This is a genomic window from Oceanospirillum sediminis, from assembly GCF_014164585.1.
Lineage (GTDB): Bacteria > Pseudomonadota > Gammaproteobacteria > Pseudomonadales > Halomonadaceae > Oceanospirillum > Oceanospirillum sediminis.
The window spans coordinates 5,354-56,737 of the sequence record NZ_JACJFM010000032.1; the positions used below are offsets into that span (position 1 = coordinate 5,354).

Here is a 51,384-nt window from a genome sequence, read left to right on the forward strand (position 1 = left end):
GCGTGATGTATTACCAAGGAGAGGGGGGCGAGCAATCTGATCAACAGGCCCTACACTGGTATCAGAAAGCGGCTGAGCAGGGACATGCAAACGCTCAATACAATCTTGGCGTGATGTATTACCAAGGAGAGGGGGGCGAGCAATCTGATCAACAGGCCCTACACTGGTATCAGAAAGCGGCTGAGCAGGGACATGCAAAGGCTCAATACAATCTTGGCGTGATGTATTGCCAAGGAGAGGGGGGCGAGCAATCTGATCAACAGGCCCTACACTGGTATCAGAAAGCGGCTGGGCAGGGAGATGCTAAGGCTCAAACTAATCTTGGCCGGATGTATGAGAATGGCCGTGGTGTCGAGCAATCTGATGAACAAGCTGTCTTCTGGTATCAGAAAGCGGCTGATCAGGGAGATTCTAAAGCTCAAGCCTTTCTTGGCTTGATGTATCAGTTTGGCCTGGGTGTTGAGCAGTCTGATGAACAAGCTGTCTTCTGGTATCAGAAAGCGGCTGATCAGGGAGATGCAGAAGCTCAAACCTATCTTGGCTGGATGTATCAGAATGAGCAATTATATACTCAGGCCTCACACTGGTATCAGAAAGCGGCTGAGCAGGGACTGGCAGAAGCTCAAACCTATCTTCGCTGGATGTATCAAGAGGCCGCTGATCAGGAGAATGCAATAGCTCAATATTATCTGGGTCTAACGCTTCTGCAAGGCTTAAGTATTGAACAATCAGGTGTCCAATAAGAAGGCCTCGGTGGTCAAGCCCACTGGCTTCAGAAGGCCACTGAGCAGGGACATGCAAACGCCCAAAACAATCTTGGCGGAATGTATTACCAAGGAGAGGGTGTTGAGCAGGATTTCCAACAAGCTGCCCATTGGTATCAGAAATCCGCTGAGCAGGGGTATGCAAAAGCTCAATACAATCTTGGCCTAATGTATTACCAAGGAGAGGGTATTAAGCTGGATCTCCAACAAGCTGCCCGCTGGATTAAGAAGGCCGCTGAGCAGGGATACGCTAATGCTGAACAAGCTCTAATTAAAATACAACAAGAAATTGAAGGTTATAAATTTGGGGTAAACTGAAGTCTGCAAGCTTTGAATGAGCCGTTTGATCTGGCTATGCTCTGTACTTTCTGGCCAGATCAATGGCTTCCTCTTTCCCGATCCCTAGATACAGGGCTGTGTTTTCTATGTTGATGTGTCCCAGAATTTCCTGAACACCTTTCAAATTTCCTGTGTTGGCATACATTATGCTTGGGTTAACACGCCTCAACGAGTGACTTGCATATACCTGAGTATTGATCTCAGCTCTGGTAAACCAGCGCTTCACAATCGCTCTGTATGCGTGTGCCGTGATGTGGGGGCTTCTTTTCCCTCGAAGAGGCGTGAACAAATAATCATCACCACTTTTGCCTGTCTGTTCCAGATATTTTTTAAATATTTCAATCGTTTCCTCTTTCAGAACTCCGACAGCCACACCTTCGTTTGTCCCTTTCTTTTTTGTCTTCCTTTTTGTCTTTTTCGGTCTCAGTTTGATGGTGTCGATGATCTCACCACCTTTGATGATATGAGAGACCTGCAGGGCTACCAGATCAGATCCTCTGAATGAGGTATCTATAGCCAGCTCAAACATGAGAAGTTCCCTCAGGTTATCACTGGCCTTCAGTAAATTACGGATCGTTTGCACCTGATCCAGAGACAGTGGTGGTTTTGTTCCAACGTCTTTGTCCCGGTTCCAGGGGATATAGCCTTTCTGATTTGCCATGAGATTTAAATTTAAGTGGTAAGAGTCCGGAGAATGGTTCAAATTTCACACAGAAGCGTGATACTGAGATGCTGAAGCCCAGAGATTCACCCAGATACGGGCGTTTTCTTTCTCTTCCGGGGTACTGGCCAGAATCTGGCGGTCACAGGCTGCGCTGATGCGTTTCTGGATATACAGCTTTCTTTTTGTCTTCTGTGATCTGATCAGGTGTTCTGCAGAAGATTTTTCCCACCATTTTCCAGCCATAAAATGCCCCTCAGAAATTTACGCTTCTAATGCTATTCTAATAATAGCGTAAGTTATTGCAAGGCGTATTTTATAAAATCCTCTTAAATCAGATAGTTAAGCCATTTTAAAACTTACGCTTTTAACCAATAGCATAAATTTTTATGACAAATAGACTTCTTATAGCTGTAAGTAGGGAGGAGTGCCTTTCAGGAAAACCGTCAAATCCATAGCAAAGGTATAATCATTACAACGATAATTTACCTGAGGTGGAAACACTGGCAAGCGTCCTGGCTTTCGAAAGAAAAGTTTTCTCTGGGAAAATAAGCTACCCCGTCGCAAGCGACAGGAAATAGAATTCTGCACTTAAAGAATCTAGCTATATATTAGCCAAATATAATAAATAGCTAGTAATTGATGGCTACAGTTTAAGCAGCTTGTAGACCGTCGATCGGCCTATCCCCATCTGCTTCGCGATATCTGTTGCCCCGACACCGGCCTCATGTAGCTCTTTCACTCGATCTCTATCAATGCTGCGCTTGCGACCGAACTTAACTCCCTTCGCCTTCGCTTCCAGCCTCCCCTCATTGGTTCGTTCTAATATCCGCTGTCGCTCTGCCTGGGCAACTGCCGATAAGATCGTTACCACCATCTTACCCATGGTGCCCTCGGTGCTGATGCCATCATCCAGGAACCGGATGGCTACGCCCATCTCATCAAACTCTTTAATCAGCTGAATCATGTCTGCGGTATCCCGGCCCAGTCGGTCGAGCTTTTTCACCAGAATGAGATCACCCTCTTCTACTTTTACCCGAAGGAGCTGCAGGCCTTCACGATCCATGTGACTACCGGATACTTTGTCGGTAAAAATGCGGTCACTTCTGACACCAGCCTCTTCGAGTGCCTTCACCTGTACATCCAATGACTGCTGACTGGTCGATACCCGTGCATATCCAAAGTGTCGCATGGAAAACTGTCTCCTAAGTGGATTAATAGACTTTCCGTCTATTAATGCTCTTTAATTGATTTTATAGACAGTGTATGAGGTGTGTTTCCTGGTGTCTACAAACTTATGAATTAAGAGATAGAAAAAATGAGGTATGTATAGTCAAACTTATCCTGGCGTCAGTTCTTTATTAACAGGCTCAGTTTGTCGAAGGTTGACAGAGAGTAAAAACAGAAGTCATCAGAGCTACATTGAGGACAATAATCTGGAGGTAGCTCACCTTTCGTCAGGGCATCAGATTTAGGTGCAAATATTTTACTCCACCCACATTTATTGCAGATTATTTTTTTAGATTTTGGCTGTATAGGCATTTTTGTAAGCCTGAAATATGATGATAATAACCCAGGTGCTCAGAGGGCTGAGCAAATAGTGTATTATTTGCTGATTGGCTTATTTGAATTTGCAGATACACCACTTTTCTTCTTTCTGTTTTCAGAGGTGAGAAAACAGAAAGAAGACTGCAAATAGGGTGTCTTGTCAGAATCAACTTAACTCAAGGGTATGAAAATTATCTTGTACGATTTGATCAAGCTTATCAGCTGATTCTGCAGTACAGATTTCTATCTTGTCTGGAGCAATAGCACGAGCAAACAGGCGTTGTTTATCCACAAACTGAGCTAGCTCTAGCGGAATAAAGTTCAACTCGTCAGAACTGGATTCCAGTGTACCGTCATGAGCAAGAGGCGATGTGGTATAAACAAGATCAAACCGACCATTCAGTACGACACCAATCTCCTGCCAGGTCTGATAGCTCGCATTACGTTTCAATTGGGGGTGAAAATGGCCACGACGAATACGGCCTATGTAATACTTAAAGGGCGCTTCCCCAGCACTTTTCTCACGGGCATGATTCACTATTTTCACCGGATTTCCGGGTACTAAGTCCAAAAGTCCAAGAGCAACACCTGTTTTAGCCGTCACCTTATCCGGCTGTTCTGACGACATATTCAAAGGGTGGTGTAATATATAGCGTACGCTATCATCAGCGTTAGTCAAAGCGAGGTTGGAATCTACTCCTAAGATATTCTGTAAAACCTTCTCAAGGATTACAGAGCGACTCGCATTACCCGCCAATAAAATATGTACTTCTTGTGGCTGATGATTGTGTTCATTGAAGGCTTCGCACATAGAGGTAAAGAACTTATCCACGCCACTTTGTATACGCTCTTCAAGATACTCCCCCAACAGTTCATAGGGGACTTCCAGCTCTAAATTGACCTCTTTATCCGAACGATTGAGCAGTTTAATCTTTTCAATGCCCTGATTATTCTCCTGACCCTGCTCCATAAAACTACGTAACCGGGACATCACTATTTGAGTATTGGTCAGAGCCGCCAGAGTAGTGTCAATCAGCATCTCAGAACCTGGGAAAACATCAGCATTCACCGGCATGCTAATGGCAATACGGTGTTCTCGCAGCAAACTTTGATTAGCTTTAAATACCAGATAGGCCAGATTTTCCAGTAAGTTCTCACCGCCTAGATAAGCGTCACCGGAAGCCCCAAAGTGCTCAAAGACAATATCATAACCCTCATCATCTTCGTCATCTGTAGGCTCTCGATAGATACCGAAATCAAAGTCTGTGGTACCACCACCAAAATCAAAGACGGCATAGGTAACCCCCTCTTCTGTAGGCTCAATATTATGCTGCTGTAAAGCAGCAGCCGCAAAAGCAACGGGCTCTGAAGCGATCTCTTCTACTTCAAAGCGATTAAAAATATCCTGAGTAATGAGCGTTTCCGGTAGGCTACGCTGCAATCCACGGCGGAAAGAGGCCAGAATTTTATCTTTTATCCGCTGCGGATAAGTCACCGGAAAGGTCATACAGTAGCGCAGAAAAATGCCACGCTTACGCCAGTTAATTGTTAATCCCAGGTAATAGGCATAAAGCTCGATAGGATCAAAGTTATCGTCTGAGCTGACTGTCAGTGGCAAACCTTTTATAGGGTTCCTCAATTCAAGTGGTGGCAACACCATTTCACGTTGATTAACCCTATCCTTAATTCTGGCAGGGCTGATCTTATCCTCTTTTAAAGCCCAGTGCTTCAGGTTGGTGAGAATACTGGATGTAACCTCAGGATCACCTTCATTGTCTTTAAGCTCAGATAACGCTTCGTGGGAACAGCGTATATCTCCCCAACGTATCGATGGTTTATAGGTTGTTTCCTGCCATTGAGGTAAAGCCTTATCCAAGTCGATAAATGCTAATGCTGTAGGGTTTTCAAAATGCTCTGGCTTTGTCGAATCAAAATAGTCTTTCACACCCACTCTGATCAGGTGCTTTTTTCCCCCTTCTTTATAAGCCACCACTGTACTGCTGGTACCAAAATCAATGGCTACTGGCCATGGTTCAACATCTTGCGCCGGATCACGACCACGAAGGGTTGGATAATCTTCTGGTGGTTCACGTTGCCAGAACTCCCACAGACCTTTATTAGGATCGGTCAGATCCGTAGCGTCTAAAACAGGCAGTGGGCTTACATTGCTATCCAGCAACAAGTAGATATCTGAACAATCTTCTTTCTGTACAGAGTGCCCTGATTTTTCATCTATATTCTGGGCCTTAGGATCACTTTTTCGTTGGTCGCTTTGTTGTTCGGATTTTAGCTCATTCAAGCGCGTTAAAATATGAAGATGATGTGTATTAGCAAACATTCTGAATCCCTGTTAACTGGCCAAACTTAATAACTGAACAGTCACTGAGCTTTCATGCTGCAGAGCTTCTACACGATCGGCTGTGGTCAGTTCAATCTGATCTGGAGCGATTGCACGAGCAAAGACCCGTTCACCCGGTTGAGCATGATCAAAAGTCAGACGTTTATGAGTGAGAACAGGATCGTCCTGCTTCACTGTGCCTGTATTGGCAACAGGGGATTGGCTGGAGACAAGGATAAAGGTTCCTTCTCGCACAGGCCCCAGCTCATGCCACTGATTGTACTGTGCGTGGCGTTTCAATCCGGGCTTAAACGCACGCCGTTTAATACAGCCGACGAAATAATCAAATGGGGCCTCGCCATCAGAAGCGATTGCTGAACGATTAACCACTTTCACCGCTGAACCAGGACATAGATCCAATAAGCCCAGAGCGACCCCCGTTTTTGTAGTCGGTTTATAAGGGTTATCATCACTTTGAATGATCGGTGCATGAACATTAAAGCCCACCTCAAGAGCGCCAAATAGCTCGTCAGTCAGCTCTGCCACCTGACTCGCATATGGATTAATCAACTCATCATCCGGGGTTTCTGTACCAGAGTTATTCAGACCAAACATCGCTTGCAGTGCCGGTGATAAGCTGGCGTTGCCAGCGAGGAAAATTTCTACTGATTCAGGTTTTACACCGGATCCTGTAAAGGCCTTATGCATCGCAGAGAAAAAGTTAATAACACCTTTTGCTAAACGCTGATTGAGAAAATCCTCAAGTTGCTCATAAGGCAGTGTCAGTTCATAGGTGTCGCTTTTGCCATCACGGTTAATAAGATTGAGTTTTTCAATACCCTGACTATTTTGCTCACGAGCTTCCCAATAAGGGCGTAAACGACTCATAAGCATCTGGGTATTGGTGTAAGCTGCACGCGTTTTTTCCAGTAGCATTTCTGAACCAGGAAAATCATCCGCATCCAATGGCTTGGTAAACGCTATTTTCTTTTCACGGCACAGTGCTTGATTAGTCTTAAACACTTCATAGGCCAAGTTCTCAAGTAAGTTTTCACCGCCTAAGAACTTATCCCCTGAAGCACCAAAGTGCTCAAAGACTTCTTCATAGCCCTGATCCTCTTCTTCTGGCGTTGGCTCCCGATACAAGCCAAAATCAAAGTCTGTGGTACCACCACCAAAATCAAATACGCCGTAAGCCACACCTTCTTCTGTCGGTTCAATATTAAAATAAGGCAATGCCGTTGCAGCGAAAGCCGCTGGCTCAGAAGCTCGTTCTTCTACAGAAAATTCATTAAAAATCTGCTGACCAATTAAGGTATCCGGTAAAGAGCGTTGTAGACCACGGCGAAATGAAGCCAGGATCTTATCCTTGACCTGCTGCGGATAAGCTACTGGGAAGGTCATATAATACTTAAGAAAGATACCGCGCTGTCGCCAGTTAATCGTCAACCCCAGAAACCAGGCATAAAGCTCAATAGGATCAAAAGGGTCTTCATCACTTACCGTCAGTCGCTGACCTTTAATAGGGTTACGCAGGGTCAAAGAGGGCAGTTCCATCTCATGATGGTTGACCTGATCACTGATACGCACTGCCATCTCTTTAGCTTCCCGCAATGCCCAGTGCTTAATTTTAGCCAGGACACTGGTGGTAATACTGAGGTCGCCTTCATTATCGCGTAGACGGGTTAACGCTTCATGGGAACAGCGTACATCATTCCACTTGACCTTAGGGCGATAAGCACTTGCTTGCCAAGCTGATAACGTTTTAGGAAGATCGACAAACTCCAGTACGGTAGGATTTTCAAAATGCCCTGCTTCCGGTTTACTAAAGTGATCTTTAACACCAATACGCAGTAACTTTTTCTGCCCATTTTCCTGATAGGCTACCACTGTACTACTGGTGCCAAAATCGATGGCAATGGGCCAATCTTTAACATCCAGCACTGGATCTCGCGGGCGGATATGAAACTTGTGTAATAAGCTAGCATCTACGCCATATAACTCCCATAAGCCCTTATCCTGATCAGATAACTGGTTTTGCTCCAGCTTAGGCAGAGGACTGGAAGTACTGTCAATATTAGTGAAATATTCACCAATATGTAGATTAGGCATTTGCCAAGCATTTTTAACACATAGTTTTATAACATTGTCCCAATAGGGAGCTTTACTATTTAAATGGTAAGCCTGCTTAACCATTTTTCCCACAGACTCAATATCATGTTGAAACACCAGGCCCTGATTCAGGGCTAGCGTAATCAGCTGCTCTATTGGTACACTTCTGCAACTTAATAAACGTCCATTACCGTTTGGATTAGAGGACCAGCTAGAAGGATTATCACATAAATTTACACTGCCACTTAAAGTAATCCAAACTGTACTGTTATTTATAATTCTGCGATTCATCATAAGCAGAGGATTATTTGGCAGCTGAACAAACTCTCCTAGTTCTTTCTTAGATGGGGTCTTCCAAGTGTCTAGCTGTAGTTTAATCTGATCATTACTTTTGTTACAATTCATTGAAATGGTACTATGTACCTCTGGCTGTGCATCCCATAGTAGATTTGTATGAGTATCAAATAACGCCAATTCATTTTTTTCAGGGTCTGCAATAAAATAAAGGCGCTGCTTTTCTTTTAATAATTGAATTACATTCTGGAACTGATCACAGATCGATGCAGCAATACTCTGTTGCAAAGCAGGGTTGAGTTTTTGCCACTGACTTTGATCTGCCTTCAACCATTTCAGATAAATAGATAAAAAATCCGGTAATGTTTCTTTGTTATATGATTTATTAGCATTATTTTTATGTTGTTCGCCCATCGTCGATCCCTGTATATAATCTTTAAAATCAAACTCTGGCAATCAGGTACGTACCAAAGGTTTTTTCTGTAATTTACCCGCAGCATTAAAGATACCGGGTAGCCAGACTTCGGAGATTTGCTCACCTTTAGGTGTCGCCCGGCTATGTAGCTGATGGTCAAAGGCAATATCGGGTTCCGGGCAAGATAATTCAGCACGACGGGAACGCAATGTCAGGTTATAAAAAGTAAGGGATGAATCCAGAATGTTGTTCTCGACCTGAGTTACCGGCCGCTGATCAGCCTTACACCGACTGGCCAGGCGATCCCACAACTCCAATACCTGATCCCATTGACTTAGGGTAGCAACAAGCCTTAATAGCGCTTGTCCCTCTGATTCATTGTGATGTAACCATAGGTCTGCCAGCTCAGCATCCTGCTGAACCTGAGCTAATAGCTCTAATGCAGGCTGCAGCTCATTAAGCAAGATTTTTTGTGGTGCAGCAACAACGGCAGATTCAGGGGTATCAAGGTTGTGTTCTGCTTCTAATGCGATTTCTGATACCGCTTCATATGCATCATTCTCAACCTCATTTGGCTGTAGTACTGGTTCAACCTGATCTATTTCGGCCACCTGGTTGATTGAATCGCATGCGACCTTTTCTGCTTCTTCAGGATTATCAATTGTTGAGCCCTGATTATCGCCGCCTAACACAACCTGACGTAACAGTGCTTGTAGTTTAGGATCACGTTCCACCAGGATAAGAAAATCCAAATAAGTTAGCTTTTCATGAAAATAGGGAGCTGTGATTTGGTGATAACGCTTAACGGCTGCCATTTCGTTCTCATACACAGGCTTCATCCTCAAAGAAAAACTGCATTTCCGGTCTTGGTGTAAACTGACGAGGCAGTTGATAGCAAAAGTTTTGTAATTGCCTTTTTTGTTGACTATCCAGGGCTAACAACTTCTTTTTCTGGCTTTGAATAACAAAATCAGATGGCTCCAGATAGGATGAGCCTACCTGAGGTACTTCTGTTGTGTCCGCCAACAATGCCAGCTCATCAGGGCGAATATTACTCCAGAAGTTTTTGTACAATGCAGGCAACAGAGTGGTTAGTTGCTGCAGGTTAAGATCACCTGAGTACAGGTTTTCACTGCGTTTTCTAAGCCCTTGCAAATCTGTCTGGACTGTTTGTAGTTCTTGAGACTTACTTTTCAGCTGCTGGGTTAAATCCTTTTCCTGTTGCACTAACTGCTCTATATGCTGCTGCTGTCGTTGAATCTGAGCATGAGCAGCCTGTAGCTCAGGAGATTGAGTATCTTCATTCGATTCCTCAGTGCCCTGCGATTTCACTATAACCAGCTCAGGCAGAACGTACTGCAGCAACCAATCTATATTCTGTTGATCAGGAACACGAGTGCCGGAACGTTCAGATAACCAGGAGAGCTTAATTACCTGAACATCCGTAATATGATGATGGTTTACTACCTTGAAAAGTCGATCCCCCATAAGCAATCCTTCCTGATCACTGACCAGGACAACACTGTAATGAGAGAACCCCTGATCATTGGTCAGCATGTCATTAAGTTCATCCAATGCTTTTTGCCAGCAACCATCACTGCTTGCTGGCATAGATTGCTCACCCCGAATAGGTTGGAGTTTCCAACCCTGCTCTGTACGAAGAAAAGCAAAAAGAGCCCCCTGGTGTTTAATAAGCACCAGCATGTTTTTCTCGAGTGTCATATCGTGTTAATCCTTTCAGAAAAAGGGCATATCTATACTGCATTCAGGCCAGTGGTTCTTTATCTTTCAGCTCTGAAATCGTTCCATAAACCGCCTCATCACTCATTGAGGGAGTGCCTTCTTTCACCAGATTGAAGACTTCACCACGTACTTCGCGATTTTCACTGGCGGTCAGCTTCCCATCAAAATAATCTGCGATTTTTTCAAAGTCGGTATCCTTCTTCAGCATGCCGTTAATCTTCTCAGCATTAAAAAAGTCTGGTGAAAGGATAACCAGACGCAGCAGATGATCTGATTCCCCTGCTCTCATATCCATTTTTTCTTCAATTCCCTTTAGCCCCACCAGAATACCTGTTGCCGCAGTTACTGTTTTTTCAAACTCTGTTGTCGGGCTTTTTTCTGGATCAAGCTCAAAGTTACGAATCTCATCCAGGTATTCTTCATAGGTTGCATAGTTGTCTGGTTCAATTCCTTTCTCCTTCGCTTGCAGTGCCCGATCTCCCATCTCCATCTCATTCTCTGTAGGCTTAAAAGCCCCCGCCAGCTGCGCAACTATACTAATTACACTTCCAATAACTCCGAGATATGACAGCCCCTTTTCCATTACTGGAGCTAACGTCGACACCGCAGAACCTAAACCACGGGCAATACTGCTACAGACACTGCCTACTGCACTTACCGCACTACTAAAAGCGTCACCAACTGAAGACCAAAATCCCATTGCTATTCTCCAAAATCTTTTTATTGGTTAATTAAAAAGCGCTAAAAAATCTTCTCTAATACAAACTCTTTGCTCATTGCTTAATGATGGGTTTTCAGCATCTAACGACATCAACAGCGTTAAAACCTCGGCAACGACTCCATCAGGAACCTCTTGTAATACTGTGTCACTCAGTAAGCCTTCCAGGCACTGATAAACCATTGAGTCATCGCCTTTGGGGTTAAATCGAACCATCGCTGTTGAGAAGCGGTCCTGTGTTTTCTGAAAACTGATCAGCAATTTATCCTGATCTTTTTTAGTCTTTGTCAAAGCGAAGGCACAACGATAGGCCAAACGCAATAAACGGTTACCTATAGACTGCAAACTTGCCAACTGCTCTGCTGACGTTACCAACCCTGTAGCGGTCAGATTGGGGAATAACTGCTCCCGTTGCTGCCAGGTTTGCTCCTGCCCCAGCACTTTCAGCGCTTCTTCAGCAAGAGGTTTGCCATCTGTCTCTGTCAGTTCTTCAATTTGTGCCCGAACAGGAGCATGCCAGCCACCACAATAAACCACCGTTTCACCCGCATTTAGCAGGGGTAAGAAGTCTTTCTGCTCATCATTCAGGCTCATGGCATCGCCAATAGCGGTGCGATCATCAGCAGCAAACAAACGATGCACAATCTTCGTATGGGTATTTTTTAAGACATCAGGAATCAGCTTATTGGGAATCTGATCAGCAATAATAAGGCCCTCACCGTATTTACGGACTTCCGCCAGCATGTTGGCTAACATTTCGACACCCATCTTTTTAGCATCCGATTCCCCGGGCTCAGGTCTGGATAACAACCGGTGGGCTTCTTCAATCAAAGTCAGATGCTGAAAGGACGGGTCTTTGGTGTGCCGGTGCTTCATACACTCTGCCAGACGAGTCACAATTAACCCCATAAACAGCGCTTTGTCCTGTTCGCTTTTCAGCTCTTCCAGTTCAATAACTACACGTTTATCCAACAGCGCATCAAAGTTTATCGAGCGTCGGGTATTAAGCATCGTACCTTTAACGCCCCGGGTCAGGTTAGTTAGCCTGGCAACCAGAGAACCATGATACTTCTCTTCAAACTCACGCCCCATACCTTTGGATTTAATCAGGCTATCCAGCTGGGCAATCATGTCTGAGAAAGTGGGCCAGCAGCAGCCCTGTAGAGAATCATCCCAGGGATTATCATAATAAAGATTATCTCCAGTACTCAGATCCCAGCCCTTTTCGCTATAAGCCTCAATAATGGCCTCTTCAACCAGTTGCGGCATCGCCGCCTCCATCGGATAGACCGTGGTTAACGTTGAAGTCAGTACACTAATATGACCGGCAAGATTTTGTCTCGGATGAACTAACTCAAAGGGGTTCAAACGGAAGGGGGTGATATCCTCACGACCAGGAAGGTAATATTCAACATTAAGATCACGCTCATGCAGTGCCCGATATTCCGTTTTTGCCGGTTCAATCACCATAAAAGGCAGACCGGCGCTTTCCAGTAATTGCATGTTGGTTGTCGTTTTACCTGCACCTGTGACTCCGGTGACAAAGGCATGCTTACTCAGATCAAGGCGATTTATCTGCAAAGGACTGTCTTTTAACAGGCGGCCATGGTGCACAATATGGCCGATATTTAGCTCTTGTTCCTTATCTTTTATCAACTGAGTATTTACTGCAAAATCGACACTTTTCCTTAACACAATGCCTGGAAGCTCTTTAGTAGGTATACCGGTATACAGCGCCAGTTCTTTAGTATTCAACCAGGTAGCCATATCCAGATGACCTGCTTTACACACTGGAATACTATTAACCAATAGAGGTTCTCTACGCATGACCTGATCGAGGGTAACACTGTGCAACTGTAATAGATCCCCGAGTTTTCGAGACTTCCTGGGTAACTCAACCACTTTTAAAGGTGTCGCAGTCGGTAGGCTGCCCTGAAAGATAGAACGCACACTTTCACGTAACATCTGAAAGCTCCGGTTATCCGGTGCACTCAGATACACTGCAGTGCGGAACATACCTTTACTACGTCCCAGACGAAAACGCTCAATCACCTGGTCGCTTAAGTGTTTTTGCAGCTCTTCAATACTTTTATCAATATGTTCCTGGGTAAGGGATGATCCCAGGCTAATATTCTTACCTTCGGTATCTGAAATGTTACTAGACCAGTTTTTACTATCAGATACACTTTTCGTAGTACTTTCAGAGTGGCCGGTACTGCTACCACCAGAGCTACTGGTACTGCTGCCACCAGAGCTACTGGTACTGCTGCCACCAGAAGTACCAGTACTGCTACCGCCAGTTTTAGCTTCACTTTTTCCTTCACTGGTAGAAGTACTATTCGCATTATTAGTGCCCGCATTTTTATTTTTTGTGTTACTCCACCCCTCATTTTCTGTTTTATTCCACCCCTCATTTTTTGTTTTATTCCACCCTTCATTTTTTGTTTTATTCCACCCTTCATTCTTAGATTTTGTAGTACTAGCGCTATCTGAATTGCTCCAGCTACGACTATCCCCCTTAGTTTCAGCTTCGGTATGACTTGTGGAAGTAGTTTCATTTTCAGACTTCTGGATAGACTGCTTTGCGAAAGCTGATAATCTGGTAGAAAGATCATAGGTTTGATTAAGGATATCCTTAATCTCACTGTCCGAACCAGATTCAGCTACGACCAGCATTTGCCAGTACTCTCCCGTCAGAGAATTCACCAGGCGCTCAATTCCCTGAGTATCTTCTTGATTCGATAGCTGGTTATGATCATTGAAAGAAGGGACTCCCTGAACCATCCCCAGATGAACACTTCGTTGCATCATCTGATGAAAATCAGAGTCATTGACTGCTTTTTGTAATTGAATTCCAGGGAAGTTACCTTCTAATGCACCTTTCAATAGCTTTGATGCTTCATGAGATATTGCTACTTCACGACTGGCAACGCCAATATAAAGCTCCACACATTGGGGAGTGCCGTTTAACAAGTATGCTAAGGAAACTGATGAATCATTCAAAATAGACAGCACATTAGACATTGCCAGTCTATAGCCCTCTGCTTTGTCCTCTCCAATTTCGCAAATACGAAAGAAACGGTATTCCAGCTGGTCTGCTGGAATCATAGGCCTGGCCTGATCCGTATTTATTTCAGGGATATCCCAGAATAGAGCAATATCTTCTTCTGATTTGACCAGCTCCAGGCTGCTTTCTATCGAGCTAAACCCCATTCTTAATCCTTACAAAACAGTTATTATTGATAGTAGTGAAGCGAAAAAACTGAAAAAAATGCCTGAACACCGGTATTTCAGCTAAACGATATCTGCTCACATCAGCAGCGCTACAATCTCTCCCTCAATGTTAATCTGAGGCGATAAAGTAAAACTGGATAAGATGCTAATTATTTTCAGCATTAACAGATACCAGGGATATCCCTAAGATAAGTGCTAATAAATTGTTTTAATTAAAAAAATATCCCGGGTAAATCTACCTTAAGCCCGATATTTACGTCATTTAATGACGTCAGAATACCTCTGCATCAGGAGCAAATGACCTAGGCCTTAACGCATCTTTTTTAGCCTCACGTTCCTTTACCAGATCCTCCAGATACCATTCTTCGTTCATGTGATTAAAGTCGTTCATCTGAGCTCTCATCAGATACAACATGCCACCCTGATGAATATTAAAAGCCTGCTGACCATCTGGCTTTTTCAGTTTTTCAGGAAATGTACGAAGCGTGTAGGCAGGGTTCTGTATGCCCAGTTCCTCACCCAGTGTCGAAAAGTGCTGGCCGGACAGGACAAAACGGGGCTCTTTTTTGAAACACAGGTTCACCTGATCAAACGATCGGTCCTTAAGCTGTGCAGCGGTATGCAGAAACACCCGGAAAACATCCATGGCGCTACCCTGCTCTGTCAGATTGTGAACACAGAAATTCAGCTGCTTTTTCGTTGTTGTCAGAGAGAATGCAACAGCGGTATTACGGCTATCCTGCTCAAGCACGGCCTTCTTTTCTTTATGCAGGATTTGAGCAGATGCAGATGCAGACAACAGCGCAAATAGTAAACCGAGCAAAAGTTTGATCTTAAATTGCATGATGAAATCCTTTTAAAATGCTTCCGTGTCGGACTGGTTGTTGCTCTGCTCAATGGTATTTTTGGCTGCATAGAAAGCCGGACTTTCGTAAGCGACAGAAAGATAACCTTTACCTCTTCCTGTACCTTCCAACTGAACAGAAATGTAGCCATTCTGATATTCAAACAGTGATATGTAATTGCCACATCCGGAGTATTTCAGGCACTGATAGAACTCATCGGCATCATCGTATAATGCCAGCCCCGTTCGTTCATGGCTGCGCTTCGGCTCACCATACTTCTGAATCAGAAGTGACTTCACCTGGTTGTAAAGTGCCTTACCATCACGGCCATAAATATCAGAAGTGAAAGCCCGGGAATGAGCGATGACCTTTACCAGTTTTTTCCGATACGTCACTGCCATATAGGTATCAGCCCTGGACCAGGCTTTAGGTGTGGATACAGAGGTCAGAACATTGAACTTCCCGGCAGGCGAGGCCGACTTAAAACCAGACTTCTTCAGCTGGCTTTCTGTCATCCCCCAGTTCAATCCAAAAGGTTCCGGAAAAGGCTCTGCGGCTGAAACCATCACAGAGAAAGAAGATGCCAGTAGTATAAGAGGCAGTATTTTCATGTTTTCCCATCCTGTAAACATCGATCTGAAAAGCGCGTCAATTCACTTGTAGGAGTGATTTAACGCTTTATCTTTGTAATAGCAGGAGGTATACCAATTAAAAAATATTTTTGTTTTTCAGATAGTTAAAAAATAATAGGCAGAAAAAATAGTCATAGAAATAACTTTTATTATGGGTGAATAAAATTTATTACTCCGCTGAATAACGAGCACTGAAGGGAAAACAGATGAAGGATTCTACGGACATTCAGCAGTAACAGGACACCCGTAAACAGCCTGGGCAGGCAATAAGAGCCGGGAAGAACAGCAAATAATATTGGCTTATCTATAAGCCTCATTCTTAATCAGCAAGATTACTCCAGGATAAAGGTAGTCACTTCCAGCTAAATCATCAGTATGATCAAGCAGATACTGACGCATCTCTTTTGGAAAACACCAGGCTACTGCGTGATAGTTATTGGTATCAATCACCTGATTCACATACTGTGCTATATGCTCGTGCAAATCAGACTCTTCGCTTTCCAGCAGGTTTTGAGCACGGTTCACCGTCAGATAAGGCACAACAAATAATGCGCCCAGTGCGTCAACGTCAAAATTATTCCGGCTGCTTTTCGCATCGTTCAGGGCTTTATCCAACTCCCCCGAAATAACATCAGCTAATTCTCTGCGCGCATCCATCGATATTGTCAGCATCTTGGCTTCAAGCAACTGTTCGACCGTGGTGGTCTTCAACCAAAGGTCCACACGGCCATTCCATTTTGGTCGATGCTTAGCCCCTTTTTCCGCCTGATACTCCTGCAATGCAATACCACCACAGCGCCATATAGAAGCAGAAACAATGCCGACATTCGCCAGTTCAGTGAACAGATAAGGTGCATCCTCCCCCTCTGTCATTCGACAATAACGCTCAGTGGCTAGAATCCACTCTTCAAGAATGGGAGACCAATGGTCCAGTTTGCGTTTTTGCTTAACCTGATAGCCTGTTATTGAAAACTGCATACTTATTTACTTTCCATTGTTTTGCGATAGTGATGCATAGAGACAACGTTATCTGGTAGTTGCTCTTGTTGCCTCCTATCGTCAACACTAACCGAAATAGTCACTTGCTTGTCGGCAGCCAAATCTAACAATTCCAGTATTGCCTCATTCGGCCAGACCGATTCCGATTGCCCTTTAATCCCGCAGGGAGCTTCCGCCAGCCAGTTTGATACCCGATAAGCATTGAGATCCTGAATATTGGCATTATCGACCCATAGCAAACTTTCCAGCCGTCCTTTCATCTGATTCAGCGTGCCCATAACTGAACGATCACTGCGATTATCCAGCACCAGCGGCTCAAGCAAACGGCTGGCAGTGTCCATCTGCTGCTCACTGACACCCATCTTAAGCAGCGTGTTCATCAAAACATCTTCAAACAACCACTGCAGATTGCGATAATCCGGCTTAGTTAAACAAGGCAATAGCAGCGGAAATCGTGTCGCTTCATGCACCAGCAAAATACAGTTTCTGCGTTGTAACGTGATCAGATTACCCTGCCAGTCACTGAGTGGGTTCTGCCCTGCAACAACCTGGGAATCAGACTGAAGCACCGCGCTATTTTTAACCGGCAAACGGCCATCATCATCCAGTGGCAGTTTATCGAAGAGTTTCTTGGTGCAATGGATATGGATCATAGTGTGAAATAAGCTCGAATTAATAATTACCGATAGCCTGAACTAGCGAACACCCTGCGCAGTTTCAATCAACTTTCTCAGTATCACAGACCAATCCAGATCCGCATAGTGATGCACTGGCCTTACAGCGCCACCCGTTTCAAGCGTAATCGTTGGATGGGCAAAACCGTGATAACACTGAGGGCGGCACTGGGTAATAAGACTTCTCACCATCCTTGATATGCAGGGTAAAACGGCCATCCTCCTGAGACAGATAAAAGGGCGGATACTCATGCAGCCCCAGCAAATACTCCAGATTATTCTGCTGACAAGGCAGCAAACCAATCTTGTTATTCAGACAAGCCGTGGTCGGATTATCGTTCACCAGCTCAATACCCAAGCGCATACTGCCAGTCTGGTTATAACCGGGTATAGTCTCAACCGGCATAGGAATCAGACAATCAAACGCCCCCTGCACACCCCTCTGAAGCAGCTGCTTAATCTCCTTGGTGTACTGCTGCCCCATCCCCAACAAATCAGCCTGCTCCACATCAACTTCAACTAATGAAAAATACAACTGCACTTCACCATACTTACGACCACGATAGTCATAGGAAAAGCTAATGGGCAAAGCGATACCCCGAATACTGTCATTCATTGATATATCCTTGCGGGAAATCTGGAGTAAGGGGAGCTTATAGCTCCCCAGAGAAGGCCTTTTGGCTTAGGGCAGAGAACATATCTTCACCACAATGCTCACCAGAAATCATCCCATCCAAACTGGAGTCGATTTTCAAAACAATCGAATGATATTTATCAATAAGCTTTGGATCTGGGAGTAAAACTTCAAAGTTCTTAAGCTCAACCGGTGATATATGGGGTACGGTTGTTTCAGTCGGACAGCAATGCCTTTGGAAAGCCTGAGACTTTATGCAACTGTAGAGGTAATCCGTATAAGACTTACTATGAGGGCGCAATCTTGCAACACGTTGAACCAGATATGTTTCTCGTTCATTTTCAGGGAAAATGCACACTTTTAGTCCACTAGATATCCATGGACGATCCATAGCAAGAATAATATCACCAGACTCAATCAAATAGCTTTCTAGCTTTTCTAATTTATTTTTTGGCCAATACTTTGTATCACTCCACTCGAAATACCCTGTAAGCGTGTTTGCCCCCCTACAAAGCCGTACAGCCTCCGAAGAATAAGCAACATATTCATTGCTCTTAAAAGCAAATCCAGTAATTACATCTGCCAATTCGGTGATTGGAACTTTTGCAAACCCCCTCGGATTAGTCACCGGATCACCAAACATATCCAGAAACACCGAGCGCAAAAACTCATCCGCTAGCTCTATCGCCTGCTGACGTTTACGACGAATTCCATCGGCTTTATCCAGAATAGCTGCTATACGTTTTTGTTCGTTAAGGGGGGGAAGAGGGATTTCAATTCTTTCAACCTCTGCCGGTCTTGCTCGAAGCAATGAGCCTCCGACACCTGCAACAGTGTTCATAAACTGGCGATGAAATACATCTGAGGTAAGAAAGTGCTTTAAAAAAGCAGGATCAAATCGACTATCACGAAAAATTATCCATTCACCTGAACCTATTTGTCGGTATTGCCCTTTTTTAGGTACGATCCAACACCTTCTTATGTGAGGTACAATTTTCGAAAGGAGAATATCACCTGGTACAATACAGCTTTTAGATGATCCTATCTGCTCACCCTTGAGCACTTCTGGTTGATTTTTGTCAAACGCTGGAATGCTCAAAAGCTCAAATGTTTCTTCAGGGAATTTGCTCGGGTTAACAGAACCTCCACGCTTAACCATTAGCTCACCAGCTGTAACCATCGGCCATTTCATGACTTATCCCCTTCCATTTTGTTCAGTTCTTCTGCCAGTTCCCGTTCGATTTGTTCGATGCTGGGGAGTTTGTCTTGTAGTTCAGCCGGTATGGCCTGGGTCAGTTGGTATTCCGAGATACCCATAGGGGTGTCGATACCTTTCAGTGCGTATTCGGCGATCAACTTGTCTTTGCTGTGACACAGTAGCAGGCCTATGGTGGGTTGATCCTGCTCGGTTTTGATCTCGCCATCGACGGCATTGATATAGAAATTCAGCTTACCCGCATATTCCGGTTTAAAGTCGCCGGTTTTAAGTTCGATAACCACGTAGCAATGCAGGCGTACATGGTAGAACAGCAGGTCGATATAAAAGTCTTTGTCACCCACTGACACAGGGACTTGTTTGCCCACATAAGCAAAGCCAGCACCAAGCTCCAGCAGGAATTGGCTGATATGACTGACCAGCTCTTTTTCCAGCTCGTGCTCGTTGTAGTCTTCGGTTAACGTCAGAAAGTCGAACACGTAAGGGTCTTTCAGTGTTTGCTGCGCCAGATCGGACTGAGCTGAGGGTAAGGCCTGCTCAAAGTTAGTGACGGTGCTTCCCGTGCGCTGCCAAAGCTGGCTTTCCATTTGGTGTGTCAATACGGCACGGCTCCAGCCATGTTGCTGGGTTTGCGCGACGTAAAATAGCGCTTCTTCATGGTTTTGGGCTTTTGTGACAATCACAATATTGTGCCACCAGGGAATCTGAAGAAATTGCGTAGCAGCCTGCTTCGCAATTGCTGCGTCACTACTCCAGAATAAATACCAGCGACGAATCTGCTCCAGATTGCGCTTAGAAAAGCCTTTGATATCAGGAAATTCCGCCATCAGGTCTTTACTGAGCTGAGTTAAAAAACCCTGTCCCCAGGTGCTGGATTGCTGCTTTTCAACAATCTCTTGCCCTAAATGCCAGTAAAACTCCAGCAGCTGAGTATTAACCGCAACCGCCGCCTTAAGCTGGCGTTGACGAAACACCTGCTTAAGTGAGCTAAGCCACTGTTGATAATCGGTATGGCTGACCTGAGTCATTACAGCATGCCTTCCAGTTCATACAGGTCGTTCAGGATCTCTGTTTCCAGGGTCTTCAGGCGGCCAAGGATCTCTTTGGGTGGATCGTAAACTTCTTCTTCGTAGACCACTTCTTTATAGCGGTTAATGGAGAGGTCGTACTTATTGGCTTTGATATCCTCAGCATCAACGATAAAGGCTTTCTGGGTTTTATCACCGAACTGTTCGTCGATTGCGCTCTGCTCTGCATTGCTTTCAACCAGCTGGCGGTAGCTTTTCCACTGACTGATCACATCTGGCAGATCGTTGCTGTCGTCGCCTTTTAGTGGAGTACGTTTGTCATCCAGCGAGTAGCCATCCGCTTGCAGATCGTAGAACCAGACTTTTTCAGTACTGCCGCCTTTGGTAAACAGCAGGATTGCGGTACTGACACCGGCGTAGGGTTTAAACACCCCGGATGGCAGGCTGATAATGCCTTCCAGCTGGTTATCTTCGACCAGGGTTTTACGCAGTTGCTGATGCGCTTTAGAGGAGCCGAACAGTACTCCATCCGGTACGATCACGGCAGCACGGCCACCCAGACGCAGCATTTTCAGGATACGGGCAACAAACAGCAGTTCGGTCTTTTTAGTTTTGACGATACGCAGCACTTCCGGCTCGACATCTTCTTCATCCAGACTGCCTTTAAACGGCGGGTTAGCCAGAATCAGGTTAAAGCCTTCGTCTGCTTCATTCGGATAGTTTTCCGCAAAGCGCTGGCTCAGGGTGTCCTGATAGTGAATATCCGGTTCTTTAATACCGTGCATCACCAGATTCATCGCAGCGATACGCAACATGGACGCATCAAAGTCAAAGCCGTGGAACATATCGGTATCTACATGCTGACGGGCGGCCCCCGTCAGCAGGTCACCCATATAGGTGATCTGTTCGACACTGTTGCCCTCATCATCGGTCAGGGTCTCTTTCAGAACACCCATATCCGGAGATGAGTATTTCTCCATCATGTATTCGTACGCCACGGACAGAAAGCCTGCCGTACCACAGGACGGATCGCAGATACGGGCATCCTGATCCGGATCGGCTATTTCGACCATGGCGCGGATAATATGGCGGGGAGTACGGAACTGGCCGTTAATGCCTGCAGTAGTCAGTTTGCTTAACAGATATTCGTACAGGTCGCCCTTGGTATCGCTCTGCTCCAGTGGCAGCTGATTCACCATAGAAACGGCTTTTACCAGCAGAGAGGGCTTCTGAATCATCAGCTGAGCATCTTTCATAAACTCCGTAAACAGAGAACCTTCGCCACCGTGGTGTTTACCGGATTCACGGAAGTAAGCAAACAGCTCATCCCGTACGATGCTCATCAGCTTGTCGGCAGACTCCTCATGCACCAGCTCTTTCCAGCGCAGGTGAGCCTGTTCGTCAGTAAAGCGACGGTTAAAGGGTTTGCCGGTGCGTTCACTGCGCTTTTCATCCCGTGTTTCATTCATATCCAGCATACGGGCATACATCAGGAAGGTAATCTGCTCAATCACGGTCAGCGGGTTGGTGATACCGCCGGTCCAGAACTCTTCCCAGAGTTTGTCGATACTGTTTTTTAACGTGCCTGTAATCATAAGGTTTCCGGTGTATTCTGTTGCCAGGTTCAGTAATAAAAATGGTCAGGTGTCGTGAGCGGCTTCTGAAATATAAAAAGCCGCCTGTTATTCAATGTATGCAGTGGTCTGTTTATCTCAGTGGCAGATACAGCCTGATATCAGGCCGGTTCCGTCACCTCAACATTATTCCGACCCTGTCCAGCCGGGACGGTAAACTGGGCGACAAACCCCGCAATCAGACTGGCCTGCTCATCCCGAAACAGACCGTCAATGCCATCATCGTGCAGGGACTGGAAGGGGTGATCGTAAAGATCTGCCACGGTTATTTCTCCCCGGCGACAGATTTCCCGTTTCAGCAGATCCAGAAAACGCTGTTGTAATGAGTTCAGGTGGATATGGTGTGTCTGCACAAAGGCGGTGAATTTATCTTCAACCGCTCTGGCATCCAGCCCGACAATGGTTCTTAACAGCTGATCCACACCGACGGCTGAATCCGGAAAGAACTCTTTTAACAGCTTCAGGTCGATGCGGCTTTTACTTTCATGCACCAGAGCATTCAGGGTATCCAGCTCCTGTTCCGAAATCGCTTCTCCGGAGCGGATTTTCTGCAGTACCGGGGTGGTTTCAAACAGCGGTGTCAGTGTTTTCTCCACTTCCTGCCGGTAGATCTCATAATCCACCGTACGGATATTGGTTTTACGTTCTTCCTTGTAGACCGCCTGATTGTCTTCGATCACATCAATGATATTCACCGGCATCGGAGGGACTTTTGCCCCGGTATCCCTGAGGTGAATGACCGGACGCAGCGCCTGGCGGGTGTTTTCCAGTCTGGCCACACTCAGACCGTTCCAGTAATAATCGTCCTGTACCTGCTGAATAGCATCGGCTTTAGCGCGGACTTCATTCAGGTGCATGGAGAGCTGGCGTACCCGGGTGGTGATCTGCAGACGGCACTGTTCCAGTTCAGGGGCCTGTGTCAGGTGGGCAAACTGGGCGTTCACCAGTTCCAGATCCCACTTCATCGCTTCACCCTGACCGCGAATATCCCGCCATTGCATTAACGGTGCAATAATCTCCAGTAACTGCTGTCGGGTCTGAGGCGTAAACTGTTTCAGCACCTCCATCTGACTCAGCGCATGTTTGTACTGCCACTGATCTTTTACCGCGATGCTCTTATCATTCAGCTGATCGATATCGTCCTTAATCAGCAACAGGACCTGCTCAAACACATCCAGCTTACCCTGTTTCAGGGCTTCTTCTGCCAGCCGGACACGGCCTTCAAACAGTTTCTGGCCAACAGACTTACTCTGACGACCGTCATCTTCATCCGGGTCCTGTTCAAAGTATTCAAAATTATCCCAGTGATCGAAAATCAGGAACTTCTCTTTATGCTGATCCGGACCATAGAGGTTATCGCACAGACGGGTACCCCGACCGATCATCTGCCAGAACTTCACTTTGGAGCGAATCGGACGGGCCATCACCAGGTTCAGAATCTCAGGCACATCGATCCCGGTATCCAGCATATCCACCGAGACGGCTATGGTGATTTGCGCATCGGAGTTATCGGTTAGTTTGAAGTTATCGATCAGCTCCTCTGCGCGTTCATATCTGGAGTGAATCACCCGACAGAAGTTAACGCCCTGTTCCGGATACATTTCATCAAACAGGTCAGCCAATAGCTCAGCGTGCTGGATATTACGGGCAAAGATAATCGACTTACCCAGCGTCTGACCGTCACCCAGGCGCAGACCTTTCTCCATCAGATTACGCAGGATATGGCGGTTGGTATCTTTATTGAATACCGCTTTATCGATCTCAGCAGAGGAGAAATCCAGCTCATTAGGGTCGATACCCTGCTCTTCCAGCTGAGCCATCTGCTCATCACTCAGGCTTTTCTCATTAATGCCTTCACGCAGAAACTGAGTGGTATGACTGACCACTTTGAACGGTACCAGGTTACGATCTTCAATGGCCTGTTCCAGCGGGTAGTTCGCCGTGGGCATCTTATAATCACAACCGAACATATCACTGGTAGAACGGCTGATCATCTCAACCGGCGTCGCGGTTAATCCCAGCTGCAACGCATCAAAGTACTTAAACAGATCGCCATAGACGTTATAGATCGAACGGTGGGATTCATCGGCAATAATCAGATCAAAGTAGCCGGGATCAAACTCTTCCATAATCTTCATCATGCCAGGGTACGTGGCGATAAAGAGACGGGCGTTAGTCCGGTCGGCGGCTTTACTTTTTCCGACCACATAGAGTGGCTCTGACATAAAACTGTTATAGGCTGCTGCCGCCTGTTTACGCAGCTCCTTACGATCACACAGGAACAGGATGCGTTTGGTCCAGCCCGCTTCAATCATCCGCTTACTCAGGGCAATAGACACACGGGTTTTACCGGTGCCTGTTGCCTGTACCACCAGGGCTTTACGGTAGAACTTTTCAAAACGCTCACAGACACGGGTAATGGACTCAATCTGATAGGTACGACCGGCAATGGTATGATCGACAGGTGTTCTGCACAGTGCCTTGCGGGTGCGACGCTGACGAATCAGGTACTCCAGACTCTCTTTACTGTAAAAACTATACAGCCTGCGAGGTCTGTACCCCTGAGCATCATCCAGAATACGGATATCGTGCCCGTTGGTGTAAAAGATCACCGGACGCTGGCCATACTTTTTCTCTAACGCATCCGCATAAAGCACCGCCTGCTCACGACCGGTATTGATATTTTCCAGTGCCCGCTTAGCCTCAATCACCGCCAGTGGTTTGCCATCATCGCCCCAGAGCACATAGTCACAATAGCCGACTCCGGTCGGTGTGGGCTGTCCCTCTACCGGCTCTTCTAAAGTCACCTGATCGGTATTCTTTCCATCGACCAGATCAATATCCCAGCCCCGGGCATACAGCTCGGTATCGATCAGGCGACGGCGGGTCTGCGCTTCATTCAGGTCAATTCTGCTACGGGCTTTTTCACTGGCCTGACGGGCGACCGAAGTATCCACCTGATGTTTCAGGCGGGCATTTTCCGCCAGAGCCTTCTGCTCAGCGGCTTTGGCCTCTTCCAGCTCTTTTAATGCCTTCTCAAGCTGCCTGGTCTGAGTACTATCCGCCGTTTTCTTAACGACTTCAGGCAGAATAAAAGGACTGATATCGGACGTATCGCCCTTACCGGTGGTCAGTAACAGCCAGCACCCCAGATGATGGGCCTCCTGCAACAGCCACGGACTATCCCCTTTATTGAAGCGTCCTTCATGAGCGGCCCGGTTTCCGGCCCTGCGGATTGCATGCAGCTTATCCAGCACACCAGAGGATGCGATATCGCAAAAATACTGGTTATTCAGGCGATCCAGAAACTTATCATTCGCCAGAGTGGGCAGCTGAAAAAGGCGATAGACTTCGCCGGTCAGTTTTTCGGCATAGCAACGCAGCTTGACCAGTGCACTTTGCGGGTCGCTGTGCACATACTGTTCTGCATAAGCACACAGACTGGCCAGATCCGGCCAGTGAGGCCTCAGGTATTCAAAATTCTGTGAAATCATAAATTCTATTCTGCTCATAACAGTCTTACAGCGAAGACTGTGCCATCCTTTCAATGCTCTGCGGATTGAGGAAGCTCAATGCCGTATTTATCCATCCTGTTGCTCAGAGTCTGATAGTGATTCATTCCCAGCAACCGGGCGGCATCCGTTTTGTTGTAGCGGGTATGTTCTAACGCCTTCAGGATATAATGACGTTCTACCTCAGCAACAACCTCTTTAATATCAATGCCCTGAGAGACATCCCTGTTAAGAATAGAGTGTTCTTCAGCAGGTCTCTGAAACACCGCCTGCTTCATATCATCGGCTGAAATCATATCCTGCTGGCTCCACAGTGCTGCCCGCATCAGTGTTGAACGCAGCTCCCGGATATTACCGGGCCAGCTATGGCTGAGAATAATATTCTTTGCTTCAGCAGAAATTTTTTTATTATGCAGATAATCATCCTGCCGGGCCATCGATATCAGTAATGTATCGGCTAATAACATCAGGTCTCCCTGACGACTGCGTAAGGGGGGCAGGTGCAGTACACCGACAGCAATACGGTAAAACAGATCTTCCCGGAAGCGACCATCAGCCACATCCTGCATCAGGTTGCGGTGAGTGGCTGTGATCAGGCGAATACTGGTCTGTTGCTCAGCCACACCGCCTAACGGGGTAAATCTCTGATCCTGTAACACACGTAACAGACGCACCTGAACAGCCGGTTCCAGTTCGCCGAATTCGTCCAGAAACAGGGTACCGCCATCGGCCTGAGCAAAGACTCCGGGCTTATCCGATGTGGCTCCGGTAAAGGCCCCCTTTTTATGGCCAAACAATATGGAATCAATCAGTTCAGCAGGAAAAGCCCCGCAGTTAACCGCAACAAAAGGCCGGTCTCTCCGATCACTGGCATTATGAATTGCCCGGGCAAACAGCTCTTTTCCGGTACCCGTTTCACCATAGATCAGGACAGGGACTTCACGCTCTGCCAGAATCTGAGCCTGCTGTTTCAGCATCAGCATCTGAGGATTACGGGTGATAATATCTGCCAGAGCCGCATTTTCCGGAGCATCAGCCAGTGCCAGCTGACGGAGCTGACGGGAGGACAGTTTATCGGCCGGAGGAATATACTCAGCGGCAATATCAAAGGGCACATCAACCTGCTGAACGCCCTGCTCCCGTGAAGCCTGATAGAAGAGAGCCGGAAAACGGGTTTTACCCAGCAGTACCCAGACAGCCTGCATCGCGGGTGTCCCCGGGCTTAACAGCAGCGCCAGATTTTCGTCTGGCTGAAGCACCTGCTGCAGGTGATACTCTGCAGCCCGGTAAATGTCACCATAATGAATCGGTGAAGACAACGAGACCGGAAACGCCTGTAAGACCAGATCCGGGTAGCGTACTTTAACCCGGTCCAGATAGGGTTGTACCGCCTCTTCAGGGTAGTTGTACAACAAAACTGTCCTGTCCGGTTTCACCTGATCCAGGGTATCAATGACGGGGCCTGATGAATCCCCCTGAAGCCCTTTCAGATCATGCGCTCCAATCCAGCTGACGAGCAGGGTACGCTGATGTTTCCCCATGCCTGATACTCCTTTCTGTCCTGAACCATCACCGGTTTATAGCATGACCCTGACCTTCTGAGCATTGACCTGATAGCCCGCAGTATCAATAAACAGTCAGGCTGCTGATATGATGGTACCCGCTTTATGAAACGGCTATTCGACTATTGTATCCCGATAAATCACTTACGGAACAAGGAGTTAATCTATTAGACTAAAATGAATGACCTGATGATAGGGAGGCCGCATTCTGTTAAACAGGGTATCTGGTAACACCAATGCGAGTGCAACGGATGACATCCTCTCCTTTCAATCTATTCCGCCTGTGTAATAAGGACCCTGAGTGTCGAATCATCTTAAAGGCTATACCAGTTTTCAGAAGCGCGTTATCAAGGGGCTGGCAGAGCTGATTGAAGAGCGCCCGTTCTCCTATAAGAAAACCAGCAACAATCATATAGAAATCAAAATCAAGGACATTGACCGGGTGTTTTACAGCAGTGGAACCCCCTCCGATCACCGCAGTTATGACAACTTTTTATCGGATGTCCGAAGTACCCTAAGACAGCAGGGAGAGCCAGAACCTGTCCTCCTTCTCTCAGGAAAAGACAGATCAGAGACAGACAAAGACAGTATCGATGACCGTCGTCAGGCCAGCCTGAATAAAATAACCCGGACAATCATTAAACGTATCCGAATGAGCATCGAAAAGATCCAGCAGGATGAGTGGAAAGCCGTTCTGACAGAGGATGATGCCCACGACAACATTCTCCGGACGTTCCGTGACAACCTGGTTGAAAGAGAAATACAGCTGGCGATGAAGTTAAAAAAAGAAAAGGACTATTTTCCGACAGCGATGATTAAGCAGACCCGAAGCACGATCGGGGATCACCTGGACTTTATGCTCCCCACACCGGCTTACTATCATGATCTGCTGAAAAAGAAGCTGGTTCCGGCCTTTGGTGACAAAGCCGATCCGGAAGAAAAAGATGACGTCTCTTCAGATCAGCCAGACAATCCGGAGAAATGCACTTCACCTCAGGTAACGGTTCAGCCAGAAGACCGGGATCAGGGGATGAATCTGCGGCAACTGGCCAGAGCGAAACGCAATAAACGCCTTTCTGAAATCAAACAGTTGTCAAAAAGCGAAATCAGCTCACTGATCAAAGACTTCCAGAACGCTCTGGAACAGAAGCATGAAGAGGATATTCAGGATCTGGTTGCTCAGATCAGAGAGAAGGGGATTACCCTGGCAGAGATTCGGGAGCGATTAGAGTGATCATTGTCGAGGTGTAGCTTTAAAGATACAATATCAACCATGAATGAAATCACACACTACCTGACAGCGGATGGACATGATCCTTTTCAGGCATGGCTTGAGAAGGTAAAGAGAAAGGATTTACCGGCGTCTATGCGTGTATTAACCCGGATTAACAGACTGGCTGCAGGCAATGCCGGGGATGTTAAATCAGTGGGAGAAGGTGTGTTCGAACTACGTATCACCTATGGGCCAGGCTATCGGGTTTATTATGCCTGTATTGAGAATAAACTCGTCATGCTGCTGGCAGGTGGTACAAAACAGCGACAGTCTGCTGATATTGAACAAGCCAAAGCATTTCTAGCAGATTATCGTAAGAGGGTTGAAAGATGAGAAGCCATGATGATGCCGTTATCGACATGCTAAAGAATGACCCCAATATGGCTGGGGAGTACCTCCGGGCTGCTTTTGATGAGATGGATGAGGAAGGTGGTGAAGCCGCTTTTCTGATGGCTCTACGTCATGTAGTTCAGGCTCAAGGCGGCATGTCTGAGATCGCAAAGAAAGCCAATATCTCACGGGAAAGCCTTTATCGGGCCTTAAGCCCTGAGGGCAATCCTAAGCTACGTACTTTGACAGCGGTTATGAAAGCGTCGGGCATTCAGTTCCATCAGATCACAGGCAACACCGCCTGAAGCCAAAAAAAATCGTCTGGCCGAAGGCACAGACGATGATTGGTCATACCACGTCAGTGAGTGGCACTGATCCGTTCAGTCAGCTTCTGTTTCAGTGACGGATTAGCAGAGTCAGCTGCCGCAGGAGCTGATACAGCGGTCACCTCCGGTGTACTGTCTTCCGGACAGAACTCTGTCAGTAAGGCCGGAATATCCTCCTCCGTCTCCTCAAACCAGGCATTGGCAAAGCCCAGACGCGCCGCCTGATCCAGTGCGACCTGATCAAAGCCCACTTCCTGACGGGATTCATGGCGGACCCTGGCTTGGAGGATCGCATCCTCCAGACTGACTCCATCAGGCAACGTCAGATCCACGTAGAAAATCGGCGTCCGGTAACTCTGCGTCGTACTCTTGCCCCGTAACCTCAGTACCAGATTCATACAGGACAACAGATCCCCGGATACCGCCTGCAAGTAACGCAAACGGGCCGCCAGCGTCCGGATGCTGTTATAGCCCGTAGTCCGGAAGATAAAGCTGCCCAGATCATCGGAGTCCTGTTCCGTATTCACTGAGACATTCAACCGACCATAGACCTTACACAGTCCACCTTTGCCAAACTCACACAGAGAAGGCCCTGGACAAGGTAACGTCTTTAATCCCTCCTGACTCATACGGCGACATTCCTGGCCATCCCCGGTGCAAACCGGACGGGCCGTCTGTCGATCAAATAATGTATATTCCGCCCGCAGGGACAGATCCGGATCGTTGAACAACACCCTTACCGGAATCGCCCGTAACTTCTGGTCCGGTTGCGCTTGTCGCAACACCTGATCCAGCGGATGAACCACCCAGCCTTCCCGGGTCTGCACCTGACTGGTTAACGTGAACTGATCATCCTTTTTCGGTAACCGTTTCCCCTGAGCATTTTCAATCAGATGACCGATACTGATTCGACCTAAGACAGGTGGGGTAATGGCAAAACCTTTAATCATAATCCAACTCCCGGGCACACCTCAGCCTATGGCCAGAGTGCACCCTGATAATCAATGAAATGAATAAATCAAACGAAGAGGCTGCAGCTCGCAGCCCTGATGAGACAAAGCGAGAGAGGGCAGAGGTTAAACCCGAACCAGAAAGCGCCGACTCCCGGCTTTCTTCAACGGATACTGAGCCAGCAGATCCGGCTGATCGTTTAACAACGCTTTAGTATTCAACGTCACCTGATCCTGACTGCGCTTAAAACTGATTTTACCCTGAGCCAAGATCGCCTCACTGGCCTCGGCCATTGCCTGCTGCAGCCGGTGCTTTAAGGCGGTTTCCTCTGTCTTCAGCTGATCTAACCGGCCACGCACCTGCAGGAGCTGATCAAAGGTCTGGTTCATTTCAACGTCCTCAGACCAGTCCACCCGTTCACCACTGTCACCGGGATAGAGCTGATTGAGCGCAAAACGCGCAGATTCTGATGCATCCGCTTCAGGCGGGGTGTCCGAGATCACCTGTTGCCAGAACTGATGTTCCAGTGCGATCAGCTGAGCAATCAGCTCATCGTCCCGTTCCACCCGATAGACCCGGAACTCCTGACCACAAATCAGCACACCCACATCAGCGGCCTGTTTACCGGTCACTGCCAGCTGATGCTGTACCTGACAATGCACGTAATCCGGAGGACCGGACTTCCAGTGTTTCGCCCCATACTCACCAGCGGTTTTACACTCCAGGATCTGCACCTCATCACTGGCCACCACGGAGTAATCCAGATTGGCCAGCATCCAGGGATAGTCCGGATGCTGCAGAATGGCATTCACCCGGCGTACCTTACGCCCCGTTAACCGGGTGTAGTGCTGAGCGACTACCGGTTCCAGCACCTGTCCCCAGTACATCGGGGAGCGCATCTGATCAATAGGCGCTTCCGGTGTTGGCTCAATCCGGCCAGTTTTCAGCATCCAGAGCTCTAACTGAGACTGGAACGGATTTAACCCTGCTGCTGTAGCTGACTCACTGGCTCCGATGCCCTCATTACGGGCCTGTAACCACTGATCATGGTCCATCGCCTTTGTCGGTACTTTACGAATGGCCGCACGACCGGCAGGGGAGACCACATGATCCGGTTGAATCGTATTAAGAGAAGAGTTCATACAACATACCTCGCACAAACGACATAAGCCCTGGGACAGAACCCCGGGGCTTATGTGTATTAACATCAGGAAGAAAAGAAGAGAGAAACAACAGATTGCTATGAGAGAACAGACTCAGACCCGATCCATCAGCTGGTGAAAGGCCTTATCCTTTAACTGAGCCCCGGCTCCGAACCAGGCCGAGTCCAGCCGGTGATCCGTACTGCGGGCCCGACGTTCATGGTCCACATACTCCGTCACCGCATTGAGCAGTCCAAATGCCGTCCCTTTAGATGACGGCAGATCAGCTCCACGACCCGAGCCCATAAACAGCGACAGAGTGCGATCAATGGCCTTACGGTTCGACTTCTGAGGATCAGGGGCTCCGGGTGTCACTAACAACTGTTGCACAATCGACTCCGCTTCCTTAAGACGAACAGGCCGTTCAGACAGCGCCTTAAGCTCCGACATAAAGTTCGACCAGACGGATACCGAGATGCCCAGCTGTTGCTTCACGGCATCAGCATCAAAGCGGGTGTTATGACGCACCCGGACACAAGGGGCTGAAGACCGCTGACCTTCCCGCAAGGACACCGCCAGCGTGTTGTTGCACACCACACGAACACTGGTGAACTGAGCGGTGGTGGCCATGGAGCCATCGCAGGCGGTGGCTAACAACAGATAACCCTGAATACGGTCCTGGCCGGTTAACTCGCCGTATTGATCGGTCCGTGCCAGCGCCCAGAGCTTACGACCGCCTTTCAGCACACCAGCGGTCTCCAACTGAAAACCCGAGTGTTCGGTCAGATCCCGATAGAACTCCAGAACTTCAGCTGGCTGAACGACCTGATAGCGATGACCGACCACAGACAACGGGGCCTGAGTATCGGAACGATAGAGCACCTTATGATCGGCATACTCCAGCAGATCACCGGACATCAGACCTTCAGACTGAGTCAGAAAGTGCACGGGAGAGGACTCGATCGACCAATCCATACCGGCTTGTTGACGCCAGACATCGACAGACTGGCCAGGAGATAAAGCATGACCTAAACCGTGCCAAGGAGTAGCACCGACATACGCCATAGATTCCACTGAATGAGACATAAACAACCTCCGAGATACCCTGGAATAGGGCAGAAATGGACACTGGAGAGGGATTTCTCCAGGTGATTCAAGGGAGTGATATATGTGTCAAAAAATCTGGAATACGGTTATTTTCAAAAACAAAGCATTTAAAAAGTAATAGATGCTCTATTCATGCTCTGTAATTAATTTTTGGGCAGGTTTTCGCCAAATAAAGCACTATCTATTATCCAAAATGATATCTATGCAGCATTATCCAATTTAAAAATCATATAAATAAAACAAAAAGTGCTTTTTTAATGTAATTCTCAGTGCATAAAGTGCTCTTTTTTAGTATAAATAAAAGCATCTTAGGGGGATTCATCCGTTCCCCACCTTAATTCAATGGAGAAACCCCATGCAGAAACCTGTCCTCGCCGCTGGTGATATCGGAAATTCACAATCTAAATTTGCTTATTGGAAAAACGGCGAGATTCAGTGTTTCTCTTTTAAAAGCCGTGTGAAATCAGGGGCTCCCGGACTGTCTATGCTGGGAGGAAAAACAGAGAAGTCGACGGTCTTTAAACTCTCAGGTGAAGTTCTGAGTGTGTTAGAGAACGCGACCGATCCTCTGAATATTGTGAAAGAGGGACCCGACTCACTGGCGGTTAAAGCGTTAGCGTTAGCCGGTCTGAATCAGATGGGGTTATCGGGGAGAGAGGTTAACCTGGCCACCAACTTACCTTTGGGTCACTACGTTATCCGGGATCAGCATGGCCTTACGGCGTTCAACGACGCGCTGATGGATAAAAAAATGGATGCGTTGAGGTTTAAAGAGTCAGATACCTGCTTATCCGGCTCTGAAGTGGCCCGTATTCAACGAGGCGTGGTGTTTGCAGAGGGGTTTGCGGCTTACGTCGATTCGGTGGTGTCCGAGCAGGGAGACGTCTCTGAGCCGACTGAGAAGAAGCGTGGGGTGCTGGATATCGGTGGCGGTACGACAGAGATAGGTATTTTTGGTCGTGAATTTGAGATGGATGATAATTTCATCACCTTGTCTGTGGGAACTCAGGATATTTTAAAAGGTCTCGAAAAACGCATTTTAGCGCGTTGGCCAGACTTTGAAAAAATCGAACTTGTCGTATTGGATCGCTGCATGGAAACCCAGACGTTTATCGACCTGGCGGGCCAGTCGCATGATATGAGTGAGGATATTGCAACCTGCAAACGTGAAGTGGCGCGTAAGATCATTCAGGAAGCGAAGGATCGACTGAAAGGCAATATTGATTACCTGGATCAGATCCTATTAGTGGGTGGTGGTGGTCAAATGCTCAGCGAGTATTTTTCAGAATGGCAGCTTATTACTGTGCCACAAGACCCTGAATTTGCGAATGCCCGGGGTTTATTAAAGCTCATTACCTTCTTATCCGGCCTTGATGAATCAGAAGTTGAGCGAGAAATCCCTCACGTTGAGCCATTGGCTGAGGTGGAATAATGTCTGAAACAACCGAAAGTATGGTGTATGCCAATACGCCTCTGAACCCTAAGGATGAAGAGCATAAGAGAATTATTGCCTGGCGGGATACCGGTGGGAGTAAAAATAAGTCCGATACCATGCGAAAGCTCGCCACGGGTGGTGGCATCTTGCAGGACGCTGGTTTACTGGATCTTGTGGTGTCACTGGAAAAAATGCCCGGCATTGACGCCAAGAAGGCCCTTCAAATGGCCTTAGCAAGTCTGATGGAGATTCCCGTATCCTCTATGGAAGCGCCTGAACCCCCGGTTGAGGTTGAAGAAAAAAGGACGACAGAAACAGAGCGTAAAACACGGCCCATGGTTGGCAAAGTGAGGTAATTGATGAGTGTGCGAAGATACATTTCAGGCCTTTAAACATCAGGGGTTCAGAGATCTTACGATCTTTTAGAAGGATTACAGGGTGTCCACGGAAGGGCATGATCCAGATTTTAGAAAGATCTTAGAAAACAGGGAAAAAGGTCGGGCCAGCGGTAATAAATATTCCATATTGGAACGAATGCTGTTAAATTTTGTCTCGCAGAAACGAAAAAACCCCGGAGTTGGCGCTCCAGGGTTTTTAAGATCTTTAAGTAACTGCGCGAAGGGTAAATTCACGGATATACTCAAGAAAGTTCGTTCCTTAAGTATATCCGCACTTTTATCCCATATCAACACGCGTATTCCTTATTTGATCACTCTGCCTGTATGAGCTTGTACGTCCGTTGTCTGAGTCGCGTCAGACTGTCTCGCTCGGTTCATACAGTATCAGGGAGAAGAGAGGGAGCGCTCCTGGTCGTGTGATGCCACCTGCAATTTTTACTGTTACTGAGCCACTGCGTGTTTTTAAGAGTTCGCGCGATATAAACCAAAACGGCGGAAGGTAACAGATCTTAGAGGGCTTGTAGGTGGGGCTAAGGCGACCGCACCCTGGATCATTCCAGGGCAGAGTTTAGCCGCTGTATATGCCGAATGGCGCAGTCATAAATACTGAAGCCACACTGTTTTAAGGTGTGGGGGAGGTAGGGTGATGACTGCGCCAGCCAGAGGGCTGGCATCCTTGCGGATGCCGTTTTTGTGCCAAAAAAGAGATTCAGAAAATAGATAGCTCTTAAGCTGATGCTGCTGGCAGCGAGAATACCGGCATCACTGTGTTATCCGATGACTCGGTGTTTTGCTGGCCGGTGTTGGAGTCGACAGCCGACAACCGAAGGGCGTCAGGTTTGTTCTTCTAAGTGTTTATGATGCATATTAAATATATGTGATCCTGTGTTGTCTCTTTTTTTCTATATTTTATAGTTCGGAAGGTTGTTTTCTAGCTAATAACCCCCATAATGTTTTGTTTATGGCGGTTATTAGCTGGAAAAGTTGACCTATGGCTATAGATAAGAATCAGGAAACAGAGAGTTGGCTTCATGAAAATCCGGACTGTGTACATCGAGTTCAGCTGAATTCTCTGGATAAATTCAGGCTGATCAATCCGTTAGTTTTTCCTTTTATCTCTGAATCTTTTGTTACATTAATAGGTAAGAAAATAGACGGGGAGGTTGTCACAAAAGATTTGTTCTTCAGTCCAGGGTTATTGGATGAGCTTGCCAGGTCTGAGCCTTGCAAATGGGGTTGGGCTTTGAGAGAGACTGAGTTATTACCTTCTGATATTCAGCACTTTCAGCTATTCCCTTCGGACAATCTTCATCTGGATAAGACTGGAAGTTTTTTTTCTACTGGATGTCAGGGTTTTCAAGATAATTTGGATTTAAAAGATAAGTTAGGCATCTCTGTTTTAGGTCGGAGGGCAATAAATAGTCATATTAAAGGTGTCTTAACTCGTTTTCTTGGTTCTGTAAACTTGTCAGATAAGAAAAGAAGGCAAATTGCTGAATATGCTATCCTGGTAAAAAGATTATTCTCTTCAATGCATATTGAGGATTTTGGAGTGAATCGTTCAAGCCGCGAGCTGGGCCTGACTCCTAATGACCGTCTTCAGATTTTGCAACCATCAGAAAGGCCTAAGACAATTGCTGAATATCAGCAATATTCTTCCTGGAGTGTTGCCCATACTAATAAAGTACTGGAGCTTTTTGAGTCAGCCGGGTGGCTGATCCGGGAGTTACCACCGGAGAATCCTGAAGGCCTTGGAAATATTCAATTAGGTAAAAGGGTTCGATTACTCCCCCGCTTTTTTACTGATTTTTTCCAGGCGGATGAAAAAAAAGTAAAAGAAATATATGACTCCATTCAGAAAAATTCTGAGAGGAGGAGAATTATCCTGCAAGACTTTTTCAATGATTGTGCAAATCTCATCAGATTACGTCAACGTCTGGAAAAGGAGAGGGCTACTCATTACGATGCCCTGAAAAATCCTTCAGAAAATACTGTTTCAGAAGAATTTCATAAGGTAGTCATTAGCCATCTTAATAGGGTTCTTGGGAAGAACAAAGGTGGCAGACCTGCTCGTTCGGTCACCGTGAAAAAGAATATGGAGTCTGATTTGCAACAGAATAATTGTCAATTACCTGGCGTGCCTGTATTTTCATTATCATCAGATTTTGAAAGACTGACTTGCCCGTTACTCATGAGAGAGGGCCTTTTCAATCAGACACTGGAAGAAACGACCCGGCTGTTGCAAATCCCCAGAGGGATGATATTACAGGTTATGCTGGGTGCTCTGTCTGTTTCCTGCCAAAGGTGGTTGAGAGTCAGGTGCCCAAGAGGCAAAAAGGGCAATACTAACTTATATTTGCTGACGGTAGCTGATTCTGGTGGGGGTAAAAGCAGATTAGAAAATGCGTTTTTTGGCCCGATAACAGATTACAATGAGAAACTTTTCGACTCTCTGAAGGCGGGCGATAAGTATTATGAAACAGAACTTGACTTATGGAAAGAGGATGAAAAAGAGCTGAAAAGGCAATACAGGAGGGCCTCTTCAGAGGAACGTGAGGATCTTAAAGAAAAACTGCTTAAGCATAACCGGGAGAAACCTGATACTCCGCTTCCATTAGATTTCTTCTTCCAGGATGCAACAGAAAAAGCTCTGTTAACAGGTCTTCAGAACAGATGGAATATGGGCTTTCTCTTGTCAGGTGAGGCCGACAATATTCTGAATGGTTATTTATTCAGACAATCCACAGCTCTGAATGAGTTATGGGGGAGTGGCAACTGTATAGTCGATCGGGTTAAAGAAAAAATTACTCTCAGGAATACACTTTTCTCAATCTGTTTACAGACTCAGCCTGTATCGTTCAGAAAGTTCATGGATCAACGCGGGAAAAAATACAGTGAAGATGGTCTGTTTGCCCGTATATTGACGGTTATATCTGATATTCCATTTGGTAAAAGAAGTATGCTCCCTCTGGATGAACCCAATCATTCTCCTTACAAAGATCAGTTTAATGAGCGGGTCTTACAGTTTTTGTCTCTTGGACTGACAGATTCTCCGGAAGAAAGAGTTCTGTCATTCTCCCCGGAGGCAGAAAGGCTCTGGATTGACTACACCTGTCTCATTGAGTCTCTGATGAGTAAGGAGCATAACGCTCCTTTATCTGATATGACCGGGTTTGCATCAAAAATTATGGAGCAGGCATCACGTATTGCGGCCTTAGTTCATATTGCAAACTCCGATGATGATGAAATTAGTGCGGATTGCTTCCAGTATGCTATGACTCTGATGCAGGGATACGCGTGCGTATTCCGGGAGCATATTGCTGCTACTCATGATCTGGTGAATAAAGCGGATAAGGCGTTCAGTAAAATGCTTTCGCTTTATGGCGAGCATACTAATTTGAATGCATACGGGAATATCAGGATTTTCCGAAAAGATCTTTATTCTAAAGGCATTGTCCGGAGCAGTGAAGAAGCAGACCAGGTACTGAGACTTCTGTCTTTCTGGGGAGTGATTTATGAAGATGAGGGAGGGTTATTATTCCAGCCTGATGGTAAACGGGGCACTCTTAAAGCAGCTTATTACAGTATGCAGGAATATTATTATTATCGACCCCATCAGATGACGATTTAATGCCGTTTCAGAAGATCTGATGGGGCAGGAAGTTGTTTTTTAGTCATGATATATGTCTGAAAAAAAATAGGGAGCGTCCGCTCCCTGTCTCATCTATATCAGTCCCCTTTCTGCAAAAGACACCGATGTTTCTCCTGTCACGATATGGTCCAGTACACGGACGTCGATCAGACTGAGTGCATCTTTCAGCTTCCGGGTAATCTGCTTATCGGACTCCGAGGGTTCAGGGAGTCCTGAGGGGTGATTATGGGCAAAGATCACAGCGGCTGCATTGGCGTGGAGTACGACTTTCAGCACTTCCCGGGGATAAACAGCTGCGCTGTCGATTGTGCCGAAAAACATCTCTTTGAACTCAATCAGACGGTGCTGGTTGTCCAGTAGCATCACCGCAAACACTTCCCTTTCATAGTGCCCCAGTCTGTACTGAACAAATTGCTTCACATGCTCAGGACTGGTGTATTCCTTATGACGGATGTACCGCTCTTCAATAATATTGGCCGCTTCTGTCAGGATTTTCTGCTCATTGTCGTTCAGGTGGGAATAGTCGATATGCATGCCTAAGGCTCCTTATGTCATTCATGCACAGCGGTGATATATGGTTCAGATTTTCTGGAATCGGGGGCACTTCGACCCATGATTTAATTCCCTGCGTTTTTGTGGATACCTGATAACCATCAGGATCATTTAATCCCCCCTGATCCCCACTATTTAAGCACTCTCCCTCATAAAGCCTCTGATTATGTGTGGTTATTCCCTTTGCGGTAAGTTGATTAATATATAGCCTTTAATTATCAATCTATACGTTAACGATAGTTACAGACTATATGAGATCAATATCACTGAGAAAATAAGACAGATCAGAACCCATACCAGAAGAGCATGATCATTCAGAGTCAGGTGAAGAAAACTTTAATTCCCTCCTAATCCTATGAGCGATAAAAACATCATAGGAATACAGACATGAAACGCAGACTACAGAGCAATAAGAATCTGTCCCTCCACTCAGTACCTGAGTTCAGAGGGTTCTCTGTACAGACCAGTAAAGGGGACCTGATCGAAGATTATCTTGAGCACACCTATCAGGTGGTCATGAGTGCTTTACAGGAGTATCCGAGAACATTCGGTATCAGGTTTGACCTCAGAATGCCCTCCAGAGCACAACAGATGCCCTGTAACGTGATCTCAGTGTTCTGTGAAAAGCTGGCAGACATCATTCTGAAAGACCGTAACAGAGTTGCCAGGGAGCAACAGTACCCGAAACCCTGCAGGGTGCGGTACGTCTGGGCCAGAGAACGTGGCCAGGAAGGCCATGATCATTATCATGTGGTGATTTTCCTGAACCGTGATGCTTACCATGTGCTGGGTGATAAATCGGCCTTAGCAGGCAACATGGCAGCCCGTATTAAACTGGCATGGGCCAGAGCCATGAGAATGGATATCGAGGATGCGGCCACAGGCGTGTATTTTCCTGACAATGCAGAGTACAGGGTCGATCAGGGAGATCAGCCAGCGATCGAAAACCTGTTTCACCGGATCAGCTATCTGTGTAAGGCAAAGACCAAAAACTACGGCGACAGACGCCGTAACTTTGGCTGTAGCCGGTACTGAACAGGCTTCAGGGCATGATCACAGAGGGAAATGATTCCCCCTGATCAGATGCCTAGCGTTATGTCAGCCGGTGCAGGTCCTTCAGAAATAACTGCAGAGAATGAAGCCTGGTTTTCAGTCTGTCATAGTCTTCAGCATGAACCTGAAGAATTGAGTAGTTATCGAATCGTCGGGAATATGACGGATATCGGAGGTTATTGTGCAGGGCATTGTATCGGGTGATGCCCAGTACATGATCTTTGAGCTGTGAGGAAACCTGATCCCTGATGACCTGCTGATCACTGATTATTTCAATGAGAAATTCAACTGCACTTTCCAGGGAGTGTGTACGGTTCTTATCTCTGAAATATTCAAGATTGGGGTTAACCAGAGTAAAGATCTTTGCCCGGATAAATTTTTCCATTGCCTGAATGACAAAATAACAGGCATGACGATACTGCTGACAAGAAGCAAGGTGTTCAGCAGCGTTTTCATCTTCTTTTGCCAGCGTCATGAACGCAGTAGAGACATTTACGTCATGTTTCAGTTTGCCGATGTGCATTGTATAGCCTTATGGATAGCGCCAGGAGATGCCTCTGGCTTGTGTTTATCAGTAGCTGGGTAAAGCGCCCTTCTCAGGGGTTACGTCTTTTTCCCTTTGCTGATAAGGCTCTGAGGTGGTCTCTCCAGTTGATTCAGTCAGATCAATGCCTGAGTCTGCAATGGTTTTACCGAGGTGCAGGAGTTGTTCTCGGGCTTCTTCCATGTCAGCCGGTGACATGTTTTTAGCTTCTTCTGAGATTCTGTCTGCCAGTGATTTGGCTGCGTCTGCTATAGATACTGATTCTGGAGCATCTGGTTCAGTAGCTTCAGAACTGTCTGTTGATCCATCAGTGACTACTTGAACTTCATCGGGGAATACCGACAGACGTTCGTTGCGACGTACTGCGTTGAACAGAGTGTAAACGTGCCGATCAATGGCGCGATCATCCTCGGGCATTACTGCCGCCGGATATCCCATGAACTTGTAGTTATGCTTCGCACAACATACCAATTCACCTTCAATCAGATTGTATGCCGCTCCGTCTGGATACCATTCTTCAGATACGTTTTCGGTGTACATGTCACGAGGAATGATGCTCGATAGCTTAAAGTCCGGGTCCTTGAAGAACTCCAGAGTCAGGTCTTCAGCTTTAAGTATGATTTTAGCCATCGTCTTAAATCTCCTTATTCAGATAGTTTCTAATATTCTTTTAACCTGAGTGGCTGAGAATGTCAGCTTTTTCCTTTGTTCTTCAGTCAGTTGACCCTGTTCATTAAGCTTTGCTGCTTTCGGGGTCATCACGCCTATCCGGTTTAATTCGTTGGCGATACCCTGCAGTGTGCTGATGCCCTGTTCCTGAATCTTCTGGATTTCCTGCAGGACCATCTGATTCCGTTTGCTGGCTCTTGCAGATCGAATAGCCCGACCTTTAGCTCTGGCTTCCTCTGTGAGTCGTGGAGCCTTTTCGTTCTGCAGTAGTATTAGGGTTACCTAGTCCCTCTTTTCCTTCCAGAGCGGCTCTTGTTCGCTCTGAGGCCATCTTTCTTTCATAAGCGGCAAACACTGCCATGAATTGAATCATGGTCTGATTGGCCTCTGGCATATCTGCACACACAAACCGCACATTGGACTTCTGCAGTTGATCAATGAACCCCACATCACGGCTGATACGGTCCAGTTTGGCCACAACCAGTACCGATCCGGTCAGTTCACACTGTTCCAGGGCTTCTCTGATCATTTCCCGGTCATTCCGGCCACCAGACTGCACTTCTATAAATTCTCTGGTCACTTCCCACTGTCGGGACTGACAGAAGTCGGTTGCTATTCTGCGCTGTGCCTCGATGCCCAGGCCGGTAATTTCCTGCTTGCGGGTGGAGACACGGATATAGATCACGGCTTTGCACATGGGGTTATCACTTTAGCAATGGGCAATTGTTAAAATGTGAAGTTAATAGAATGGAAAACGAAGGGCTATAATCATAAATATTTTCTAGTTAAATGATTCACAAGCAGATTCAGATAGTCTAAAGTTACCACTCCACTTTGCATTCATAATGGGACCATGGCCTCTACTTTAAATGTTAATAAGTTGAATCATCCCGATACCTATGATTCAACAAAAATATGTGTAGAAGTAGGGACTGCTCGTGTTCGCAGGCTGGCCTATGCTTGCTTAGATATGTGTCGGTCTGAGGAACGAAAGTGCAGACAAGCATCCGCTAATTCTTACGTAGATATGTGTCGGTCTGAGAAACGAAAGCACAGACAAACATCACCAACAAAACGGTTGAAGGAGTTCTTGCGCCTACGATTTTTATCGGAAAATATAATCTATGAAGTATCAGGGTTCTGTCAGGAATTTTCAGTATTCTTTCAGACTCTTATCGAAATAGGATTACTAAAGCGGGATCAACGCTTATCTCCTTTCCCCCCATCAACTCCTGTTGATCATTCCAAAAATCTTAACTGCCATAATATCCGTCCGGCAGAAGTCGCTTGGTACGCCCACAGTACCTGCTAATCAAAACTAGCTTTACGCGATCCAACTAAAATTTATTTTTTAATAGCTTACGCGAATATGCCTAGGGCTTTTTACGTTTGTTTTTTGCCCATGTAATGCTTTTGGATAGCATAATTCGCGACTGGATACAAAGTGACAGTTATGATTTTAGAAACAAGCAAATTATTGGCAGAGGCAAACCGCGCACAACATTCTCTACGTGACATGGGCCATGAATTATACGATCTGGCAGAGAAACTGGGAATCGTGTCCTTTAACGCGACACTCGTATTACGTACGGTGATGATGAAAAGAAACGAGGAGACCAATAAGAACGAACCATGTTCTGTGCCTCCGGATGTTCCTGTAGAAATCAGAACAATCTCCAATCACAGAGGCGGGCATTTCGACGGACCATCAGTATATCGCCGTGATGGTCAGCCTGGCGTGGCTTTCTACTCCAAGGAGAAGAAGGATATGCCTGTCGACAAGTTCCTTGTTGATGCTGCAGATGCTAAGGGCATCATCATGGCAGAGATTGATCGATATACTCGTCGATTAATTGTGGATGATCTGCTGGAAAAATCCATCCCGGTAGATGCGTCGCTATACATCGCCACTCGTAGTGCGATGTACACTTTCCGACACCAGATCTATTGGCTGGTACGAAGTGACGCATCGGAGCCAGATAAATATCGCGTGTTCATCCACGACCGTATTTTCCGGAAGGACGCTGATCCAGATGCGATGCTTCGGATTACGCGTGCAGATCTGATGAAAGGTCCTGAGCACCTGTACAACCTGATCTATTCATGAGATATGCCTGAAAAAACAGGGAGCGGCCACTCCCTGTTTTTTCTATAACTTGCATCATCGTAATTAACCGGGCTTACCGGAAGGATTGACAACTGATCCGGAAGCTCATGATGCCTGGTTTCGTGAAAAGGTGATGGAAGCTCTGGCCGATACTCGCCCACCTGTACAGCATGAACAGGTTATGGAAGATCTGCAGGAAATCATTAATAGGAAAAAGCATGGCGCTTAAGCTCGAATGGTCCGAACTGGCGGAGGCGTTAACTGAGGTGGCTCGTTTAGAGATGGAGCTGAAAGAGTCCAGAGAGGGTATAAACGTCTGCAGTAGGATCTGATTGATATTGTCCGGAAGAGGAGTTAACCGACGGACTACACTGAGAAAAATAAGAATAAGATCATGAGGTGGTTATGACAGAATATCTTCAGTATCAGGGCCAGTTATACCGGACTCACAGTGTGGTATTCCGTACGGATGATTTTACCATTTATGAGTTATCTGATGAGATCGATCTTAACGGACCGGTCAGGTTCCTGGCGTTAACCCGGAACCAGCTGATCTACAGTGTCGGAGTGCTGGAGTGGCCTGATGAGGATGTGTTGATAGAGTGCCATGGAAAGGGAAGGATCATCACTTTATAACCGTGATTAATCCCCTGTAGCCTGAATCCTGTAAAATACTCCCTGATCAGGGGATGTATGACGATCAGGGACGATCTCATACGCTTTCTTTCCGGGGTGCGGGACACGCCTGTTTTATCTCATTATCGGGTTGTCCCGGGGGCGGATGACATGGCTTCCTCTGTTCACAGTACAGGCATAGTAGTTTATCTGTCAGAGTTCTCAGGTGCTCTGCACTGACAGATCACTCTGTCAGTTCGTTTGCGCCGGATTCAACGGCCCGGATAAAATCCACGGGTGTATTCCCTTCGCTGATCAGTATCACGGGGACACCTGACAGCTCAGGATGTTGCCGGATAGTCCGGCTGAAGTCATAGCCCTCGCCTTTTTCCGTCAGTCTGCACAGAATCAGGTCTGGCTGACCGGATGGCAAGCCGGTACACAGAGCCTCTGTATCCGGATAGGCATGCAGCCTATGAGAGCTCAGCACAGAGCGAAAAGTACTCAGATCTGTCCGGGAATAACCCACCAGAGCGATTATTTTTATCATCAGTTTTTAATTCAGGCAGTGCTTATTAAACAAGTATAGTCTCTGCAGGCCTATGGGTGTTATGTTGAAGCGTCAGACATGGTGCTACAGGCATAAATGCCATAATCCACGCTTTCTGTGGTTTATGACTGAAGGGAGGAAGAATATGTTTAATCTGGTGATCAGTCTGGTGGCCGGTATGGCCGGAGTGAATTCCGAACTGGCAAAGCACTATCCACCTGCCGGCATTTTTATCGGTTGTTCTGCCGTGACGTTTTTACTCCTGGAACTTATCAGACAATGGCTCTGGCCCTCAGGGACGCCTGAGGATGCTTCTGTTCCCCGTAGAAAAGGCCGTAGAAAGATCAGAAAGAAGAAGAAACGCCGGTTGCTCAGACGCCAGTGCGCTGAAGAATATGCAGAGCATACTCTGGAAGACTGAAAAAAAGCCCGGTGACTTTCCGAGCCGAAGTGAAAAATAATAAACAGCCCCGCTCCGTATATAAGGCTGTTGCAGATCAGGAGATCCGACACTGTATGATCGATTGTAGTGAGATTACCGGTTTCCGGATACTGGATCTGAGTTGAGTGAGCCTGTTGCCATTCGGAGGCAGACGGCCTGATATTGTAATCTTCAGTAATACCCATTTTATTGCTGTGTCTTTAGGATACCTTTGTCAGCAGAGATTGCCGGAGACCAGATACTGTCAGGTATCAGATCAGGCAAAACAGTGGCTCTGACTGACCCACATCAGAACAGTCTGTGACTGTGTGGCTGAAAAGGAGTACTGAATGCGTTATTCAGTGAACCCGCATTTTGTACGTCTTTCCGCATATTATTTTCAGAGCGTCAGGGATGGCGGTCTTTTTCTGTCTGTGTGACGGGAAGACAGAACGATTACCAGAAATAATAAGAAGCCCGGTGATGAAAAATAAAAAAACAGTGCCTGATACCGGCACACTGATTTCTTCTGCAACAGAGCTGGTAGGGGACCTTTATTTCAGGGGACATCTGACGGTTGATGGCCGGATATCCGGTAATCTGATTGCTGAAGATAATGCTGAAGCCTCGGTGTTTATCAGTGATAAAGGTATCGTCAACGGAGAAGTGTTTGCTCCGGAGGTTTGTATCAGTGGCCGGGTGAACGGAAATGTCCATACCTGCCAGACACTGAAACTGACCGATACAGCGCATGTGGAGGGGGATATCTTCTATCACCGGATTGAAATGGCCCATGGTGCTCTGTTATGTGGCCGTATGGATCAGGCTTACCAGCAGGGGGATAAGATGAAGGGTAAACCTGTACGCCTCAGACCTTCCGAACAGAATAAAGTATCGCGTTTGTCGGGTACCTGAGCCGGATCATGTCGCATTTCCTGTAATGCCGGGTAATACACTGGTAATGCGATTGTATTTATTCTGATACTCAGTGAACAGAGTGTACAGGAGGGGGATGATCATGAATGCAGCACGAGTTGTATCCGGCTACGATGATCAGCCAGCCCCTCTGCAACAGCGTCAGGATGTGATGCGGGTGATTGCTTTCCAGGAACAGATACTCCCGGTTGAACAGGTGCTTTTTGAGGTCAGAGAGTTCCGTGTCTTTGAACTGAAATCCCCGGTGGAGTTATCAGGTCGCCGGTTAAAACATCTGGCGTCACCACTGACCATCAGCTGTACAGTATTGATGTCCTGCCGGGCCGCGTAAACCGCTGTCGGAATGCTTCGGGCAGGCCAGAGTACTGTGGTGCTGAAAGGATTTATATTTTCATTTCTTCAAAGTGTCAGGGATGATGGTCTTTTCTGTAACTGTTCAGCTGTTCTTCTGATACCGAGTCCCATCCATGGCGATACCCCGAAGGTCAGGGAAGACCACTTTCTCAGGAATACCGGATAAACCATATAAAAAATATGTCTTTATTGCATGCCACTCGATTATCGGGCAGGATGTTAACCTCATGCTATGAACGGAGAGGCTGCCTCTCTGTAAACCGTCAGGGATGACGGACTCTCTGATGATTTTTCTCCTCTCCAGTCTGACCATATGGTGCTTATATTCTCCGGGGCTCTCTGTTGTCCTGACAGGTATGATACTCCGGACATTACAGAATATGACTATGCTACAGGTATCCGACAGAAATAAGGATACCCGGTTTATGAGTTGTGAACAGTCCCCGATATTTTTTCTGGTCGACCATGAAAATGTCCATATCTGTGCTCAGGATATTGATAAGCTGGATTCGTCTCCGGACACTCATGTCCGGGTGCTGGTCGGCGCTGGCCAGAATAAGCTGCCAACCGATCTGGTGATAGCGGTACAGTCTCTGGGAGAGCGTGGACAGTTTATCCATCTGCGGGAGTCCGGAAAAAATGCACTGGATTTTCTTCTGGTATATACGATTGGCCAGCTGAGGGCATGTTATCCGGATGCCTCATTCTGCATTCTTTCCTCAGATAAAGATTATGATCCTCTTATTCGGCATCTGAAAGCAGAAGGCCTGCAGATCAGGAGGCAAACGCTGAGGAAAGATTATACGAGTCAGCCCTCATCTTCTCTGATGCAGAGTATCACCGGTATGTTAAGAAAAGCTTCTTCGGCCCGGCCTAAATCCGTCACTGCGTTGTGCAACTGGCTGCGCACAAAAATGCCAGGCTGTACAGATCAGGAACTGCGTTCTGTCATACGCTCTATGGAACAGAGTGATATGATTAAGGTCTCGGAAAATAAGGTGCTGTACCGGATGTAACCCGGTGACATGCTGTTCCCGGTTACTGAAGCTCTTGAATACTGTCTGGACAGACCGATTAAGATGGAATTTATCCCTGCGACAAACTACAGAGAAACACCAGAAATCAGCGTTTTTCAGGATGTCGGTTTCAGGGATGAACAACAGGACCGTTATATTGCCTGTCGTCTGGATAGCGGGTTGCTTCTCGCCGTGGCTGACGGGCATGGAGGCTGTCAGGCTTCCTCTCTTGTAGCCAGTCATCTGGCCTTAATATTTTCTGAAGAAACCGAACGGGTGAGCAGTGATGCGAGGTTGTCTGATGCCTGTGTCCGTCAGGTGATCAGAAAGGTCTTCCGGAGGCTTGATCAGCTCACGCAGGATATGGCCTGTGGTTCAACGCTGACTCTGGCATTTATTGAATCCGGATCCCGTCGGTCAGATTTTTCCCCGGCTATCAGAATTACAACAGGTCAGTTAGGCGATTCTGTCTTTGCTGTCAGTTCTGCTCCTGGACGTTTATCCTCCGCTCCGATCCATTCTGTCCGGTACCGGAAAAAAGATGTTGATATTATCCGCCAGCAGTTCAGGGATCAGTACAATGAAGACTGCCGGGTGTCCTGTGGTTATATCTACTCGTCTCCGGCCCGATATGCTGCACTGGCTCTGACGCGGGCTCTGGGAGATACCTCATTCACTCTGATTCGAAAGCCTGAAGTAAAGAGCTATATCGTGAATACATCAGAAACCATCCTGTTACTGGCGACGGACGGCATACTGAAGCCGGAGGTTCGTCCTGGCACAACGATCAGGCAGATCATGCGCAGGATACGTCAGGGGCAGTATGCAACTGAGATTATTCAGGAGCTGAAGCCTCTGGAAGATAATACGACCCTTCTGATTGCCAGAAACTTCGGTTAAACAGAGAGGTATATAGAAGGAAGATCACTTACTCTGATGTAACTTACTATCAATAAGCGCTATTTTAGAAGAGGCTGTCTGCACTGAGAGAATTGTCGGTATCAGGTGGAGGTCGCGTCTGATTCAGGGGTATATGCAGGATGTGGTATGCTGAGTTAATAGGCGATGAGAGTAATGAATAGGCAATGAGATCATGCTGTTAGATCCCAAAAACGATTATGTATTTAAGCGTCTGTTTGCAGAAGCGCCTGATTTACTGGTCTCACTGATTAATGACCTGCGACCAGACCTGCCTCAGGTGCAGGAGGTCGAAGTGCTGAACCCCAATATCGAAGCGAGTGAGCTGACCGGCAAATACATCATTCTTGATATTCTGGCGAAAGACACCGATGGGCAACAGTACAATGTAGAAATGCAGGTGAGGCGCTATAATGCCTGGGGACAGCGCAGTCTCTATTATCTGGCCAGAATGCTCAGCGACCAGCTGGATGCTGGTCGTGAGTACCACCGTCTGAAGGCCGCTGTCGGTATTCATCTTTTAGATTTTGATCTGTTTGATGAGGATCAGGCGCAAAAAGAGCAAGCGATCTGGCGTTTTGAAATGCGGGACAGCACTCAGCCAGACGTTTTGCTGGGCAATGAGTTACAACTGAATATTATCGAATTAAAGAAGGCGGATCGTCTGGGTATTGCCAGTGAAACGCTGAATGACTGGATCACATTCTTTGAACATTGGCAGGAGGATGCACTGATGGCGACTATCACCCATGAACCGATTAAGAAAGCGATGGACCGTATTCGACAACTGAGTGCCGATGATGAAGAGAAGCGCTTAGCCCTGGTGCGTGAACGAGCCTTACACGATGAGGCGACGCTGATGTATGAGGCCAGAGAGGAAGGGCGTGAAGAAGGACTTGAGGAAGGGTATCAAAAAGCTCAGGCAGAAGCTCAGGAGAAGATTGAAGCGGCTGAGTTGAAAGTACAGCAAGCTGTCCTGAAAATGTTGTCGAAAGGATTTTCAGTGGCAGATGTTGCAGACTTTTTTGATCTCACAGCAGACGCTGTTCAGCAGATACAAGAGCAAACCTCCCACTGAAATAAGTAGGGAATGTCCTGCCTAAGTAAAGCAGTGTATCTCTGCTTTACTTAAGTAGCTTGTAGACCGTCGACCGGCCTATCCCCATCTGCTTCGCGATATCTTTTGCCTCGTAAGCGGTAGTTTCCCCCTCCTGTTCAGAAGTCACTCCATCAGTCAGTCGTGAACTATTAATCAAGGAGAGCAGGCTGAACTGGCACGTCAGAAACAGAAAGAACAGAGCCGGGCTGATTCTATCGGTACAAAGACCGCACAGTGTCTGAAAATACTGGGGGCTTCGTCCGGGATTTACTCAGAAAGAACTCAAAGCAGCCTATCGAAAAAAACGATCCGAATACCATCCGGATAAGCATCCCAATGCGACCGAACAAGAAAAAAAGACTTCGGAGACCTTTTCAACTTTGTTCAGGAGGCATACGAACATCTGAGTAAATTGTAGTGGCAGAAACCTTCAGGTTAAGCCATTATTTTTTTATGGAATTGATCGCTATCGGAAATATAGGACTGTTTTGATGCGTCTGAATCTTAAGGGATTTTTTCTTTTCATGTTGCTGTCCGGCTCTGTCATGGCCGGGCCTGTCGAAGATGTGCTTCTGTTATGCCGTGGGACGGCCAGTGTCACAGCACTGTCTGACCAGATCAAAGCCTCTCAAAGAGCAGTGCTGGATCTGTCAGATAAGAAACAGTCACTCAGTGGCCATAAAAAAAAAGCGGGTTCTGTTTCAGAGCAGGATGTTATCCGCCTGTTGCAGAAACAAGGCCCTGCAGGTGACTCAGATTCTGAAACTTACTCCGCCTGTATACAGAACCTCGCCCCGTCTTTTCTGGGACGGGTGGCCAGTATCGATGGCAGAACGGTTCAGGTTTATGATCAGGGGTATCCGGGCTTTGTGAAATTACCGATCCGTCACAATGCCGAGCAGAAAAGTGAAAATGTGTCGGTGTCTCTGAATAATATTGATATCGACGATGATCAGATCCGTTTTAATTTCCGGTTTTTTAATAAGACGAATGGAAATAAGAAAGTCCGCATCACAAAAAACAGTTTCCAGCTGCTGCTGGAAGACAGCGGACAAGAACTGGCCCCGGTACGTTTTGAGGGGCTGAAGGACAGGGATCGTCAGGTCCTGCTCTCCCCGAAAAGCAGCAAGTTTATCGCGGTATCCTTCAACAACCCGAATTCAAAGGAACTGATGCGTTTTAACAGTTTATGGAGCCTACCCAGTAGTCAGATCAATATCGGATTAACGCTGATCACCCGGCCTCTGAACTTACACTGGCTACATGTTAAATCCCGGTCTTACGATTATGCCGGGCCTTTTGATGAACAACGCTAACATCCCCCGTTTTTAAAGGATCTGTTATGAAATTTGCACGAAGCTTGATTTTTAGTGCGCTGATTACCGCATCTCCTGTTTTTTCTGTTCCGGCATTCTCTGAAACTTCTCAGAATTCTTTTGTCACTACTTTGGAGAAGGCTAAGAAAGGCAATATAGAAGCTCAACATAATCTCGGCGTGATGTATCTCCACGGAAATGGTGTTAATAAAGATCTCAAACAAGCCGTATATTGGACTCAAAAGTCTGCTGAGCAAGGAAATGCAGAAGCTCAAAACAATCTTGGTTATATGTATCTCCACGGAAATGGTGTTGATCAAGATCTCAAACAAGCCGTATACTGGATTCAAAAGGCTGCTGAGCAGGGGAATGCAGAAGCTCAACATAATCTTGGCAATATGTATCTCCACGGAAATGGTGTTGATCAAGATCTCAAACAAGCCGTATATTGGGCTAAAAAGGCTGCTGAGCAAGGAAATGCAGAAGCTCAAAACAATCTTGGCGTGATGTATTTCAATAAGGATCCCAAACAAGCTGCATACTGGACTCAAAAGGCCGCTGAGCAGGGGAATACAGAAGCTCAACATAATCTTGGCAATATGTATCTCCACGGAGATGGTGTTGATCAAGATCTCAAACAAGCCGTATATTGGTCTAAAAAGGCTGCTGATCAGGGGAATGCTGAAGCTCAATATAGCCTTGGTGAAATGTATCTCGTTAATCAGGATTTCCAAAAAGCTGCTCGTTGGTTTCATAAAGCTGCTGAGCAGGGACATGCAAAAGCTCAATATAATTTTGGCTTAATGTATCTTAAGGGAGACGGTTTAAAGCAGGATATGCAACAAGCTGCTCGTTGGTTTCATAAAGCTGCTGAGAAGGGACATGCAGAAGCTCAATATGTTCTAAGCCGGATGTATCTCGACGGACACGGTGTAGAAGAAAGCCTCCAAAAATCACTCTACTGGCTTAATAAATATCTAAAGTCATTAAACTGAAACCTGCAAGCTTTGAATGAGCCGCTTGATCTGGCTATGCTCTGTACTTTCTGGCCAGATCAATCGCTTCCTCTTTCCCGATCCCCAGATACAGGGCTGTGTTTTCTATGTTGATGTGTCCCAGAATTTCCTGAACGCCTTTCAGGTTACCGCTTTCTGAGTACATTAATGTCGGGTTAACACGCCTCAACGAGTGACTTGCATACACCTGAGATTGATCTCAGCTCTGGTAAACCAGCGCTTCACAATCGCTCTGTATGCGTGTGCCGTGATGTGGGGCTTCGTTTCCCTCGAAGAGGCGTGAACAGATAATCATCACCACTTTTGTCTGTCTGTTCCAGATATTTTTTAAATATTTCAATCGTTTCCTCTTTCAGAACTCCGACAGCCACACCTTCGTTTGTCCCTTTCTTTTTTGTCTTCCTTTTGGTTTTTTTCGGCCTCAGTTTGATGGTATCGATGATCTCACCGCCTTTAATGATATGAGAGACCTGCAGGGCTAAGTACTCGCACAGTTATTTTCCGCTAAACTGAAAGGGTGATAATTGATATTTGAGAGCGTAAATATGAGATTCGTTCCTCCATTATCTGACGATGAAGTGACTGCATTAAAATCACTACATAACCATGCAGACAAACCTGCAACTCGTCGCCGTGCTCACGCCATCTTACTGAGCCATAAACAGTTCTCCATGGATCAAATAGCCCATATTCTTGATATCA

Annotated in this window: 48 protein-coding genes and 2 pseudogenes; 21 read left to right on the forward strand and 29 right to left on the reverse strand. The window is 46.6% G+C overall.

Translation table 11 applies throughout. The features are described from left to right. Both H4O21_RS18595 and H4O21_RS18600 read left to right on the forward strand, forming a co-directional pair. Positions 1-743 (forward strand): tetratricopeptide repeat protein (locus H4O21_RS18595; protein ID WP_182810392.1); only part of this gene is annotated, 743 nt, incomplete at its 5' end. Positions 744-809: 66 nt separating this feature from the next. Continuing rightward, positions 810-1,082 (forward strand): annotated as a pseudogene (locus H4O21_RS18600) (tetratricopeptide repeat protein); the annotation flags it as partial. 34 nt (positions 1,083-1,116) lie between these two features. Here the strand turns inward: H4O21_RS18600 and H4O21_RS18605 are convergent. The 19 genes from H4O21_RS18605 to H4O21_RS18695 all read right to left on the reverse strand — a co-directional run bounded on the left by H4O21_RS18605 (position 1,117) and on the right by H4O21_RS18695 (position 26,881). Beyond that, positions 1,117-1,764, reverse strand: coding sequence for a tyrosine-type recombinase/integrase (locus tag H4O21_RS18605; RefSeq protein WP_182810394.1), 648 nt, complete (start codon positions 1,762-1,764; stop codon positions 1,117-1,119). Positions 1,765-1,809: 45 nt separating this feature from the next. Beyond that, the gene (locus H4O21_RS18610) at positions 1,810-2,010 is read right to left on the reverse strand and encodes a hypothetical protein (protein ID WP_182810395.1); all 201 of its coding nucleotides are present in this window, start codon (positions 2,008-2,010) and stop codon (positions 1,810-1,812) included. A 400-nt stretch (positions 2,011-2,410) separates the two neighbouring features. Beyond that, on the reverse strand, positions 2,411-2,956 hold the full coding sequence (locus tag H4O21_RS18615; RefSeq protein ID WP_182810396.1) for a recombinase family protein: 546 nt from the start codon (positions 2,954-2,956) through the stop codon (positions 2,411-2,413). Between the two features lie 522 nt (positions 2,957-3,478). Then, positions 3,479-5,650, reverse strand: a complete 2,172-nt coding sequence (locus H4O21_RS18620; RefSeq protein WP_182810397.1) for an acetate and sugar kinases/Hsc70/actin family protein — start codon at positions 5,648-5,650, stop codon at positions 3,479-3,481. Between the two features lie 12 nt (positions 5,651-5,662). Further along, positions 5,663-8,470 carry an acetate and sugar kinases/Hsc70/actin family protein gene (locus H4O21_RS18625; protein WP_182810398.1) on the reverse strand — a complete coding sequence of 936 codons (2,808 nt, stop codon included), beginning with the start codon at positions 8,468-8,470 and terminating at the stop codon, positions 5,663-5,665. A 42-nt stretch (positions 8,471-8,512) separates the two neighbouring features. Then, positions 8,513-9,223 (reverse strand): hypothetical protein, encoded by a 711-nt coding sequence (locus H4O21_RS18630; RefSeq protein ID WP_182810399.1) that lies wholly within the window; start codon positions 9,221-9,223, stop codon positions 8,513-8,515. 70 nt (positions 9,224-9,293) lie between these two features. Continuing rightward, entirely contained in the window at positions 9,294-10,193 is a 900-nt protein-coding gene (locus tag H4O21_RS18635) for a hypothetical protein (RefSeq protein ID WP_182810400.1), read from the reverse strand. A 43-nt stretch (positions 10,194-10,236) separates the two neighbouring features. Continuing rightward, positions 10,237-10,914, reverse strand: a complete 678-nt coding sequence (locus H4O21_RS18640; RefSeq protein ID WP_182810401.1) for a hypothetical protein — start codon at positions 10,912-10,914, stop codon at positions 10,237-10,239. Positions 10,915-10,941: 27 nt separating this feature from the next. Next, entirely contained in the window at positions 10,942-14,145 is a 3,204-nt protein-coding gene (locus tag H4O21_RS18645) for a serine-rich family protein (RefSeq protein WP_182810402.1), read from the reverse strand. Positions 14,146-14,437: 292 nt separating this feature from the next. After that, positions 14,438-15,010: a hypothetical protein gene (locus H4O21_RS18650; protein WP_182810403.1), complete on the reverse strand. Its 573-nt coding sequence runs from the start codon at positions 15,008-15,010 to the stop codon at positions 14,438-14,440. A gap of 12 nt (positions 15,011-15,022) precedes the next feature. After that, positions 15,023-15,622 carry a hypothetical protein gene (locus tag H4O21_RS18655; RefSeq protein WP_182810404.1) on the reverse strand — a complete coding sequence of 200 codons (600 nt, stop codon included), beginning with the start codon at positions 15,620-15,622 and terminating at the stop codon, positions 15,023-15,025. 321 nt (positions 15,623-15,943) lie between these two features. Continuing rightward, the gene (locus tag H4O21_RS18660; RefSeq protein ID WP_182810405.1) at positions 15,944-16,621 is read right to left on the reverse strand and encodes a hypothetical protein; all 678 of its coding nucleotides are present in this window, start codon (positions 16,619-16,621) and stop codon (positions 15,944-15,946) included. 2 nt (positions 16,622-16,623) lie between these two features. Then, positions 16,624-17,295, reverse strand: coding sequence for a DUF6933 domain-containing protein (locus H4O21_RS18665; RefSeq protein WP_182810406.1), 672 nt, complete (start codon positions 17,293-17,295; stop codon positions 16,624-16,626). A 139-nt stretch (positions 17,296-17,434) separates the two neighbouring features. Continuing rightward, positions 17,435-17,932, reverse strand: coding sequence for a hypothetical protein (locus H4O21_RS18670; protein ID WP_182810407.1), 498 nt, complete (start codon positions 17,930-17,932; stop codon positions 17,435-17,437). Positions 17,933-17,969: 37 nt separating this feature from the next. Next, positions 17,970-19,142, reverse strand: a complete 1,173-nt coding sequence (locus H4O21_RS18675) for a restriction endonuclease subunit S (RefSeq protein WP_182810408.1) — start codon at positions 19,140-19,142, stop codon at positions 17,970-17,972. Next, positions 19,139-20,194, reverse strand: coding sequence for a PDDEXK nuclease domain-containing protein (locus H4O21_RS18680; protein WP_182810409.1), 1,056 nt, complete (start codon positions 20,192-20,194; stop codon positions 19,139-19,141). Before H4O21_RS18680 ends, H4O21_RS18675 begins: the two co-directional genes overlap by 4 nt. After that, positions 20,194-21,789, reverse strand: a complete 1,596-nt coding sequence (locus H4O21_RS18685; RefSeq protein WP_182810410.1) for a type I restriction-modification system subunit M — start codon at positions 21,787-21,789, stop codon at positions 20,194-20,196. Before H4O21_RS18685 ends, H4O21_RS18680 begins: the two co-directional genes overlap by 1 nt. A gap of 140 nt (positions 21,790-21,929) precedes the next feature. Continuing rightward, the gene (locus H4O21_RS18690) at positions 21,930-25,322 is read right to left on the reverse strand and encodes a DEAD/DEAH box helicase family protein (protein WP_220495738.1); all 3,393 of its coding nucleotides are present in this window, start codon (positions 25,320-25,322) and stop codon (positions 21,930-21,932) included. A gap of 50 nt (positions 25,323-25,372) precedes the next feature. Continuing rightward, the gene (locus H4O21_RS18695; protein WP_182810412.1) at positions 25,373-26,881 is read right to left on the reverse strand and encodes a sigma-54 interaction domain-containing protein; all 1,509 of its coding nucleotides are present in this window, start codon (positions 26,879-26,881) and stop codon (positions 25,373-25,375) included. A gap of 322 nt (positions 26,882-27,203) precedes the next feature. On the opposite strand from H4O21_RS18695, the gene H4O21_RS18700 reads away from it, so the two are divergent. The 3 genes from H4O21_RS18700 to H4O21_RS18710 are packed head-to-tail and all read left to right on the forward strand — an operon-like array spanning position 27,204 to position 28,810. After that, positions 27,204-28,136, forward strand: coding sequence for a hypothetical protein (locus H4O21_RS18700; protein ID WP_182810413.1), 933 nt, complete (start codon positions 27,204-27,206; stop codon positions 28,134-28,136). A gap of 39 nt (positions 28,137-28,175) precedes the next feature. Further along, positions 28,176-28,508 carry a type II toxin-antitoxin system RelE/ParE family toxin gene (locus H4O21_RS18705; RefSeq protein WP_182810414.1) on the forward strand — a complete coding sequence of 111 codons (333 nt, stop codon included), beginning with the start codon at positions 28,176-28,178 and terminating at the stop codon, positions 28,506-28,508. Further along, positions 28,505-28,810, forward strand: coding sequence for an addiction module antidote protein (locus H4O21_RS18710; RefSeq protein ID WP_182810415.1), 306 nt, complete (start codon positions 28,505-28,507; stop codon positions 28,808-28,810). The genes H4O21_RS18705 and H4O21_RS18710 overlap by 4 nt, the downstream gene beginning before the upstream one ends. Positions 28,811-28,863: 53 nt before the next feature. Here H4O21_RS18710 and H4O21_RS18715 read toward each other — a convergent pair whose 3' ends face one another. The 3 genes from H4O21_RS18715 to H4O21_RS18725 all read right to left on the reverse strand — a co-directional run bounded on the left by H4O21_RS18715 (position 28,864) and on the right by H4O21_RS18725 (position 32,010). Further along, positions 28,864-29,781 carry a recombination directionality factor gene (locus H4O21_RS18715; protein WP_182810416.1) on the reverse strand — a complete coding sequence of 306 codons (918 nt, stop codon included), beginning with the start codon at positions 29,779-29,781 and terminating at the stop codon, positions 28,864-28,866. Between the two features lie 126 nt (positions 29,782-29,907). Beyond that, positions 29,908-30,924 carry a YqaJ viral recombinase family nuclease gene (locus tag H4O21_RS18720; protein WP_220495739.1) on the reverse strand — a complete coding sequence of 339 codons (1,017 nt, stop codon included), beginning with the start codon at positions 30,922-30,924 and terminating at the stop codon, positions 29,908-29,910. Positions 30,925-31,038: 114 nt separating this feature from the next. Further along, entirely contained in the window at positions 31,039-32,010 is a 972-nt protein-coding gene (locus tag H4O21_RS18725) for a DUF932 domain-containing protein (RefSeq protein WP_182810417.1), read from the reverse strand. 376 nt (positions 32,011-32,386) lie between these two features. Between H4O21_RS18725 and H4O21_RS18730 the strand changes: the two genes are divergently transcribed. The 3 genes from H4O21_RS18730 (at position 32,387) to H4O21_RS18740 (ending at position 37,495) form a co-directional block, all read left to right on the forward strand. Further along, the gene (locus tag H4O21_RS18730; RefSeq protein WP_182810418.1) at positions 32,387-33,463 is read left to right on the forward strand and encodes a ParM/StbA family protein; all 1,077 of its coding nucleotides are present in this window, start codon (positions 32,387-32,389) and stop codon (positions 33,461-33,463) included. After that, on the forward strand, positions 33,463-33,822 hold the full coding sequence (locus tag H4O21_RS18735) for a hypothetical protein (RefSeq protein WP_182810419.1): 360 nt from the start codon (positions 33,463-33,465) through the stop codon (positions 33,820-33,822). Before H4O21_RS18730 ends, H4O21_RS18735 begins: the two co-directional genes overlap by 1 nt. 1,594 nt (positions 33,823-35,416) lie before the next feature. Next, the gene (locus H4O21_RS18740) at positions 35,417-37,495 is read left to right on the forward strand and encodes a YfjI family protein (protein ID WP_182810420.1); all 2,079 of its coding nucleotides are present in this window, start codon (positions 35,417-35,419) and stop codon (positions 37,493-37,495) included. Between the two features lie 93 nt (positions 37,496-37,588). Here the strand turns inward: H4O21_RS18740 and radC are convergent, their stop codons facing one another. Beyond that, positions 37,589-38,050 (reverse strand): RadC family protein, encoded by a 462-nt coding sequence (gene radC / locus H4O21_RS18745; protein WP_182810421.1) that lies wholly within the window; start codon positions 38,048-38,050, stop codon positions 37,589-37,591. A gap of 405 nt (positions 38,051-38,455) precedes the next feature. Between radC and H4O21_RS18750 the strand changes: the two genes are divergently transcribed. Further along, positions 38,456-39,103, forward strand: coding sequence for an inovirus Gp2 family protein (locus H4O21_RS18750; protein WP_182810422.1), 648 nt, complete (start codon positions 38,456-38,458; stop codon positions 39,101-39,103). Between the two features lie 58 nt (positions 39,104-39,161). Here H4O21_RS18750 and H4O21_RS18755 read toward each other — a convergent pair whose 3' ends face one another. The 4 genes from H4O21_RS18755 to H4O21_RS18770 are packed head-to-tail and all read right to left on the reverse strand — an operon-like array spanning position 39,162 to position 41,031. Continuing rightward, positions 39,162-39,644: a HEPN domain-containing protein gene (locus H4O21_RS18755; RefSeq protein ID WP_182810423.1), complete on the reverse strand. Its 483-nt coding sequence runs from the start codon at positions 39,642-39,644 to the stop codon at positions 39,162-39,164. A gap of 48 nt (positions 39,645-39,692) precedes the next feature. Further along, positions 39,693-40,295, reverse strand: coding sequence for a hypothetical protein (locus H4O21_RS18760; RefSeq protein ID WP_182810424.1), 603 nt, complete (start codon positions 40,293-40,295; stop codon positions 39,693-39,695). 18 nt (positions 40,296-40,313) lie between these two features. After that, a complete protein-coding gene (locus H4O21_RS18765) occupies positions 40,314-40,511 on the reverse strand; it encodes a hypothetical protein (RefSeq protein ID WP_182810425.1) in 198 nt (65 codons plus the stop codon). A 43-nt stretch (positions 40,512-40,554) separates the two neighbouring features. Further along, positions 40,555-41,031 carry a recombinase family protein gene (locus H4O21_RS18770; RefSeq protein ID WP_182810426.1) on the reverse strand — a complete coding sequence of 159 codons (477 nt, stop codon included), beginning with the start codon at positions 41,029-41,031 and terminating at the stop codon, positions 40,555-40,557. A gap of 747 nt (positions 41,032-41,778) precedes the next feature. On the opposite strand from H4O21_RS18770, the gene H4O21_RS18775 reads away from it, so the two are divergent. The 3 genes from H4O21_RS18775 (at position 41,779) to H4O21_RS18785 (ending at position 43,077) form a co-directional block, all read left to right on the forward strand. Continuing rightward, on the forward strand, positions 41,779-42,441 hold the full coding sequence (locus tag H4O21_RS18775) for a hypothetical protein (RefSeq protein ID WP_220495740.1): 663 nt from the start codon (positions 41,779-41,781) through the stop codon (positions 42,439-42,441). 85 nt (positions 42,442-42,526) lie between these two features. After that, entirely contained in the window at positions 42,527-42,670 is a 144-nt protein-coding gene (locus H4O21_RS18780) for an antitoxin PaaA2 family protein (protein WP_255487376.1), read from the forward strand. A 176-nt stretch (positions 42,671-42,846) separates the two neighbouring features. Continuing rightward, positions 42,847-43,077: a hypothetical protein gene (locus tag H4O21_RS18785; RefSeq protein ID WP_182810428.1), complete on the forward strand. Its 231-nt coding sequence runs from the start codon at positions 42,847-42,849 to the stop codon at positions 43,075-43,077. 223 nt (positions 43,078-43,300) lie between these two features. On the opposite strand, the gene H4O21_RS18790 is transcribed toward H4O21_RS18785, so the two are convergent. Next, positions 43,301-43,606 (reverse strand): PleD family two-component system response regulator, encoded by a 306-nt coding sequence (locus H4O21_RS18790; RefSeq protein ID WP_182810429.1) that lies wholly within the window; start codon positions 43,604-43,606, stop codon positions 43,301-43,303. Positions 43,607-43,751: 145 nt separating this feature from the next. Here H4O21_RS18790 and H4O21_RS18795 point away from each other — a divergent pair, with 145 nt between their 5' ends. The 9 genes and pseudogenes from H4O21_RS18795 (at position 43,752) to H4O21_RS18835 (ending at position 50,661) form a co-directional block, all read left to right on the forward strand. Then, positions 43,752-44,027 (forward strand): hypothetical protein, encoded by a 276-nt coding sequence (locus H4O21_RS18795; RefSeq protein ID WP_182810430.1) that lies wholly within the window; start codon positions 43,752-43,754, stop codon positions 44,025-44,027. 483 nt (positions 44,028-44,510) lie between these two features. Next, positions 44,511-44,942 carry a bactofilin family protein gene (locus H4O21_RS18800; protein WP_182810431.1) on the forward strand — a complete coding sequence of 144 codons (432 nt, stop codon included), beginning with the start codon at positions 44,511-44,513 and terminating at the stop codon, positions 44,940-44,942. Positions 44,943-45,045: 103 nt separating this feature from the next. Further along, positions 45,046-45,294, forward strand: coding sequence for a hypothetical protein (locus H4O21_RS18805; RefSeq protein ID WP_182810432.1), 249 nt, complete (start codon positions 45,046-45,048; stop codon positions 45,292-45,294). Between the two features lie 409 nt (positions 45,295-45,703). Further along, positions 45,704-46,333: a PIN domain-containing protein gene (locus tag H4O21_RS18810; protein ID WP_220495741.1), complete on the forward strand. Its 630-nt coding sequence runs from the start codon at positions 45,704-45,706 to the stop codon at positions 46,331-46,333. 63 nt (positions 46,334-46,396) lie between these two features. Beyond that, a complete protein-coding gene (locus H4O21_RS18815) occupies positions 46,397-47,233 on the forward strand; it encodes a PP2C family serine/threonine-protein phosphatase (RefSeq protein WP_182810434.1) in 837 nt (278 codons plus the stop codon). Between the two features lie 193 nt (positions 47,234-47,426). Continuing rightward, on the forward strand, positions 47,427-48,329 hold the full coding sequence (locus tag H4O21_RS18820; RefSeq protein WP_182810435.1) for an Rpn family recombination-promoting nuclease/putative transposase: 903 nt from the start codon (positions 47,427-47,429) through the stop codon (positions 48,327-48,329). A gap of 284 nt (positions 48,330-48,613) precedes the next feature. Continuing rightward, positions 48,614-48,757: pseudogene (locus tag H4O21_RS26355) on the forward strand (DnaJ domain-containing protein); the annotation flags it as partial. 84 nt (positions 48,758-48,841) lie between these two features. Then, complete coding sequence (locus H4O21_RS18830) at positions 48,842-49,666, forward strand: hypothetical protein (RefSeq protein ID WP_182810436.1); 825 nt, start codon at positions 48,842-48,844, stop codon at positions 49,664-49,666. Between the two features lie 26 nt (positions 49,667-49,692). After that, on the forward strand, positions 49,693-50,661 hold the full coding sequence (locus H4O21_RS18835; protein ID WP_182810437.1) for an SEL1-like repeat protein: 969 nt from the start codon (positions 49,693-49,695) through the stop codon (positions 50,659-50,661). A 34-nt stretch (positions 50,662-50,695) separates the two neighbouring features. Here H4O21_RS18835 and H4O21_RS18840 read toward each other — a convergent pair whose 3' ends face one another. After that, positions 50,696-50,869 carry a site-specific integrase gene (locus H4O21_RS18840; protein ID WP_182810438.1) on the reverse strand — a complete coding sequence of 58 codons (174 nt, stop codon included), beginning with the start codon at positions 50,867-50,869 and terminating at the stop codon, positions 50,696-50,698. Between the last annotated feature and the right edge of the window lie 515 nt (positions 50,870-51,384).

Bases quoted from the DNA above. Each gene is read 5' to 3' on its own strand.
- H4O21_RS18800 (WP_182810431.1), top strand. From the start codon at position 44,511: ATGAAAAATAAAAAAACAGTGCCTGATACCGGCACACTGATTTCTTCT.
- H4O21_RS18795 (WP_182810430.1), top strand. From the start codon at position 43,752: ATGTTTAATCTGGTGATCAGTCTGGTGGCCGGTATGGCCGGAGTGAAT.
- H4O21_RS18650 (WP_182810403.1), bottom strand. From the start codon at position 15,010: ATGCAATTTAAGATCAAACTTTTGCTCGGTTTACTATTTGCGCTGTTG.
- H4O21_RS18690 (WP_220495738.1), bottom strand. From the start codon at position 25,322: ATGATTTCACAGAATTTTGAATACCTGAGGCCTCACTGGCCGGATCTG.
- H4O21_RS18680 (WP_182810409.1), bottom strand. From the start codon at position 20,194: ATGACTCAGGTCAGCCATACCGATTATCAACAGTGGCTTAGCTCACTT.
- H4O21_RS18615 (WP_182810396.1), bottom strand. From the start codon at position 2,956: ATGCGACACTTTGGATATGCACGGGTATCGACCAGTCAGCAGTCATTG.
- H4O21_RS18660 (WP_182810405.1), bottom strand. From the start codon at position 16,621: ATGCAGTTTTCAATAACAGGCTATCAGGTTAAGCAAAAACGCAAACTG.
- H4O21_RS18810 (WP_220495741.1), top strand. From the start codon at position 45,704: ATGCTACAGGTATCCGACAGAAATAAGGATACCCGGTTTATGAGTTGT.
- H4O21_RS18605 (WP_182810394.1), bottom strand. From the start codon at position 1,764: ATGGCAAATCAGAAAGGCTATATCCCCTGGAACCGGGACAAAGACGTT.
- H4O21_RS18685 (WP_182810410.1), bottom strand. From the start codon at position 21,789: ATGATTACAGGCACGTTAAAAAACAGTATCGACAAACTCTGGGAAGAG.
- H4O21_RS18815 (WP_182810434.1), top strand. From the start codon at position 46,397: ATGGAATTTATCCCTGCGACAAACTACAGAGAAACACCAGAAATCAGC.
- H4O21_RS18725 (WP_182810417.1), bottom strand. From the start codon at position 32,010: ATGTCTCATTCAGTGGAATCTATGGCGTATGTCGGTGCTACTCCTTGG.
- H4O21_RS18675 (WP_182810408.1), bottom strand. From the start codon at position 19,142: ATGAAATGGCCGATGGTTACAGCTGGTGAGCTAATGGTTAAGCGTGGA.
- H4O21_RS18760 (WP_182810424.1), bottom strand. From the start codon at position 40,295: ATGGCTAAAATCATACTTAAAGCTGAAGACCTGACTCTGGAGTTCTTC.
- H4O21_RS18665 (WP_182810406.1), bottom strand. From the start codon at position 17,295: ATGATCCATATCCATTGCACCAAGAAACTCTTCGATAAACTGCCACTG.
- H4O21_RS18830 (WP_182810436.1), top strand. From the start codon at position 48,842: ATGCGTCTGAATCTTAAGGGATTTTTTCTTTTCATGTTGCTGTCCGGC.
- H4O21_RS18710 (WP_182810415.1), top strand. From the start codon at position 28,505: ATGAGAAGCCATGATGATGCCGTTATCGACATGCTAAAGAATGACCCC.
- H4O21_RS18755 (WP_182810423.1), bottom strand. From the start codon at position 39,644: ATGCACATCGGCAAACTGAAACATGACGTAAATGTCTCTACTGCGTTC.
- H4O21_RS18805 (WP_182810432.1), top strand. From the start codon at position 45,046: ATGAATGCAGCACGAGTTGTATCCGGCTACGATGATCAGCCAGCCCCT.
- H4O21_RS18730 (WP_182810418.1), top strand. From the start codon at position 32,387: ATGCAGAAACCTGTCCTCGCCGCTGGTGATATCGGAAATTCACAATCT.
- H4O21_RS18720 (WP_220495739.1), bottom strand. From the start codon at position 30,924: ATGAACTCTTCTCTTAATACGATTCAACCGGATCATGTGGTCTCCCCT.
- H4O21_RS18695 (WP_182810412.1), bottom strand. From the start codon at position 26,881: ATGGGGAAACATCAGCGTACCCTGCTCGTCAGCTGGATTGGAGCGCAT.
- H4O21_RS18770 (WP_182810426.1), bottom strand. From the start codon at position 41,031: ATGTGCAAAGCCGTGATCTATATCCGTGTCTCCACCCGCAAGCAGGAA.
- H4O21_RS18790 (WP_182810429.1), bottom strand. From the start codon at position 43,606: ATGATAAAAATAATCGCTCTGGTGGGTTATTCCCGGACAGATCTGAGT.
- H4O21_RS18635 (WP_182810400.1), bottom strand. From the start codon at position 10,193: ATGACACTCGAGAAAAACATGCTGGTGCTTATTAAACACCAGGGGGCT.
- H4O21_RS18705 (WP_182810414.1), top strand. From the start codon at position 28,176: ATGAATGAAATCACACACTACCTGACAGCGGATGGACATGATCCTTTT.
- H4O21_RS18655 (WP_182810404.1), bottom strand. From the start codon at position 15,622: ATGAAAATACTGCCTCTTATACTACTGGCATCTTCTTTCTCTGTGATG.
- H4O21_RS18645 (WP_182810402.1), bottom strand. From the start codon at position 14,145: ATGGGGTTTAGCTCGATAGAAAGCAGCCTGGAGCTGGTCAAATCAGAA.
- H4O21_RS18785 (WP_182810428.1), top strand. From the start codon at position 42,847: ATGACAGAATATCTTCAGTATCAGGGCCAGTTATACCGGACTCACAGT.
- H4O21_RS18620 (WP_182810397.1), bottom strand. From the start codon at position 5,650: ATGTTTGCTAATACACATCATCTTCATATTTTAACGCGCTTGAATGAG.
- H4O21_RS18765 (WP_182810425.1), bottom strand. From the start codon at position 40,511: ATGGTCCTGCAGGAAATCCAGAAGATTCAGGAACAGGGCATCAGCACA.
- H4O21_RS18640 (WP_182810401.1), bottom strand. From the start codon at position 10,914: ATGGGATTTTGGTCTTCAGTTGGTGACGCTTTTAGTAGTGCGGTAAGT.
- H4O21_RS18750 (WP_182810422.1), top strand. From the start codon at position 38,456: ATGAAACGCAGACTACAGAGCAATAAGAATCTGTCCCTCCACTCAGTA.
- H4O21_RS18625 (WP_182810398.1), bottom strand. From the start codon at position 8,470: ATGGGCGAACAACATAAAAATAATGCTAATAAATCATATAACAAAGAA.
- H4O21_RS18610 (WP_182810395.1), bottom strand. From the start codon at position 2,010: ATGGCTGGAAAATGGTGGGAAAAATCTTCTGCAGAACACCTGATCAGA.
- H4O21_RS18835 (WP_182810437.1), top strand. From the start codon at position 49,693: ATGAAATTTGCACGAAGCTTGATTTTTAGTGCGCTGATTACCGCATCT.
- radC (WP_182810421.1), bottom strand. From the start codon at position 38,050: ATGCATATCGACTATTCCCACCTGAACGACAATGAGCAGAAAATCCTG.
- H4O21_RS18670 (WP_182810407.1), bottom strand. From the start codon at position 17,932: ATGAATGACAGTATTCGGGGTATCGCTTTGCCCATTAGCTTTTCCTAT.
- H4O21_RS18735 (WP_182810419.1), top strand. From the start codon at position 33,463: ATGTCTGAAACAACCGAAAGTATGGTGTATGCCAATACGCCTCTGAAC.
- H4O21_RS18820 (WP_182810435.1), top strand. From the start codon at position 47,427: ATGCTGTTAGATCCCAAAAACGATTATGTATTTAAGCGTCTGTTTGCA.
- H4O21_RS18715 (WP_182810416.1), bottom strand. From the start codon at position 29,781: ATGATTAAAGGTTTTGCCATTACCCCACCTGTCTTAGGTCGAATCAGT.